Genomic DNA, 55,640 nt, shown 5'->3' on the forward strand with positions numbered 1-55,640 from the left:
CGCCGCGGTCTTCGTGCAGTTCGTCGACTCATGCCTGGCCGACCCCCAGGCGAAGCAGATGTGGAGGGATCTGATGACGGCGATCCAGTACTTCTGGCGACACCCCCTGGCCGAGCAAGTACGCGAGGAGGGACGGGAGCAAGGCCGGGAAGAGGGCCGGGCCGAGGCCAAGGCCAAGATGATCCTCCGCGTCCTGGAATGGCGTGACATCCCGGTGCCCAACGATGTCCGCGAGCGGGTGATGGCCTGTACCGACGTAGACCAACTCGAGGCCTGGGCCCAGCGAGCTGTGCACGCGACGGACGCGACGGACGCGGCTGAGTTGTTCGCCGACGGATGACAACCGGGTTTCTCAACGAGACAGTCGCTCACCGACCCGCGGACCAATTCGGAGGCCGGAGCCCCTCGCGCTCCTGAGGGGCTGGTCTGTTCTTCGTGAGTTGTGGCCCTCCAATGGGCCACTTCCGTTGGCAGGAAGCATGGCGAACTCTGGATGCCTCTAGCCGCACTCTGTAACCTTCGCTACGGAGCCGACTGCTAAAGGCATGTCTTTTGACTCTCGCAGCCCACTCCTACCCCCCGGCTGTGTCAGTCAGAGTGGCTTGTCGGTAGATGAACCCTCACGCCTTCATCTGAGAACTCGGCAAAGTCGGCGACTGTCAAGGTCAGTGCTTCGTGATGGACGTCGGCGCCACAGAAATATCGAGCACCAGGTGAACCTGAATACAGCAGATCGAGGTCGGCCAGCACTTCCTCTCTGCTGCCGACAAGTGCCTCTCGCTGCGGAGCGTATGCAACCATGATGAATTCATGACGCCCTAGCGGGGTGTCGGTGAATTGGGTGGTCCATTGCGGCTGTGGATCACCTTCTCCGAATGGAATTGCGACGTTAGGAATGTTCCTCCAGTTCAGGCCGCTGGTTCCCCAGGGGAGGTTGTTCAGGTAGTCGAAGAGCTCCTGTGTCTTGCTTGCATCTACTACTCTGCACTGGTGGGTGTTTCGCCATTCCTGTACGAATGCATGTTCGATGCCCATCTTTTCTCCTCTATGTGTGCGGCAAGTGTGCAAGTACCTCGTAATATGCGCGTTTAGCCGCTTCGTGGTCGCCGAACCTGATGATACTGGCCCCATACCTCCAGCCATCACTTCGCTTTGGTCCATTCCTTTCCCACCAGTTGACGTGAAATGCCTTTTCTTTATTTTCGACATCGAGGTCCACACGCCAGCCGCGCATACCGTCCGGGCTCTGCATGCCTGTTACTCGCCCCGCGTGTGGGCCAATCTCCTGAACGAATGGGATTGCGTCGTCCCCCAGTCCAGCCTGCGAGCGAGCATAGTCACGGGCCTCGTTGTAGGTGTCGTGATAAGAAAGCTCTTCCTTGCTCTTCCGTTCTTCCCCGTCTTTATCCTTGCATTTAGGGGCGAGGCCGAGCGCGTCCGTCCAGGCGAGGGGGTTGAACACATAGGTGGTCGGATTGGATGCGGGAGCGAGGCCAAGGGGATCAGGAGACAGGTATCTGGCCGTCTCGGGGTCGTAGTGACGGAAGTAGTTGTAATGGAGCCCGGTTTCCGGGTCGTAGTACTGGCCCGGGAAGCGCAGCGGTGTGTACGCCGTGCTGTCGGCCGCCCATGCTGTCGTACCCCACAGGGTGCTACGCGTGCGCCAAGCAATGTCGCCCTGCTCGTCGATGAGTTCTCTGGGAGTGCCGACCAGGTCTGTGACGATGGCGAAGAAGCGGGAGTCGATCTCGTCCTCAGGTGCATCGGCCGCTGTGATGCGCTCCGTTTGGGCCAGGGGACGTAGGCCCTGGTGGTCCCAAGTGAGGGTGACTGGGTTCGGAAGGTCGGGGGACGTGCTGGTCTGCTCACAGAGGGTCGTGCCGTCCCAGGTGAAGTCGACCCCCTCTACGACCGTCTCGCCGTCCGCTGACAGGCGAAGCTTCGCCGTGCGGCGGCCCAGTGGGTCGTAGGTATAGCACCAGCGCGTGCCGTCCGGTGTCACCACTGACGTCAGGCGGTCCTCGGCGTCCCACTCGTAGCGCCAGGTGTCCGGCTTGCGGGACAGGCGGGGCTTCTGGCGGAGAGTGATGCGGCCGAGGGCGTCGTGTTCGTAGCGGACGTTGCCCGCTCGGGTGATGCGCGTGCCGGTGTAGGTACGCGGACCGACTGCCTCCTGACCTGGGTGGTCCATCGGCCAGGCGGCCTGAGTCTGGTTGCCCGCCTCATCGTAGGCGTAGCTCTCCGTCCAGCCGGCCGCGTGGACCGCCGTCACCCGGCCCGTTGCGTCCAGGCCGAAGCGGCGGCTGCCTGCTAGCTGGTCGTCGACACCGATCAGGTTGCCGTCGGCGCGGTAGCTGTACACCCGGCGTTGCACAGTCCGGCCTGCGGTATCCGTTACCGACTGGAGTGTCAGACGGCCCAGGGGATCGAAGGTGTGCTCCAGCGCCATCGTTCCGCCGATGCGGCGGGACACTTCGCGGCCTGCCTCGTCATAGGTGAAGTCGATGGCGCGGCCCGACGTGACCATGCCGGTGCGGCGGCCCACAATGTCGTACGACCAGGTCGTCGTAGCACCGGTGGGGGTCGTGCGCCCTGTACGACGGCCCAGTGCGTCGTACCTGTAGCTCAGCGTGCGGCCGTTGACCGTTTCTGAGTGCAGGCGCCCGAAGCGATCGCGCAGAAGCGTGAGTGTCGTACCGTCCGGGCCGGTGGCCTGGGCGAGTTGGTCGGTGAGGTCGTAGGCGTACGTCGTGACCTGGCCGGCCGCGTTCTTACGGGTCACGTGGCCGAGTTCGTTGCGCTCGAAGGACAGGACCTCGCCAAGGACGTTTCTGCGTGAGGTGAGGCGGCCTGCCGCGTCATGCGTGTAGGTGAGGGTGCGGTCGTCGAAGTCGGCCTCCATGACCAAGCGGCCTGCCGCGTCGTACTCGTACGTCCACGTGAAGCCCTGCGGATTGGTGACTTTTGTCAGACGCAGTTCGCTGTCGTGGTCGAACTCGTAGCGCACGCCGTCCGGGCCAGTGCGGGCTGTCAGCAGGTCGAAGTGGGTGTACTCGAAGTGGGTGACGCCGCCGATGGGGTCGGTGTGGCTGGTGCAATTGCCCTCGCCGTCGTACGTCCAGGATTCGGTCGTGCCGTCGGGGGCGGCGTGGTGGGCCAGGTGACCCTCGACGGTCCATGACAGGTGGGTCGTGGCGCCGATGGGATCCGTGATCGCGGTCGGGCGGCCGAAGGCGTCCCGCTCGTAGCGGGTGGTCGCGCCAAGCGGGTTCGTCGCCCCCAGGGGGAGACCGGAGCGGTCGCAGGCCACGGTTGTTGTGTGGCCGAGCGGGGTGGTCACGGAAGACAGGTGGCCCGCCTCCGTGTAGGTGAAGCGGGTGGTCTGGCCCGCAAGGTTCGTCACCGAGGTGCGGTTACCTCGCTCGTCGTACGTCTGGCGTACGACCGTGCCGTCCGGATTCACCACCTTCACTGGCAGGCCGAGTTCGTTGTACTCCGCTCGCGCCTCGCGGCCGTCCGGTCGGACCACCCTAGTGGCGTTGCCCGCCTCGTCGTACTCAAATGTCGTCGTGTGGCCCAGCGGGTCCGTCTGGGACAGCAGGCGGTTGTAGCGGTCACGCCGGTATCTCGTTTCGGCGCCGAGCGCGTCGATAACGGCCACCACTTGCCAGGCGTCGTTGACCTGGTAGCGGCTGCTGTGGCCTTCGCCGTTGATCGCCGTGGTCACGCGCAGGCCCGTCTCCAGGTCCGGTTCCCCGTAGGAAAAGCGCGTTGCCATGTGGCCCGCGGAGCCTGTCTGGGCTATGCAGCGGTCCTGGTCGTCGTACTCGTACACATAGCTGCGGTCGTTCGTGTCCGTCCAGGACGTGACCCGGCCCGAGTCGTCGTAGGTGAAGTGGAGGGGCAGTCCCGAGGCGTTGATGACCTCTGTGAGGTTGCCCTCCGAATAGCCGAAGCGTTTCAGCTCCTGGCCGGTCGCCGTCAGGTGGTAGGCCGTTACGCGGCCCGAGTGCGTGCTGATACGGACGCCCTGGCCGGCGCTCGTCACTGCGGCCAGCGGGGTGCCGTCCTCGTCGTACTCGAACGTGGTCCAGTTGCCGTTGCGGTCGTCAATCTGTTCCAGAACGGCCAGGTTTTCGCCACGGTCGGCGAAGTGCCAGGTGCGGAGCGTGCCCGGGTCCGTGATCGTGTAGCCGTCGGCCACGCGGTCCAAGGGCCAGCGGGGGCCGTGGGACGGGAGAGTGGGCAGCCCGGGGGCCGGGTGAGGGTACGCCAGGAGCAGGCTGTCCTCCGTGACGAAGACGACCCCCTCGGCGTCGATCTCCAGACGCTGGTCCAACGTGGAGGACCAGGACGGGCCGAACCAGCGCCCCAGGCGGTAGCCGGACTCCGCGCGCCGCTTCAGGATCAGGGGAAGCACCCCCGGGAGGGTGACGTCGGTCTGCGGCAGGAACATCTTGCCGGAGGCCACGTCGACCGGGTCGCCGCACTCTTCTACGCAGTCTTCCTGGCGCGAGGGCTGCTCCGGGCCCTCGTTCACCTTTTCCCGAGCGGTGCCCTTGCCCGGGGTCTCGGCTTCCGCCTGTCCCTCGCGCTTCGCCGCCGCCCTTGCCGCGTCCCTCGCCGCCGTGCTCTCCGCGGACGCAGCCCGCACCCCGTTCGCCTCCATCCCCACTCCGCCGGTCAGAGCCTGGGGAGCAAGCTGTCCGAAGAACTCGGACGGGTCCTTGGCGAAGTCGGCCAGGTTCTGCTTCAGGGCCTGTTCCGGATGCGTGGCGCTGGAGACGAGGCCGTTCAGGATCATGGCCTGGCGTTTCAGGGCGTCGGCGGGGTGGGTGAGGTTGTACGGGTTCAGCGGGTTGGCGAGGAGAGCCGTGCTCACCATGCCCGTCGTGGCCTTGACGACGCCGCCGCCGAAGTGGAGCGCCTCGGTGTTGAAGGCGTCGAAGCCATCGGCCGCGTCCACCTTGAGCTGGGCCAGCGGGGGCGGCTCGACGGGGGCGTGGGCCAGGGCCGTTTCGACGGCCTTGGCGGCGGTGTCGGCAGCGGCGTTGCGCTGCTTGCGGGCCTCGTTCAGAACCTCGTCTGCCCGTTTGAGGGAGGCGTCACCGGGGTCGTCGAAATCGCCGGGGGCCGGACCGGGGTCCTTGTCGCCCGAAGCGACAGCGGACTTGTAGGCATCGGCACGCCTGTCGTAAGTGGCCTTCGCCTTCTCGGAGGCCGCCTTGCCCGCCTTGTACACGTCGATCGCGTCCTTGGCCTGCTTCTGCGCCCAGGTGACCGTCTCCGCGTACGTCTCGAGGGCGGCTGCGGCCTTGGAGCAGGCGTCCGCCGCGTGCAGCCACTTCACCGGATGCATCGCGAACTTCTTGCGGAACGCTTCCGCCGCCTCGCCCTGCCACTGCGAGGAGTCCAGCTTCCGCATGCCCTGGCCGACGTTGTCGAAGGCCGTGTGGAAGTCCGCCAGGTGCTTGGCGGTGGCCCGGATGTCCTTCGCGTTGCCGTGGATCAGGTCGGTCGGCTCGTCGCTCTCGCCCAGTTGCTTCTCGCCCGGGGTGGCACCCAAGGCCGAGGCAGCCCCATCGCCCCAGTTCTCGACCTTGGCCGCCCAGTCATGGGCACCAACGTTGTCCAAGCCGTCGCCGACGATGTCAGTGCCCTTGTCGATGCCCTCTCCGACGAACTTCTTGCCGGAGTCGATGATGTGCCCGGCACCACCGATGACGTCGTTGGTCAGGTCGCTGAGCCCCATCAGCCCGCACTCCCGTCCTGCTGCTTCTGTCGCTGCTCAGCGACCTTGGCGCGCTCCTCGGGGGACGGGCCCCACATGTCGTCCAGCATGCGGTTGTAGTCGTCGCTGTTCCCGGTCACCCGGTTGAGGTTGTCCACGGTCACGCCCGGCGGCAGTCCCAGCGATCCGGTCATGGCGTCGCGCCCGGCGTCCTTGAAGCCCTGCTTGCTTTCCTCCCACGCGTCCGAGAAGGACTTCCCGCTGTAGTCGGGATGGGCCAGGGCATCCGCGTTGGCCCGGTTCAGCTCGTCCCAGCTCTTCTTCGTGACGTCGTCCTCGGACGCGAACGGATTGCCCGCCACCGAGTTGTAGCCGACCTTCAGCGCACCCCCGACGTACTGGTCCGTCTCGTACAGCGTGCCCGCCGACAGACCCACGCCCTCCGCGAAGGTGTTGCCCTCCGCCACCAGGGCGCGCACACCCCACTCCCAGCGCTCGCAGAACGACTCGAACTTCGACGTCAGGGCCTCGTGGCCCAGCTGGAGTCCGGACAGTTCCAGGTTCGTGAAGCCCCGGCCCACCCCGGCCAGACTGTCGACACCCAGCTCCTTGAGTTCGGCGAGCGTCTGCGTGATGCCCTTCGCGATCTCGTCCAGTCCGGCAGCCCGGATGTCCTTGCCGTCCTCGCCTCCGCTCACCGCGGTGCCTCCCCGTTCCTCACGTCCACGGCTGCCGAGTCCGGCACGATCCCCGCCACCGGCGGGAACAGCGCCCCTTCGTCTCCGTCGGCCGCGTCCAGGGCCACCCCGCACGGCACCCCGACGGCCGGAACCGCAGCGTCCAGCAACCTGGCGCCCAGCACCCGCTGGTACGCCCACTCCCGCTCCTCTTCACCCCTCGCGATCGCGAACCGGGCCAGGGACGACTCGTTGGAGAAGGCCAGGATCCAGCGGATGCCGCCGTAGTCGGCCGTCAGCGGGACCTCGTCCGTGTCGAGGGGCAGCAGTACTGCCGTACGGCGGAACTCGCCCAGCAGCGCGGCGAACTCACGGCGCCTGCGCGCGACGTCCTCTGCCTGGGAAGGAGCAGGAATCTCGCCGGATGCGTCCGCCTCGGCCGTCTCCGCGTACTCGGAAAGCCGCGACCTGCGTATGTGCGCCGCCGAGTCGGCGCCACCCCCGAGTTCAGTCACGCCCGGGATCATCACATCGGCACATTGTCGGATGCAACGCGATACGTCGCACCGCGAGGCGGTCTGGCTGAATTCTCACCCCCGGTGCAACGCGCATACGGCAACGCCCGGGCCCACACGGACCCGGGCGTTCTCACACCGAGAAGTCAGGAAAGCTCAGGAAGCTCCTGCTACGGCATCGCGTGTACATGCGCTCCCACCGAGTTCGACCACGCGTTCCCGGCGGACGCGTCCCAGTTCGTCGACCAGGTCATCGCGCCCCGCAGGTCGGGGTAGGTCTTGGAGGGCTTGAAGGTGCCGCAGCCCGTGCCCTTCGCCAGGCAGTCCAGCGCGTTGTTCACCACCGTGGGGGACACGTACCCGCTGCCTGCCCCGCTGGGCGACGCCGGAAGGCCGAGGCCCACCTGGGACGGGGACAGGCCGCCCTCCAGTTGGATGCAGGCGAGGGCGGTCAGGAAGTCCACCGAGCCCTGGCTGTACACCTTGCCGTCGCAGCCCAGCATGGAACCGCTGTTGTAGTACTGCATGTTGACGACCGTGAGGATGTCCTTGATGTTCAGGGCCGTCTGGAAGTAGGAGTTCGACGTCGACTGCATGTCGATCGTCTGGGGAGCCATCGTGATGACGAGGGACGAGCCCGCCTTCGACGACAGGGAGCGCAGCGCCTGCGTCATGTACGTCGCGTTGAGGCCGTTCTCCAGGTCGATGTCGACGCCGTCGAAGCCGTACGTCTGCATCAGCGAGTAGACCGAGTTCGCGAAGTTCGTCGCCGATGCCGTGTCGTTGATCGACACCGTGCCGTTCTGGCCGCCGATCGAGATGATGACCTTCTTGCCGGCCGCCTGCTTGGCCTTGATGTCCGCCTTGAACTGGTCGACCGTGTAGCCGCCGAGGCCGGCCGAGTCCAGGTTGAACGACACCGCGCCCGGCGTCGAGGTCGCGTCCGCGAAGGCCACCGCGATGATGTCGTACGCGGACGGCACGTTCGAGATCTTCTGGACCGTCGCGCCGTTGTTGAAGTTCTGCCAGTAGCCCGTCACGGCGTGCTTGGGGAGTGCCCCGCCTCCGCCGCCACCCCCGGAGGCGGTCGTGGTGCCCGTCACCGCCGCCGACTTGGTCGACTCGCCAGCCGAGTTCGTGGCCGTGACCTGGAACGAGTACGACGTCGAGGCCGACAGGCCGGTCACCGTCGCCGACGTGCCCGTCACCGCCGTCACCTTCGTGCCGTCGCGGTAGACGTTGTAACCCGTCGCGCCCGACACCGCGGACCACGACAGCGACACCGAGGAGGAGGTCGTACCGGAGACGGAAAGACCGGAAGGAGCGGACGGAACGGTCGGCGCCGGGTCGCCGCCACCGCCCCCGTCGGGGCCGTACACCGAGACGTCGTCCGCGTAGTACGCGGCCTGGCCGTACCAGCCGTGCGTGTACACCGTGACGGATGTCGTCGACGAACCGGTCGTGAACGACGTCGACAGCTGCTTCCAGGACGAGGAGTCCGGCGTCCACGTGGACACGTCCGTGGTGCCCGTGCCCGTCACGCCCAGGTAGGAGTAGCCGCCCTGCACCCACGCGCTCAGCGTGTACGTGGAGTTGGGCTTGACCGCCACCGACTGGGTGCACTGGGCGTTGTCCTGGCCGGCCGGGGTGGCCTTCAGGGCCGAGGAGCCGCCGTGGACGGGGGAGGAGACCGCCGTGCCGCTGCCCGCCGTACAGGTCCAGTTGGCCAGGCCCGACTCGAAGCCGGCGTTCTTGACGTTGTTGACGTCCGCGGCGGACGCGGGAGCGGCGGCGAGGCCCGCCACCGAGAGGGCGAGGGCGGTGGCGGAGGACCACATCGCGATGCGTCCTCTGCGTCTGGGCATACCTGTCACGCGGTCCACTGGTGCCTCCGGTGGGGAGTCTGCGGGGAGAGAGGGGTGAGGGACGGTGGCCACCGCTGGCCTACAAGTTGGTCCAGACCAATTGGGCTGTCAAGAGGTCCAGACCAAATGCATCCTCAGCCCGATGCTCAACCTGTCCGGTTTTGGCGGGACTTGCGCCCAGAGAGTTCCACACGAGCTACACAAACGCTGTTCTCCGGTCATTGGGGCGTGGATACAGTGCTCACGTAGTCACGCAATGAAATCGGCCTGGCCCGTTGGAGTTACCCCGGTGGGCCGAAGGGTGTGAAGAGCGGGGAGCTGCGCGTGCCAACTGCCATTGCCGTGACCAGTGCCGACATGGCGCTGCCGGCGCAGGACGAACGGACCATGCCGGCCGTCGTACTGCGCGACCTCGACCAGCGCCCGCTGGAGCACACCCTCACCGAACTCAACACCCTGACCGAGCAGTACGGGTATGTGGTGGTGCTGTGCTCGCAGGCCACTCCGGAGCCCGTCGTGCGGCGGCTGTACACCCTGCGGTCCCTGCTGGAGAGCGACCGCATAGCCCTGTTCCGGCCCGAACTGCCCCCGCTCGGGATCGCCGTCCTCGCCCGGCAGCTGCGGCAGCTCGCCTCCTGCGACCTGAGCCCCGGCGTGCTCGCCTCCGCCGGGCGGCTGCTCACCCACTACATCCACGCCGGCGCCGTCCTCGGGTCGGTCGCGCGGCTCGACCGGGTGCCGGTCGGGCTCAAGGCCCACGCCAAGTCCTGGGTGCCGGGCAGCCAGTTCGCCGTCGTCGCCCATCCCGAGCCGCAACTCGTCAAGGTCACCCCCGGCGTCACGCTCAAGGGCCCCGAGTTCAGCACCTGGCTGCTCGTCGCCAAGGGGCAGTTGCAGACCGACTGGGTCGCCGGGCTCGCCGAGGCGTGGAGCGCGCACGGACTGCGCGAGTCCCCGCTGCCCGCCGAGTCCCCGCGGTGGTGGGGGACCGGGCGGATGGTCGAGTTCTGCAGCTATCTCGCGGATCTGTCGGTGCTGTACCAACTGGTGACCTCGGTACGGCAGTCCAGTTGCCACTGGTGCGGGATCGACGTCATCGGCGACCGGTGCGTCTTCTGCTCCGCCACCCCACCCGTGTACGAACCCTCGGCCCCACGCGCCCTGGAACAACGAACGCCCGCCTGACCTGCACAGACGCTACTCACATCCCGATCGACCGATTCCCCCAATGAGGTTGCACGGTTCATGAACTCCCGTCAGCGCCGCGGCGTGATAATCCTGATCCTGTCGGTCCTGTGCGCTCTCGGCGCGTTCGCCGGTGTGCTCTCCGTCGTCGACGACGTCCAGTCCAAGGTCGGGCCCGAGGTCAGTGCCTATCGGGTCAGGTACAACGTGAAGCCGTACACCGCGCTGAGCACGGGGCAGTTCGAGAAGATCAAGATGCCCGAGCGGTGGCTGTCCGGCAACGCCGTCACCGACCTCCGGCAGATCCAGGGCAAGATCGCCGTGACCACCCTGCGCGTCGGCTCCCTGCTCCAGACCGACATGATCGTCGACCAGCCCGCCCTGCAGCCCGGTCAGCAGGAGGTCGCCATCATGATCGACGCGGCGACCGGTGTCGCCGGCAAGATCACCCCGGGCTCGCGGGTCAACGTGTACGCCACCTTCGAGGGAAAGAAGGACGGCGACCCCGACCAGTCGAAGATCATCGTCACCAACGCCCGGGTCCTCGACGTCGGCCAGATCACCGCCCTCGACCCCGACCGCGACAAGAGCCAGCAGCCCACCGAGGCCGTCCCCATCACCTTCGCGCTGTCCACCCTCGACGCCCAGCGGATCACCTACGCCGAGTCCTTCGCCCAGCGGGTCCGGCTCGCGCTGGTGGCGCCCGGCAGCGAGACCAGCGTCCCGGACAAGGACCGCACCTACGAACTCGCGACGGACAAGTGAGAGGCGGCCCGCATGCCCACCAGGATCCTCCCGGCCGGCGCGGACCCGGACGCCGTCCGCTCCCTCGTCACGCTGCTCAGCCAGCTCCCCGACGCCGAACCGCAGCCGCCCGTCGGTGACTCCACCCAGCTGGTCGACACCCTCGCCCGCCTCGCCGCCGAGTCCGTGGACGAACTGCCCGAGGTGGTCGTCGTCCATGAGCGGATCGGCCCGGTTCCGGCCCTGGAACTGATCCGCGAGGTCGCCCTGCGCTTCCCGGCCGTCGGCGTCATCCTCGTCACCACCGACACGAGCCCCGGCCTGTTCGCCGCCGCCATGGACTCCGGCGCCCGCGGCCTGGTCGCGCTCCCGCTGTCGTACGAGGAACTCGCCGGCCGCGTCCAGGCCGTCGCCCAGTGGTCCACCGGCGTACGACGTCATCTCGGCCACGGCGGCTCCGATTTGCTCGGCGGCGTCGGCGGTACGGTCGTCACGGTCAGCGGCGCCAAGGGCGGTGTCGGCGCGACGCTCGCCGCGATCCAGCTGGCGCTCGCCGCCCAGGCCTCCGGCCGGCCCGCCGCCCTGGTCGACCTCGACCTCCAGACCGGCGACATCGCCTCCTACCTGGACGTCCAGTTCCGCCGCTCGGTCGTGGACCTCGCCGCCATCACCGACATCTCCCCGCGCGTCCTCGCCGACGCCGTCTTCCGCCACGACACCGGCCTCGCCCTGCTGCTCGCCCCCGGCGAGGGCGAACGCGGCGAGGAGGTCACCGACCGCGCCGCCCGTCAGATCATCAGCGCCCTGCGCTCCCGCTACGAGGTCGTCGTGGTGGACTGCGGGGCCCAGCTCGGCGGGGCCGGTGCCGCGGCCGTCGAAATGGCCGACACCGCCCTGCTGGTGACCACGCCCGACGTGGTCGCCGTACGCGCCGCCAAGCGGACCGTGCGCATGTGGGACCGGCTGCAGATCCGCAAGGCCGAGGAGACCACCGTCGTCGTCAACCGGCACACCCGCGGTACGGAGATCCAGCCCGCGCTCATCCAGCGCATCACCGGCACGGCGCTGGCGCGCACCGCCGTCCCCGCCAACTTCAAGGAGTTGCAGGGAGTCGTGGACGCCGGACGGCTGCACGAACTCGACAGCAGGAGCACGGTGAAGCAGGCCCTGTGGGCGCTCGCCGGGGAGCTGGGGCTGGCGAAGGCGACCGACGGGTCCCATCGCGGCGGCGGCCGGCTGCGCGGCGACCGCGCGCCGGTGAGCCTTCGGCGGCGAAAGGAGTGAGGGGGCGATGAGACGCCTGCGAGGGAACGACCGGGGGCAGGTCAGCATCGAGTTCCTCGGGATGACTCCGCTGATCATCCTGACTCTGGTGCTCATGTGGCAGTGCGTGCTCGTGGGGTACGCCTACACGCTCGCGGGGAATGCTGCCGACGAGGGCGTACGGGCGGGTACGGCGGCGCCTCGGGGGGAGCGGTTCGGCGCGTGCCGGCAGGCCGCTCTGCAACACCTGTCGGGGGCGTGGCGAGGGGGTGCCGAGGTGGACCAGTGCGGCGGGACCGGCTACGTGACCGCGGACGTGGCCCTGAAGGTCCCGGTCCTCTTTCCCGGCTCGATCGACTTCCCCGTCACGGTGCACGGACACGCCGGTGCCGTGGAGGAGGTGAAGCGCTGAGATGCCGTACCGCCGAAGCCGCGACGCGGGCCAGGTCGCCATCGAGTACCTCGGGTTCATACCCGTCCTGCTGATCGTCGGGCTGGCCGGCTTCCAGATCGGGGCGGTCGCCTACGCCGCCGAGCAGGCCGGTACGGCGGCTCGGGCGGGAGCGCGGGCCGCGTCGTTGCGGCAGGACGCGCAGCAGGCGTGTGCCGGCGCGGTCAGCGGCGGGCTCACGGTGCGGTGCGGCGAGACCGGGGGAGGGGACGACTCGGTCACCGTCACCGCCACCGTCTCCATCCCCTCGATCGTCCCGGGCTGGCACTTCGACCCCGCCGAGAAGTCCGCCACCATGCCCCTGGACCACTGACCGAGGAGAAGCGACCCCCATGAGCCTGCGGGCACGCATCAACACTCCGGAGGAGCACGGCAGCCGGGGCGAGGACGGGCATCTCGTCGCCTCCTACCGGGCCAAGCTGCTGGAGGAGATCGACCTCGCGGAGATGAGTTCGCTGGCCGCCGCCGAGCGCCGGGCGCGCCTCGAACGGGTCCTCGGGCACATCATCAGCCGCGAGGGCCCGGTGCTGTCGACGGCCGAACGCTCCCAGCTGATCCGCCGCGTGGTCGACGAGGCACTGGGCCTCGGCATCCTGGAACCGCTCCTCGAGGACGCGTCGATCACCGAGATCATGGTGAACGGCCCGGACGCGATCTTCGTGGAACGCGCCGGCCGGGTCGAGCAGCTGCCGCTCCGCTTCGTCTCGGCGGACCAGCTGATGCAGACCATCGAGCGGATCGTGTCCACGGTCAACCGCCGGGTGGACGAGTCGAACCCGATGGTGGACGCCCGTCTCCCCTCCGGCGAGCGCGTCAACGTCATCATCCCGCCGCTCTCGCTGACCGGCCCCACCCTCACCATCCGCCGCTTCCCGCGCTCCTTCACCCTCCGGGAGCTGACCGGCTTCGGCTCGCTCGACGAACACATGGTGTTCCTGCTGGCGGGACTGGTGCAGGCGAAGTTCAACATCATCGTCTCGGGGGCGACGGGCACGGGGAAGACCACCCTGCTGAACGCGCTCTCGGGCCTGATCCCGGCCCACGAACGCATCATCACCATCGAGGACTCGGCCGAACTCCAGCTCCAGCAGACCCACGTGGTCCGGCTGGAGTCGCGACCGCCGAACGTCGAGGGCAAGGGCCAGGTCACCATCCGCGACCTGGTCCGCAACTCGCTGCGTATGCGGCCCGACCGGATCGTGGTCGGAGAGGTCCGCGGCGGCGAGTCCCTCGACATGCTCCAGGCCATGTCCACGGGCCATGACGGCTCGCTCGCCACGGTCCACGCCAACAGCGCCGAGGACGCGCTCACCCGACTGCAGACCCTCGCCTCCATGTCCGACGTCGAGGTGCCCTTCGTGGCGCTGCACGATCAGATCAACAGCGCCGTCGACGTCCTCGTCCAGCTCACCCGGTTCGCCGACGGTGCCCGCCGCATCACCGAGATCGCACTGCTCGACAGCCACGGCGGCGAGCCGTACCGGCTGGCGACCGTGGCCCGCTTCGACGCCCGGCCCATGACCCCCGACGGCCGCGTGTACGGCGCGTTCCAGTACTTCCCGCTCCCGCGCCGTGCCGCCGACCGCCTCCACATGGCGGGCCAGCCCCTCCCGCAGGCCTTCGGTGTCGCCCACTCCGCGGACCAGCTAGCCACCCGAGAAGCCAGGTAGGACCATGGAACTCCACACCCTCGTCCAGCTCACCACCGGTGTCGCCCTGCTGACCTGCGTCCTGGCCGTCGTCGGAGTGCACACCTACGCCTCGGGCCGGGCCCAGCGCGCCGCCCTGATCGACCGCCTCTCCCACACGGGTCCCGTCGCGGCCTCCGGCCGCCGGCGCCGCTTCCGCAACCTGGACCGCCGACTGCGCCGTACGGCACTGGGCCGGAAGCTGGAGCTGAAACTGGCGGCCACCGGACTGGACGTCACCCCCGGTGAGTTCTTCGCCTACATGCTCGCCGCGGTCGCCGCGCTCTGGCTGATCGGCCAGGCCGCCCTGGCCCCCTTCTTCGGCCCCCTCGCCGGTCTGCTGGGCATCGGGGCAGCGGTGCAGTTCCTCAACTGGCAACGCCAGAAACGCATCGAGCGCTTCATCAACCAACTCCCCGAACTGGCCCGCATCCTGGCCAACGCCACCCAGGCCGGCCTCGCCCTGCGCACCGCGATCGGCATGGCCGCCGAGGAGCTGGAAGCCCCGGCCGGCGAGGAACTGTCCAAAGTGGCCGACCAGTTGGCCATCGGCCACTCGCTGGACGACGCGCTCGGCGAACTGGCCGACCGGCTCCCCTCCCGCGAACTGGTCGTCCTCGTCACGACCCTGATCCTCTCCAACCGCGCCGGCGGCCAGGTCGTCTCCGCCCTGCGCAACCTCACGGAGACCCTGGAGGAACGCAAGGAGACCCGGCGCGAGATCCGCACCCAGCTCTCCCAGGTGACCATGACCTCGTACGCCGTCCCCGTCCTCGGCATCGGCGCCCTGTTCCTGATGAACGGGGTCAAGGACGGCGCCCTGGAACGGATGACCGGCTCGGCGGTCGGCCAGGCCTGCGTGGTCATCGCGTTCGCCATGTACGCAGTCGGCTTCGTGCTCATCCGCCGGATGAGCCGGATCGACGTGTGAGGAGGCTGGCCTGATGGTGGGAATCCTGCTCGCACTGCTGATGGGCCTCGGTGTCTGGGGCGCCTTCGCCGGCATCCGGATGTACCGTGCGGACGCCAGACTCCCCGGTGACCTGGCCGTCGCCCTGGAGGTCGGCGCCACCCGCACCGGCGCCGTGGACTCGGTGATCGACCGCATGGGCATGCGCTACGCCCCCGCGGTGCTGCGCCTGATGGGCCCCCGCCTGGTCACCAGGTACCGCCGCCGGATCGACCTCGCGGGCAACCCCGGCGGCCTGACCATCGACCGCTACGCCGCCCGCCGTGCGGTCTACGGCGTCCTCGGCGGCGTGGGCTGCCTGGTGTTCCTGCTGCGGGGACAGTGGTTCGTAGCCCTCCTCCTGCTGCTCTTCGGCGCGTTCTGGACGGAGGTCGGCATCTGGTCGGCGATCCGTGTCCGCAAGGACGTGATCGAGCGGACGCTGCCGGACTTCCTGGACGTGCTGGCGGTGGTGGTGAGCGCCGGACTGGGCTTCCGCCAGGCCCTCGACCGGGTGGCGTCCCGGTACGAGGGCCCCTGGGCCGACGAACTCCGCATCACCCTGCGCCAGATGGACCTCGGCATGAGCCGCCGCCAGGCCTTCGCGGAACTGCGCCGCCGCAACGACTCCGAGCAGGTGGCCATGTTCGTGACAGCGCTGCAGCAGGGGGAGGAACTGGGCGCCCCGATCGTCGACACCCTCGTCTCCCTGGCCAAGGACATGCGCCGCACGGACGCCCAGAACGCCCGCCGCAAGGCCGCCCGAGCGGTCCCCAAGGCCACACTGATGATCACCACGTTCATGGTCCCAGCGACGATGCTCCTGCTGGGCGCGGGCCTGCTGCTGGGCTCCGGCGTGGACTTCGGCTCGCTCACGGGGGAGTGAGCGGCGGGTGACGGCGATGGGAACGACGCGGCCGGGCAGGCGCCCGGCCCTCCGGGGGACGGCGAGGGGTCTGCTCGGGCAGTGGCGTCGGAACCGGCCGGCGTCGATGTTCCGGACACGGCGGGGCGGCGACCGCACGACACCGGAGACGACCAAGGACGCCGCCCTCCTCCCCGAGCCCTCCGAGAAGATCCAGATACGGGCCCTGCAGGCGATGTGCCGGCAGGTCTTCGGCTTCCGGCTGGCGATGATCGTCCTGGCCGCCCCCGCGGCCCTGCTCAACGCCGCCCCCGGCCTGGGCGTCCGCCTGGTCGGCGCCGCGGTCGTCGTCACCTTCATGGTGTCCTACGTCCTCTTCCGCGACTGGGAACGCTTCGGCCCCCTCCTGCTGCGCCACCCCAGCCTCCTCGCCGCCGACACCCTCTTCGGCTCCCTCCTCCTCATCTCGGCGGGCCCGGACACCACCCTCGCCTACGTCAGCGTCTGCACCCCGCTGCTGGCGGGCCTGGTCTACAGCTGGCGGGGCGCGGCCTGCTTCGCCTCCCTGCAGTCCCTGATCCTGCTCCTCGTCCACGCCACGCTGAAGCCCGACGGTCAGGCGGGCGTGGCCGAGTCGCTCCTCCTGCCCGGCCTGTGCGTCATCTCCGGCGCGATGGGCTCGACCCTGCGCAACCTGATGCTCCGCTTCGGCGCGGCCACCCAGGCGCTGACGGCGGTGCAGGCCCGTCTGGCGGCGACGGAGGCGGTGCACGCGGAACGGGCACGTCTGGCCCGCGAGATGCACGACTCGGTGGCCAAGACCCTCTACGGCGTGGCCCTGGCGGCCGACGGCCTGGCGGCCACGGCGTCGGCCGACGCCCCCGACCCGGCCCGCATCCGGCAGCAGGCGGAACTGGTGTCCCGCTCGGCCCGCAGAGCGGCGGCGGAGTCCAGGGAACTGCTGACGGACCTGCGCCAGGAGGACGCCTCGGCCGCGCCGAGGGATCTCTGGACCGAACTGGACGCTCGCACAGCGGACTTCACCACCCGCACGGGCCTACGGGCGGTGTGCCGGCAGGTGGGTGGCGTCCCCCTCCCACCCATTCCCCCGCCCCTCGCCCGAGACCTCCTCGCCATCGCCACGGAGGCGCTGGAGAACGCCCATCGCCACGCGTCCGCGACCCGGGTGGAAGTGACCGCGGGGATCGACGGCGACCTGCTCCGCCTGACGATCCACGACGACGGCCGGGGCCTGCCTCCCGGCACCACCCTCGAACACCTCCGTCACTCCGGCCACTTCGGCCTGCTGGGCATGGTCGAACGAGCGGCCTCGACCGGGGCCCGCATCCGGATCGGACGGGGCGAGCACGAGCGGGGTACGGAGGTCCGGGTGGAGTTGCCGCTGCGGGCCTTGGCAAGCGACGTCACGTCCCAGGAAACCTGAGAGGAGGCACCCGATGATGCAGTACCGGAACCGCGGCCAGGACTTCCCGGCGCCCACGGCCACCGCGCCCCTGCGCCTCGTGGTGGCCGACGACAACCCCGTGATCCGCGCAGGCCTCACGGCCCTCCTCTGCGACCGTGCGGACACCACGGTGGTGGCGGAGGCGGCGGACGGCCGCGAGGCGTACGAGGCGGCACTGCTCCACCGGCCCGATGTCATCCTCCTCGACGTCCGCATGCCCGGAGTCGACGGAATCTCGGCGTTGCCCCACCTGGTCCCGCTGGCCCCCGTCATGATGCTCACCTACAGCCACGAGACCGAGACGGTCCAGGAGGCGCTGCGGCTGGGGGCGGGGGGCTATCTCGTGCACGGGGAGTTCACGACGGAGCAGCTGGTGAGGGCGGTACGGGATGTCCGGGAGGGCCGGCCGCATGTCACTCCCGGGGCGGCGCAGGCGTTGCTGACCCATCTCCATCCAAGTGCACCTGCACACACGGTTCCGGAACTCCCCGCTCCCTTAGGGAAAATTCCATCTCAAAACCTTTCGCGATTGCAATCTGATGTGGGACAGTCGTTCCGGTCGCGGTTCCAACTCAGCACCAGGGAGGCGGAGATCATGGACCTCATCGCATCCGGCATGACCAACCAGCAGATCGCCGCCACCTGCTTCATCAGCGAGAAGACGGTCAAGAACCACATCAACCGCATCTTCGCCAAGCTCCACAGCACGACCAGGTCGCAGGCGGCTGCGAAGTGGTTGGGGGTGGCGTGAGATGGATTGGGTCCGGGGTTGGGTCCTGGGGCCCTCTCGCGGGTGCTGTGCCCCGGCATACGTTTTCCGGATCGGAGGCGAACCCGGAGGGGACCACCATGAGCAACTGGTTCAACACCACCGTCGCGTATCTGCAGGCCCGTGTTGCTCGCAGCGACAAGGGGCAGACTGCGGTGGAGTACCTCGGCATCATCGCGGTGGTTGTGGCGATCGTGTTGGCGATCACGGGCACGAGCATCGGTCAGTCGATCTACGATGCGATCACGCAGAAGATCGCCGAAGTCACCGGCGGCTAGTCCGCCCCGATCGGTATCTCGACGCAGGGCAGGCCTTCCCCATCTACATCACGGTGGTGGCAGGTCTGCTCTTTCTTGCGTTGGCCTACCTCGCCGTGGGGCAAGCCGCAGTCAATCGGGGCGGTGCTCAGACGGCAGCTGATGCTGCGGCCCTCGCAGCGGCACAGAACAGGCGCGACCAACTCGCTGCGAAGTGGGTGAAGGACGTTCTGGACCCGACCAAGTGGCAGGACGATTTCGACGGCAAGGTGCCGTTCGGACCATCGTGCTGGCGCGCCGACCAACTCGCAGCCCAGAACAACGCCCGAGCGCAGTGCGACTCGCCGGAGCCACTCACGTTCACGGTCAAGGCCACGACCGACAAGTCCGTCGGTCACTCCGTCGTTCCTGGAACCGAGAACTACCACTCGACGGCGTCCGCCCGGGCTGTGATCGAGCCCCTGTGTACGTTCGAACTGCCTGGCGAGGATGCGGGGAACAACGCGCTGCCGCGGCTCACCTGCAAAGCCCGGGACTGGGATCTGAACCCGGACGACCTCACTGACCTCCCCGGGCCCGAGGATCTTTTCGACGTCCACCTGGCTGACCGACAAGCGTAAAGAAGGAAGCAGAACCATGAGCATTCGGTTCACTGGGAAGGCCACCAGGGGGATGGTCGCGTTGACTGCTGTGGCTGGTCTGGCTCTCGGCGTGGCCGGCTGTGGCGGTGGCGGTGGCGATGACGCCAAGAAACCGGACCGCACGGCATCCGCCTCCACCTCCGGTGGATCGAATCCGAGTACCCAAGAGGGGAAGTCGGACAATCCGTTGGCCGAATTGAAGGGCTCTGACGGCCTGCTTCTTCAGATCACCTCCGCTCAACGTGATGCCGGCGGATTCGTCACCGTGAACGGCAATCTGAAAAACGATGGCGCCAACAGCGTCGTCATCCCCTCTGCCCTCAGCGGTAACGAAACCGAGATCATCAGGAACGGCAGGTCCCTCGGAGGTGCCACGCTGGTCGATCCCCAGGGGAAGAAGCGGTACTACGTCCTGCGTGACACGGAGGGGCGCCCACTGACCACCACCGGCTTCTCGACGCTCAAGGCCGGAGAGAACCTGGCGGTCTTCATGCAGTTCCCGGCACCTCCGGTGAACATCTCCGAGGTGGAGTTCCAATTGCCGACGTTCTCGGCCGCCACCATCAAAATCTCAGGGTGAGGCCAAAGTGACCACCACACCCCGTCTCACCCTCACCCTCGCCCTCACCACCGCAGCCCTCCTCGCCGCCACCAACCTCACCCTCGCCCACGCCGACGACACGGACCCCAGCGAACCCCCGGGTACGGAACCCACGGCCACCGCCCCGGTGAAGCTCGACCCCACCGACCCGGACCTCAAGCTGCCCGAGGGCGCCACCCTCGCCCAGCCCAAGGTGCTGGACATCAAGTCGGTCGTGGAAGACCAGAGTGGGGACGAGCGCCGTGAGGACACCAACGCCGACGTCACCTTCGCCCTCCAGGCCGAAGTCCTCTTCAGCAAGGACAGCGCCAAGCTCGGCGAGGAGGCCAAGGCTCGCATCGCGACGATCGCGGACGAGATCAAGAAGCAGAACGGGACCCAGGTCCGCGTCTTCGGCTTCACGGACAACCTAGGGACCTCCGCGCACGGCGACGTCCTGTCCAAGCAGCGCGCCAACGCCGTACAGGCCGTCCTGGACCAGGACCTGAACGACCCGAACGTCACCTTCGACGTGCGCGGCTACGGCGAGCAGTACCCGATCGCCGACAACTCCACCGAGGCCGGCAGGAAGAAGAACCGACGGGTCGAGGTCTCCTTCCCACGCACCGGGCAGTGAAGTGGGGAGTAGGAAGTAAGGAGCAGGGAGCCGGCTACTCGTCCAGCTCGTAGTCGAACCAGATCCGATGGGTGCCGTCCGCGTCGACCCCCAGGCCGCCGGCCCCTCGGATCCCGGCCAGCGCCCCCGTCCCGCTCCCCGGCACGATGACGAAGAACTCGGACTCGCGGCCTTCCCCGAGGGTCGTGGCCGAGTGGGCGAAGTTGAAGGAACCCTGCACGCCGTGGAGGGCCCCCTCGAAGGACTCCATGGCGACATACGTACCCGTGCCACTGCCCTGGTCGTACGCCGCCGTGAACAGCGTCGCCGACACCCCGCCGACCTCCCCCTCGTACCGCTTCCGCATCGTGGCCACCCCGACGGGCACCGCCGTCTCGACCACCGGCCCCGAAACCTCCGCCGGGGTGAACTCCGCAACCGTGAACGTCCCAGATGCTCGCATGCCCGGATGCTATGCGGCCCCACTGACAACAGCCCCGAGCCGACGGCCCTCACTCCGTACCGGCGGTGTCCGGTTCGACACGGACGACCGACCCCACTGCCAGCCCCCACCCCGCCATCGCCCCGGCCTCCGCCTCCAGCACATGTCGCGCCCGCAGCCTCGGCCGCCCGAGCCGGCCCGGCCTCATGGTCCGTACGGCGACGACCCGTAGCCGACGGTCGAGATAGGCGACGTCGATCGGTATCCGCATGCGGAAGGTGTGCACCCCGCTCGCCGGCGACAACAGCATCAGCCCGTCGACCGAGTCACGCCCCAGCAGCCCTTCCGTCCGGGCGCGATACGAGGTCGCGATCTCCAGGGGCAGCGGGTCCGACGTCCCGTCCGCCCGCCGCACGACCAGCTTCCCCCGGCCGTCCCGCCACCGCCACCGCATGCCCGCCGCCACCTCCGCCCGCCACGTCGCGCGGCGCGCGGCACTCTGCCGCGCGCGTACGAGCCGACCGTACCCGCCACCGCCGCCACTGATCCGCCCCGCCGGTAATGGAGTTGTGGCCGTCCCGGTCGGTGGATAGGAAGGATTCATGACTGGACTAGGCATGGTGTTCCGACCCCAACTTCCTCCCGAGCGGCTTCGCGAGGTGGCCCGGATCGCGGATGACACAGGGCTCGAGGAACTCTGGCTGTGGGAGGACTGTTTCCTGGAGGGCGGGGTGTCCACGGCTGCCGCCGCACTTGCCTGGACCGAGCGGGTCCGGGTAGGCATCGGGCTGCTGCCCGTACCGCTGCGGAACGTGGCGGTCACCGCCATGGAGGCCGCCTCGCTGGAGCGCATGTTCCCGGGCCGGGCCATCCTGACCGTGGGGCACGGGGTGCAGGACTGGATGGGGCAGGTCGGCGCACGGGCCGCCTCGCCCCTCACCCTGCTGGGCGAGCACCTGGACGCCCTGCGCGCCCTGCTGCGCGGGGAGCGGGTCAGCGTGAGCGGGCGGTACGTGCGGCTGGACGACGTCGGCCTCGACTGGCCGCCGGTGCGACCGCTCGACGTGCTCGCCGGCGCGACCGGACCCCGAACGCTCAGCCTCTCCGGAGCCAAGGCGGACGGCACCCTGCTCACCGCCTCCACCTCGCCGGACGGGGTGCGGCAGGCCCGGCGGATCATCGACGAGGCGCGGCGGGAGGCGGGGCGCGGCGAACCGCACAGGATCGTCGTCTATCTTCTTGCCGCCACCGGGCCCGACGCCTCTGCACGGCTGCACACCGAACTCGTCGCCGAGGGGCTGGAGTCGGTCCCGGATCTCGGTGTCGCGGGGGACGCGGGCGCCGTGGCCAAGGCGGTGCAGCGGATGGCCGAGGCCGGCGCCGACACCGTCGTCCTGCAGCCGACGGCGGACGAACCCGACCCGGAGGGCTTCGTGCGCTTCGTGGCGGAGCAGGTCCGGCCCCTGGTGTCGTAGAGAGACCGGGAGGCGTTGTCAGTGGGGGCTGCCACACTGCGACGCATGACCGACGAACACAGCGATGTGCGTCTGAGGGACGTCACGGACGACGACCTCCTCCTCTTCCATGCGTACGAGCACGACCCGGAAGCCGTCCGGCGGTCGAGGTTCACCCCCCGGCCGAAGGACGCCTTCCTCAAGCACTGGCGAGAGCGCGTGCTCGGCGATCCGGACTGCCTCGTGCGCACGGTCACCGTCGACGGCGAGGCCGCCGGGAGCGTCGTCTCCTGGACGGAGGACGGACGGCGCTTCGTCGGCTACTGGCTCGGGCGGCCGTACTGGGCCCGCGGTGTCGGCACCCGGGCCCTCGGCCTCTTCCTGGAGCTGGAGCGGGTACGGCCCCTGTACGCGGACCCCTTCTCCGGCAACACCGCCTCCGTCCGCCTCCTGGAGAGACACGGCTTCGAACCCACCGGCAGGGTCCGGCACGGGGAGGACGAACACCTCATGCTCGTCCTCGGACAGCCCCCTGAGAATCGCCGGTGACGGCTACGGCAGCCGCCACCGGCGAGGGCACCTCCCACACCGCCGACCGGATCAGCCCTTCCCCGCCTCCACAACCGGGCGATAGTCCCCCGTAGTCCCGTCGATCAGCTCTCGCAGGATGTCCATGTGGCCGGCGTGGCGGGCCGTTTCCTCGATCATGTGGACGAGGGTCCAGCGCAGGGAGACGGTGTGGTCCCGCCAGGTGGGGCGGCCGGGTGCGTCCAGGGGCAGCTCGGTGATCGTGCGGTCGGCGGCGGCGCGGGCACGGCCGTAGAAGGCGATGATCTGCTCGGTCGTCTCGTCGGGGGACACGGTCATGTCCTCGCTCTCGTACGGGTCGAACCAGAAGGGTTCCGGCTCGCGTCCGAACGTCTCCACGAACCAGCCGTACTCGACCGAGGCCAGATGCTTGACCAGGCCGAGCAGGGTCGTCCCGGTCGGGGTCATCGGCCGACGCAGCTGCTCCTCGTCGAGTCCGTCCAGCTTCCAGAGCACGGCGTCCCGGTGCCGGTCCAGACTCGCGTGCAAGATGTCCTTCTCTCCGGCGGTGTAGCCGGCGGCAGAGGTAGTCATGGGCGCGGAAATTAGCAGGACCCGCCGACAACCCCCGGCGACCATGGCCTTCATGGCAGAGAACTCCTCTTCGGACCCCTCCTCGAAGAACCCCTCCTTCGAAGTGCTCGTCGCCGAGGGCGTCGCCGTGCCCACCGAGGGGTGGGACTTCTCCTGGTTCGAGGGGCGGGCCACCGAGGCGCGGCCCTCCTGGGGATACGCCCGGTCGGCGGGGGAGCGGCTGGCCCGGGCCGGGGCCGCGCTCGACATCCAGACCGGGGGCGGGGAGGTGCTCGACTTCGCCCTGGGCCGGGCCGAGCCGGACCGCCCGGTGCTGGTCGCGGCCACGGAGGGGTGGCCGCCGAACGTCGCCGGAGCGACCGCGCTGCTGCGGCCGCGCGGGGTCGTGGTCGTCGCCGCGCCGGACGACGCGCCGCTTCCGTTCGCCGACGAGGCCTTCGACCTGGTGCTCAGCCGGCACCCGGTGCGGCCGCACTGGGAGGAGATCGCGAGGGTGCTGCGGCCGGGCGGTACGTACTTCGCCCAGCATGTAGGGCCCGCCAGTGTGTTCGAGCTGGTCGAGTACTTCCTCGGACCCCAGCCGGACGCCGTGCGCAGCGGTCGTGACCCCGAGCGGGAGCGGAAGGATGCGGAGTCGGCGGGGCTGGAGGTCATGGACCTGCGGGCGGAGCGGCTGCGGATGGAGTTCCATGACATCGCGGCCGTCGTGCACTTCCTGCGCAAGGTGGTCTGGATGGTTCCCGGCTTCACGGCCGAGGCGTACGCACCCCGACTGCGCGCCCTGCACGAGCGGATCGAGAAGGAGGGGCCGTTCGTCGCGCACAGCGCCCGGCATCTCTTCGACGTCCGGAAGCCGACCCATTGACGAACCGGACAGAGGGCGCATTCCGTCGCTCGGTTCACCCAGCTTTTTCGCGGGGTTTCCGCATCGTTATCGACAGCGGTTCACATCCGCCCCAGCCGTCACGTAGGTTCAGACCAAGGTAATTCGCGTCGGCAAAGCTGCGCGGGCGGCACCGCGCAGTGGAGGGGGCTGCGCGGTGCTGCGAAACCCCGGGAATCTCGAAGCGGAATCGTCAAGTCATCGTTCGCCGGCCGAGTAGCCCGTCGGAGGGACCCCCGACAACTCGCCGACCGGTCACCAAGACGGCCCAAACCCTCTTGATCTCTCCGTATGGGGCCGGATTCCCTGGGAATCCGCTGTGAATCAGCCATGAGAGAGCCCTGAATCCATCATTCCGCGCACACCGGGGCGTTGCCGGGCGATTTCGGAGAGTAGTTGTACCGCGCCGATGCACGCACCATCCCTTACGAAGGGTTATGGTGGAAACCCCCCCTCGGGCCGGTCCGTCTCCCCCCCACGGACCGGCCCGTTTTTTCGTCCAGATCATCCGGGAACTCCACCACGCGAGCCCGAAAACCCCGAGCCCCGATCAACCCGGCCGCGGGGGTAGGCTCGGCCCCGCGGTGACCGTACCCGCGCTCAATCCCGGAGGGCTCTGTGAACCTGCGCGACACGCTGCGCAGCCTGCTCGTCAGGCTCTACGCACGCCGGGTGGAAGGCCACCTGGACCACGCTCAGGTGCCCAAGCACATCGGCGTCATCATGGACGGCAACCGCCGCTGGGCGAAGGCCGCCGGCTCCACCACGGTCCACGGCCACCGGGCCGGCGCCGAGAAGATCGAGGAGTTCCTCGGCTGGTGCACCGAGACCGACGTCGAGGTCGTCACCCTGTGGCTGCTGTCCACGGACAACTTCGACCGCCCGCAGGAGGAACTGGGTCCTCTGCTCGGCATCATCGAGGACGTCGTCCGCACCCTCGCCGCCGACGGCCGCTGGCGGGTGCACCATGTCGGCACCCCCGACCTGCTGCCGGCCGGGATGCAGCACACCCTCAAGGAGGCCGAGGAGACCACCGCCCACGTCGACGGCATAGTCGTCAACGTGGCCATCGGCTACGGCGGCCGCCAGGAGATCGCCGACGCCGTGCGCTCCATGCTCCTCGACGCCCAGGACCGGGGCGTGTCGTTGGAACAGCTCGCGGAGTCCGTCGACACCGACACGATCGGCCGTCACCTCTACACCGGTGACCAGCCCTACCCGGACCTGGTGATCCGCACCAGCGGCGAACAGCGGTTGTCCGGATTCATGCTGTGGCAGACGGCCCACTCCGAGTACTACTTCTGCGAGGTCTTCTGGCCGGCCTTCCGCAAGGTCGACTTCCTGCGTGCGCTGCGCGACTACGCCGCACGCCACCGCCGTTACGGCGGCTGAGCCCCCCCGGACGCCCCGTCGGCCACTCACGCGACGGGGCGTTCCGTATATCCCTGTTGGGGCGGAAGTAACAAGGAGTTCACCGGCGCGCTGTTGGCTGCTTCTGCATGGCGGCGCATGTTCGAGGGCATAAGCCAAACAGGTCGACGCCCGAACCCCGGGCGTCGTATCTCAGCGGGCGGCACGGGGCCGTCCGCCCGGGAGGCCCTTTGCACCAGTCCGACCGTGCGGTCACTGCACGGAAGCAGCCGCGGAGGTCCGGTGTCCGGCCCGCCCTGCGTGGGGGCCTGGGACCGGCCGCAATGCTCCCACCCTCCCGGCCCGGCTTCCACTTCGTCGCTCCCCGACCTCATCCGAGGGGGTACGTCCTTCCGTGGTGACCAGCACAAAGCGCCATAAGCCAGACCGGCGCACGTATGTTCTCGACACCAGCGTCCTGCTGGCCGACCCGAACGCCCTGACCCGCTTCGACGAGCACGAGGTCGTGCTCCCCATCGTCGTGGTCACGGAACTGGAGGCCAAACGGCACCATCCCGAACTCGGCTACTTCGCCCGCCAGGCCCTGCGCCTGCTGGACGACTACCGGGTGAAGCATGGTCGCCTCGACGCCCCCATCCCGATCGGGGAGCTGGGCGGGACCGTCCGCGTCGAGCTCAACCACTCGGACCCCAGCGTTCTGCCGACCGGCTACCGCCTGGGGGACAACGACTCCCGCATCCTCGCGGTGGCCCGCAATCTGCAGGCCGAGGGCTTCGACGTCACCGTCGTGTCGAAGGACCTGCCCCTGAGGATCAAGGCGTCCTCCGTCGGCCTGCTGGCCGAGGAGTACCGCGCCGAACTCGCCATCACGGGGAACTCCGGCTGGACCGGAATGTCCGAACTGACCCTCCCCGGCGAGCAGGTGGACATCCTCTTCGAGGAAGGTCATGTGTACGTCCCGGAGGCCACCGACCTCCCGGTGCACACGGGCCTGACCATCCAGTCCGAGCGCGGCAAGGCGCTCGGCCGCATCACCGCCGAGGGCAACGTCCGCCTGGTGCGCGGAGACCGGGAGGCGTTCGGTATCAAGGGCCGTAGCGCCGAGCAGCGCATCGCGCTCGACCTGCTGCTCGACCCGGACGTCGGGATCGTCTCGATGGGCGGCCGGGCCGGCACCGGAAAGTCCGCGCTCGCGCTGTGCGCGGGCCTGGAGGCGGTCCTGGAGCGCCGCCAGCACCAGAAGGTGATGGTCTTCCGGCCGCTGTACGCGGTCGGCGGGCAGGAGCTGGGCTATCTGCCGGGCAGCGAGTCCGAGAAGATGAGCCCCTGGGCGCAGGCCGTCTTCGACACGCTCTCCGCGGTCACCAGCCGCGACGTCATCGAGGAGGTCACCGCGCGCGGCATGCTGGAGGTCCTGCCCCTGACCCACATCCGGGGCCGCTCCCTGCACGACGCGTTCGTGATCGTCGACGAGGCGCAGTCGCTGGAACGGAACGTCCTGCTGACCGTTCTGTCCCGAATCGGTGCGAACTCCCGGGTCGTTCTGACTCATGACGTGGCACAGCGGGACAATCTGCGCGTGGGGCGCTACGACGGTGTGGTCGCCGTCGTGGAGAAGTTGAAGGGGCATCCGCTCTTCGCGCATGTCACGCTGACGCGTTCCGAGAGGTCCCAGATTGCAGCACTTGTGACCGAAATGCTGGAGGACGGCCACATCTGACGCACATCTGACGTGTGCCCGAAGTTCGTTGGCGCCGTCCGGCAAAGGCCAAGAGCCTAGCCGGGCGGCGCCTTCGCGTGTGGCGGTTTCCTGAAATCCCCAGGGGCAAACGAGATGTGAGCTTTCACACGCAACACAGAATTGCCACGCGCAGTCGGGTTACGGCAGAGTCTCACTCCTGTCAGGCCCCGCATACGACACACCTGTACCCCCAGCGGTACGGCACCACAGAAGCACCACCTTCAACTCCATAGACTCGTCGTATGTCGCCCGAGCACCACGCGGCGCTCCCCTCGCGGGAGTTGCCCACCGGGCCCGCGCCTCCCGTGACCCCGCAGTTGGGAGGCCAGTGCCAGGGGCACGATTGCGTCCGCCAGGGTCACCGAAGCGGGCGATGCTGGAAGGAAACCGTGTGAGCCGGATTTCGGTCCGGGGATTCGCAGTGGTCTCGGCCACCGCGGTCACCGCCGTCGGAAGCGTCGTCGGAGTTGCCTCGGGCAGCGTCGCGCAGAACAACAACGACGCTGAGGCGACGGCTGCCGACACCACGCTCCTCGCGGACATACCCGCGGGTCAGCAGGCCCAGGTGCAGACCGCGTCCCTGACGCAGCAGGCCGACGCACAGGCCATCGCGGCGGACGCGAGCGCCAAGAAGGACGCCGAAGCCGCCGCCCGTAAGGCCGCCGCCGAGACCGCGGTCGCCAAGAAGGACGCCGCGGAGAAGGCCGCCAAGGAAGCCAAGGAGCGCATCGAGGCGAAGGCCGCGGCCAGCCGCGACGCCGCCCGTGACTCCTCCAGCTTCCCCGTGCAGAGCAGCTACTCCGTCGCGCAGATCCAGGCGATGGCGCGCCAGATGGTGGCGAGTGGCCAGTTCCAGTGCTTCAGCAACATCGTGGACCACGAGTCCAGCTGGAACTACCATGCGACCAACGCTTCCTCCGGTGCCTACGGCCTCTTCCAGGCCCTGCCCGCCGGCAAGTACGCGTCCGCTGGCTCCGACTGGCAGACGAACCCGGCCACCCAGATCAAGTGGGGCCTCAACTACATGAACAGCCGCTACGGCAGCCCCTGTGAGGCCTGGTCGTTCTGGCAGGCCAACCACTGGTACTAGGCCGCCCCGGCGTTCCCGCTCAACCCGCGCAGCCCCTCCCCCGTCCTAGGGGGAGGGGCTGTCGCCCTGTACGGTCGTACGCGAACGACTCCAGGGGGGAGTGGTGGCGGACACCCGGGGACGCGGGGGAAGAGGACGGATCATGTCGCGAGTGCCAGGGTGGCTCGGCCGGGTCGGCGCCGGGCTGACCGAGATGAGCGAACGCCTGGACGAGCGCCGTGCGGAGGTGGAGAAGGAGACCGCACCCGAACCGGCCGTCCCCGCCCAGCCCGCCGCCCCGGTACCGCCGCCCGCCCCCCGGCCCCCCGTACCGGCCGGTCCCCGTCCCGACCCCGCCGAGGCCGTGCCCTGGGGTGTGCGCGTCGCGGCCGAGGCCGGCTGGCGCCTGCTGGTCCTCGCCGGCACCGTGTGGGTCCTCATGCGGGTCATCAGCGCCGTGCAGCTGGTGGTCTTCGCCTTCGTCATCGCGCTGCTGATCACCGCGCTGCTCCAGCCGACGGTCGCCCGGCTCAGGCGTCGTGGGGTGCCGCGCGGCCCGGCCACCGCGATGACCGCCATCCTCGGCTTCGTCGTCATGGGCCTGATGGGCTGGTTCGTGACCTGGCAGGTCATGGAGAACATCGACACGCTCTCCAACCAGATCCAGAGCGGCATCGACGACCTGCGCAACTGGCTGCTGAAGAGCCCCTTCCACGTCACCGACAAGCAGATCAACCAGATCGCCAAGAACCTCCGTGAGGCGATCGGCGCCAACGCCGACCAGATAACGTCGGCCGGCCTGGAGGGCGTCCAGGTCATCGTCGAGGCCCTGACCGGCATCCTGCTGGTGTTCTTCTCGACGCTGTTCCTGCTCTACGACGGTGAGCGCATCTGGCAGTGGTTCCTGAAGCTGGTGCCCGCCGCGGCCCGCCCCGGTGTGGCCGGTGCCGGCCCGCGCGCCTGGCGCACCCTGACGGCCTACGTCCGGGGCACGGTCCTGGTCGCCCTCATCGACGCCATCTTCATCGGCATGGGCATCTACTTCCTGGACGTGCCGATGGCCGTCCCGCTGGCCGTCTTCATCTTCCTGTTCTCCTTCATCCCCCTGGTCGGCGCGGTCGCCTCCGGCGCACTGGCGGTGATCGTGGCGCTGGTGACCCAGGGCGTCTTCACGGCCGTGATGACCCTGATCGTGGTCCTCGCCGTCCAGCAGATCGAGGGCCACGTCCTGCAGCCGTTCATCCTCGGCCGCGCGGTCCGCGTCCACCCGCTCGCCGTGGTCCTCACGGTGGCCGCCGGCGCCATGGTGGCGGGTATCGGCGGCGCGGTGGTGGCCGTACCGCTGGTGGCGGTGACGAACACGGTGGTCGGGTATCTGCGGCAGCACTCACTGGAAGTGCAGAGCCGGCAGGCCCCGCAGGGAGAGCCTGCGGCAGAGGCTGTCCTGGAGACAGCGGAAGACCCCGCCCACCAAGTGTGAGCGGGGTCCCGGGAAAGCGCGGCCGGACTACTCGGCGAGCACCGCTTCCGCTTCCAGCGTGACGCCGACCGCCTGCACCACAGAGGCGATCTTGAAGGCCTCCTGGACGACCTCACGGTCGACCCCGGCCTTGCGCAGCACCTGCTCGTGCGAGTCCAGGCACAGCCCGCAGCCGTTGATCGCGGAGACCGCGAACGACCACAGCTCGAAGTCGACCTTCTCGACACCGGGGTTGCCGATGACGTTCATCCGCAGGCCGGCGCGCAGGGTGCCGTACTCGTGGTCGGACAGCAGGTGCCGGGTGCGGTAGAAGACGTTGTTCATCGCCATGACGGCGGCCGCGGACTTCGCCGCGGTGTACGCCTCCGGCGACAGGTTCGCCTTGGCCTCCGGCTCCAGCTCGCGCAGCACGATCGGGGAACGGGAGGCGATGGCGGTCGCCAGCACCGTGCCCCACAGCTGCTGGGCCGGCAGGTCGGAGTTGCCGATGACCGAACCCAGGTTGAGCTTCAGGTCCTTGGCGTAGTCCGGGACGCGGGACTTCAGCGAGTCGAGCGACATGGGTCACTCACCGGCCAGCAGCGCGACCGGGTCGAGGGTCTCGTCGCCCTTGGACCAGTTGCAGGGGCACAGCTCGTCGGTCTGCAGGGCGTCCAGGACCCGCAGGACCTCCTTGGGGTTACGGCCGACGGAGCCGGCGGTCACCATGGAGAACTGGATCTCGTTGTTCTGGTCGACGATGAAGACGGCACGCTTGGCGAAGCCGTCCTCGCCCTCGATGCCCAGGTCGCGCATCAGCTCGTGCTTGGAGTCGGCCATCATCGGGAACGGCAGGTCGCGCAGGTCGTCGTGGTCCTTGCGCCATGCGTGGTGGACGAACTCGGAGTCGCCGGAGAAGCCGAGGACCTGCGCGTCACGGTCGGCGAACTCGTCGTTCAGCTTGCCGAACGCGGCGATCTCCGTCGGGCACACGAAGGTGAAGTCCTTCGGCCAGGCGAAGACGATCTTCCACTTGCCCTCGTAGGTCTTGTGGTTGATCGTCTCGAACTCCGCGCCCTTCTCCAGCGAGACGCAGGCGGCCAGTTCGAACTCGGGGAACTTGTCACCGACAGTGAGCACACGCTCTCCTTGCAGCGAAGAAACACCCCTTTTGAGGATGTTTCCCGTTTGGGTTGGTCGTTGTTGATCGTGGCACAGGGTGCATTGATTAGGGAAATAGCTACACTCGGTCGCGTTGATCGGAGGTGGCTATCAGTGACCATGAGTAACGGCAAGCGAAGGCAACCGAGCCTCGCCCAGCTGCGTGCCTTCGCCGCTGTCGCCGAGCATCTGCACTTCAGGGACGCGGCGGCCGCCATCGGGATGAGCCAGCCCGCCCTGTCGGGTGCGGTCTCGGCGCTGGAGGAGACCCTGGGTGTGACCCTTCTCGAGCGTACGACCCGCAAGGTGCTGCTCTCGCCCGCCGGCGAGCGTCTGGCCGTACGGGCGAAGGCGGTGCTCGCGGAGGTGGGAGCGCTGCTGGAGGAGGCCGAGGCGGTCCGGGCGCCGTTCACCGGCGCGCTGCGGCTCGGGGTCATCCCGACCGTCGCGCCGTACCTGCTGCCCACCGTGCTGCGACTCGTCCACGACCGCTACCCGCTCCTCGACCTCCAGGTGCACGAGGAGCAGACCGCGAGCCTCATCGACGGCCTGAACTCCGGCCGGCTGGACCTGCTGTTGCTGGCCGTCCCGCTCGGTGTTCCCGGAGTCGTGGAACTCCCGCTCTTCGACGAGGACTTCGTGCTCGTCACCCCCCTGGACCACCGGCTCGGCGGCCGCGAGGGCATTGCGCGCGAGGACCTGAAGGAGCTGAACCTGCTGCTCCTGGACGAGGGGCACTGCCTGCGCGACCAGGCGCTGGACATCTGCCGGGAGGCCGGGCGGGAATTCAGGGGGGCGGGGCGAAGTCCCTCGGTCGAGGGTGGCGGTGGGCGACGGGAGGGCGCGCCGGTCACCACCACGGCCGCCGGGCTCTCCACCCTGGTCCAGCTCGTCGCGGGCGGCCTCGGCTGCACCCTGCTCCCGCGCACCGCCCTGAAGCTGGAGACGACCCGCAGCAGCCAGCTCCTCACGGGCTCCTTCGCCGATCCCGCCCCGAGCCGCCGTGTCGCGCTCGCCATGCGGGCCGGAGCCGCCCGCGGCGGGGAGTACGAGGAGCTGGCGTCCGCTCTGCGCGAGGCCCTGGGGCTGCTGCCCGTGCGGGTGTGGGCAGGCGACGCCTGACAGCTGGGCTGCCCCAGCGCCGGAAACGTTCAAATCAGCTTTCGGCAAAGCGAGTTGGACGGCATCGACCGCCAACTTCCGCCAGCTGGGGACAGGTCGGAAAGGCCTGGCCGAAATATGCCTACGAACTGATACACATACCCCCTCAGTGCGACGCGTCACGCGTCTGTGCGAAGAGTCAAGGGGAGTGATGTCGGACGTTCGGGACGCCCTGGGCCGTGTCGGCTACGACCGGCTGGCGCACGCCCTCACGGCTTGCGGGCACGCGGAGTTCACCGGGGAGCTGCGGGTGTCCGGCCGGCCCGGCGGCACCTTTCACCTGAAGGACGGACTCGTGGTGGCGGCCGAGAGCCCCGGTGCCCCGGGTCCGGAGGTGCTGATGTTGCGCACCGACCGCATCGACGCCGAGCGGTGGGCCGAGCTGGTAAGCGAGTCCGGCGGGGCGCGCTGGCCGGCCGCGATGCTGGTCGCCCGCGGCTACGCCGGGGCCGCTCAGCTCAGAGTGGTGTGCGTGATGGCGCTCCAGGACGCCGCCTTCGCCATCACCGCGGGCCGGGTGGACGGCTGCGAACGCATCGTCGGTACCGAGCCGCACGCTCCGGTCGCCGTCGGCGAGACCCCGGCCCGGCTGGTGCAGGACGCGGCCCGCAAGCTCGCCGCCCTCGCCACGCTGCCGTACCCGGTGAGCCCCGACCGGGAACGCCCGCTGCCCGCCACCCCGACGGGCCGCCCGCTCACCGCGCTGCAACAGGAGTTGCTCACCCACGCCGACGGCCGCCGCACAGCGCGTGACCTGGCTTTCTGCGTCGGCCGGGGCGTCTACACCGTCACCGTGGAGGTCGCGCGGATGCTCGCCGAGGGGTTCCTGGAGTGCGCCCGAACGCCCGCAGAGATCCCGGTCCGGCTGCCACCGGAGGTACGGGCCGTACGGCACCGCGAACCGCCGCCCGAGCCGCCCCGCGCGCTCACCGTCCTGCCGCGTCGCGAGCCCGGCGCCAGCGGCATCACCGACGTCCTCGCCCCACTCAGGCACGGGACGAGCTGGAAGGGGTTCTTCCGGTTGCGGCACGGAACCGCCGAGTGAGAGGGACGGACGGCCCGCCGCAACGGCTGAATCAGAACAGAGAAAGAGGGAGTTCCATCAGATGAATCGCGAAGCGCTGGCGCTGGAGATGCGGGGGCTGCGGGAACAGGTGACCGGCATTACCGACACCGCCGTCGCGGCCGCCGACGGACTGCTCATCGCGGCCGACACCGCCGAGTCGATAGACCCGGAGGGGCTCGCCGCCCTCGCCGCGGCCGGCCTCGGCCTCGCCCGCCGCACCACCCAGGCCACCGCCCGCGGAGCGCTGCGGCAGACGGTGGCCTACGGCAGCCACGGCTGTGCCGCGTTCTACGCCGTCGGCGACACGGCGTTGATGGTCGTGCTCGGCGACGAGGGACTCGACCTGGAGAGCCTGCACCGGGCGACCCGGCCGGCCCTCGACCGCATCGGCTCGATCCTCACCGAGAAGACCACTGAAGGAGTGTGAAGGGATGGCGACGAAGCGTATGACCCCCGGTTTCTCCGACCAGGTGATGAGCCTGGTCAAGTCACTGCGTTCGAATGCACCCGACTGCGTCGCGACCGGCGTGGTCGACATGTCCACCGGCATGCTGCTGTCGTACGAGACCGTGGACAATCACCCGCCCGAGGTCCTGGACCTGCTGGCCGGGGCCACCCTCGACCTGTTCCAGGGACGTACGGTCGTGATGATCGAGGACATCTTCAAGGAGCGCCGCGGGGTCACCGACGACACCCACTTCTTCCAGGAGATCCTCGTCAACAGCGAGAACCTCACCCACCTGTTCGTGCGGATGAACGAGCAGCAGGACGTCGTCGCGGTCGTCGTCTGCCGTAAGTCGGTGAACGTCGGCATGCTGTTCGCCCAGGCGCGCAGGGTGGTGCGCGAGCACAGCCTGTGAAGAACCGGACATGGGCCCCTCCTGACGGAAGGGCCCATGCACCGGGTTCGCTGTTCGGTGCGCCGTGGGCTACCTGGAGGGCTCGTCGGTGACGTCGATGTCCCCTCCTCCTCGTCGTCCTCGTAAGCCCCCGCTACTCCGTCCGCAGGCCCTCCGGGCGCATCAGCCGGAGCAGCGGGGGCAGGCTGAGGAGGGTGACCGTGAGAACGACCCCCGCGCCGATACCGGTCATCGTCAGCACGCTCGGCCAGTCGATGCCCATCGTCGCGCCCACCATCTTCAGCAGCACCGCGCCCAGCGTCAGCCCCACGACCGAGGCCAGCAGCAGGCCGAGCGCGATCGGGATCGCCGTCTGCCACAGCACCGACAGGCTCAGGGTGCGGCGCCGGGTGCCGAAGGCGACCAGCGACGACAGCAGTTTCCTGCGCTCGCGCAGCTGCTCCAGCTGGGAGACCAGCAGGCTCGCGCCGATGAGCGCCAGTACACAGGTGGCACCGACGAGCAGGCCGGTCCGGATGGAGGTGAACTTGTTCGACTCCTCGGTGGACGCCCACACGATCGTGTCCGCCAGCGGGTCGACCTGGGCCGCCGTGTTGCGGACGTACTCGTGGACGTCCGGCACCGACTCGTCGAGCGACAGGTACACCTGACCGCTGACGACCGGGGCCACCCGGTCGGGCACGGCGGCGGGTGTCAGCAGCAGACCGCTGTTCGCGTTCTGGTTCGGGCCGTCGATCGCACGGGCCTGCTTCAGGCCGCTCGGCACGGGCCAGACGAAGTCCCGGCCCCGGTAGAAGCCGTTGCCCGTGTCGAAGTGGAGCTTGCGGCCCGGCTTGGCGAGCTTCGCCGTGTCGGCGTCCATGTCCTTGTCCCCGCCCCTTGCCACGAAGACGTCCCCGTCGTGGCAGGACGGCAGCTGCGCCACCTCGCGCAACGCGGCGCAGTCGCCGATGGTCACGCTCGTCGAGGTGGTGGGCCCTTCCTCGGTGTTCCAGCTCCGGTCGCCCACGTCGAGGCCGCCCAGCGCGGTGGCCTTCCGTACGCCCTTGGTGGCGGAGAACTTCTCGGCGGCCGAGGTGAGGTGGTCGCCCCGTGGCAGCTGGACCTGCATCTGGGTCCGGTCGGCGTCCCTGCCGGTGGCCTTGGTGTAGTCGCCCTGGACGCCCGCGAACAGCATCTGCAGGGCGATGGCCCCGGCCACCGCGACCGCGATGCCGTTCACCATGCGGGCTGCCGAACCGCTGCTCAATTGCAGCCGTCGTACCGCCAGTTGCCAGGCCACACCGCCCGATCCGAGCCGGGCGACCACGGCCTCGACGACCCACGGCAGCAGCGCGGTCACACCGACGAGCAGCAGCATGACGCCGCCGATCACCAGGTACTGGTTGAATTCCCCGCCGCTGCGGCCCTGGCCGATCATCGGGGCGAGCATCGCCAGTCCGCCCAGCGGCATCAGCAGCCGCCACCACAGCCGGCGCCGCGGGGGCCTGGCCGTGCGGACCACGCCCAGCGGTTCGATGACCACGCCGCGCAGTGCGAACAGGGTGACCAGCACCGCTGCCGCCGGGACGGTGACGGCGACCAGTACGGCCAGCGCGGGCGTGGGGTTGAGATAGCTGGGGAACACGCTGATGCCAAGGATCTCGACCGAGCCCGCGAGCTCACGGCCGAGGAGAAAGAAGACCGTGCCGAAGACCAGCCCGACCACGGACCCCGCGAGCGCCTCGCCCGCCGCGATCCGCCGGGTCATCCGGCTGTCGGAGCCGACCAGCCGCAGTGCGGCCAGCCTGCGGTCGCGCCGCTCGCCGCCGAACCGTACGGCCGCGGCGATGAACACGGCGACCGGCATCAGCAGCACCACGAACACGACCATGACCAGCAGGATCAGTACGGGGTCCGTCCTGTCCTCCGAGGCCGGGCCCGGTCTGCCGAACTCGGTGATCCGGGCGGTCTGCCAGCCGTTGATACGCGGCGCCAGGTTCTTCACGCCGGCGTAGTAGGCGAGTTCGTGCGAGCCGATGAGCCCGCTCTCGCCGATGGTCCCGACCACGCGGTACGGCAACCGCTCGCGCAGCAGCTTCCCGTCCTGGGAGTCGAGCAGATGCTTCAGCGCCGGGGAGACCACCATGTCGCCCGCCGCCGGATACGCGGACAGGCCCGGCGCGAGCGGCGCACGCGGCCCCTCGGGCTCCACCAGGCGGCCACGGACGTCGGAGCCGTGGTACGACGAGTTGGCGTCCGAGATCACCAGGGTGTCGGCGGCCTTCGGCCGGTGCTTCTGGTCGTAGGTGTAGTCCAGGCGGGCCTCGTCGCGCTGGTGCCGTACCGCCAGAGCGCTCGGCAGGGCGGTCGTCAGCAGCAGCAGCGCGACCCCGAGTCCGACACCGACCGCCGTCAGCAGCACCCGGACCCAGCCCTCGCGCCCGCCGGTGAAGGCGAACCGGGCCCCCATGGCCAGATCCCTCGAATACTGCCGAAGGCTCATATGACGCGCTCCATGTCCCGGGACTTGCCGTCGCGTACGACGATCTCGCGATCGGAGTAGGCGGCCACCCGGGCCTCGTGCGTGACGAGGACGACGGCCGCGTTGGTCGAACGGGCCGCGTCGGTCAGCAGCTCCATCACGCGCTCGCCGTTGAGGGAGTCCAGCGCCCCGGTCGGCTCGTCGGCGAACAGCACCCGGGGCCCGGTCACCAGGGCCCGCGCCACCGCGACCCGCTGCCCCTGGCCGCCGGAGACCTCGCCGGGCCGCTTGCCCTTGAGGTCGTCGACCTCCAGGCGCTCCATCCAGCCCAGCGCCGCCCGCTCGGCCTCCTTGCGGGAGGTGCCGTTCAGCCTGAGCGGCAGCGCCACGTTCTCCACACAGGTCAGCTCGGGGACGAGCTGACCGAACTGGAAGACGAACCCGAACTCGCTGCGCCGGAGCGCACTGCGCTGGGCGTCGCTCATGGTGGCCAGCTCGCGCCCGGCGTAGGTGATCGAGCCCGAGTCGGGCGGCACGATCCCGGCCAGGCAGTGCAGCAGCGTCGACTTGCCGGACCCGGAGGGGCCCATGACGGCGACGACCTCGCCGGGGTGGATGGAGAACTCGGCGCCGTCGAGCGCGAGCGTCGGGCCGTAGGCCTTGCGCAGGTTCTCGGCGGCGAGCAGGGTGCCCGGGGGAGGGGGAGCGCTGGTCATGCGGCCACCTCCGCACGGAGCTTGTCGAGCCGCGCGGCGGTCAGTTCCAGCCAGCGCAGGTCGGCCTCCAGGTGGAACAGGGCGTGGTCGCAGATCAGCTGGTCCGCGAGGTCGCCGCGGCGCTTGCGGTCGGTCAGGATCCGCATGCTGCGCAGGTGCTCGGAGCGCTGGGTGTCGAGGATGTCGGCAGCGTTCCGGTGGGTCAGCAGCGCCAGCACGACCTTGGTGTAGAGGGTCGACTGGAGGTACTCCTCCGGCTTCTCCGGGGTCGCGAGCCACCGCTCGACGTCGGTGATGCCGGCGCCCGTGATGGCGTACCGCTTGCGCTCGGGTCCGCCGCCCGCCTCGATCCCGTCGACTTCCACGAGCCCGTTCTTCAGCAGCCGGGACATCGTCGAGTAGACCTGGCCGTAGTGCAGCGGCCGGTCGTGACCGAACTTCTCGTCAAAGGCCCGCTTCAGGTCGTAGCCGTGGCGGGGGCCGGACTCCAGGAGTCCTAGGAGGGTGTGACCGATGGACATGCGAGCACTCTACACACGGTGTATACGCGGCATGTATACGCGGCGTGTGTAGATCATGGCGGGGGGTACGGAGGTGCAGGTGGGGGGCGATTGTCACGGTTCCGATACAGGGGGCCTGCCCCTGCGCGGCAGCGGTCCCGTGTCCTTCGGGAGCCGCCCGGCATCGGCCAGTGCCTTCCGCAGAAGGAACTCGATCTGCGCGTTGGCCGACCGCAGATCCTCCCCGGCCCACCGGGCCAGCGCCTCGTACACCGACGGGTCCAGCCTCAGCAGCACCTGCTTGCGCTGCCGAGGCCGACGCTGAGGGGCTGAATCCCCCGGGGGAGCCGTCACTGGTAGAGGGTCCCGGTGTTGAGGGCGGGCTGCGGGGCACGGTCCCCGCACAGCATCACCATCAGGTTGGGCACCATCGCCGCCATCCGCTCATCGTCCAGTTCCACGATGTCCCTCCCTCACTGCCTGAAGGGCGTGGGAGGTGCCCCCATCGTGATCCGGGCGAGCGCCGCCTCCACCATGCCGACCGCGCCGTCCACGATCTGCCGCCGGGCCGCCACGACCGCGCCCGCCTGCTGGCGCTGGAGCATCGCCGAGGCGATCTCGGGAGAGTACGCGAGATGCGTGAAGCGCGACTCGATGATCCGCACTCCGGCCGACTCCGCGCGGGCCTGCAGCTCGACGGCCAGCCGTTCGGTGATCTCCTCGGCGTTGCCGCGCAGCGAGAGGCCGTCCTCCTCGTGGGCGTCGTACGGGTACTCGATGGCGATGTGCCGGACGGCCGTCTCGGTCTGCGTGGCGACGAACTCGGCGTAGTCGTCCACCTCGAACACCGCCTGGGCGGTGTCCTGGACCTTCCAGACCACGACCGAGGCCAGTTCGATCGGGTTGCCGTAGGCGTCGTTGACCTTGAGGACGGCGGTCTCGTGGTTGCGCACCCGGGTGGAGATCCGGGTCCGCGAGGTGAAGGGGTTCACCCAGCGCAGGCCGTCCTGCCGGATCGTGCCCCGGTACCGGCCGAAGAGCTGCACGACCCGGGCCTCGCCGGGGGCGACCGTGTTCAGGCCGCGCATCGCGATGATCGCGGCGAGGAAGACGAGGACGCCGCCGGCGATGAGCCCGCCCTTGGCGCCCGCGGCGGAGACCGCCGAGGCGGCGGCGAGCAGGGCGACGGCGGCGGCGAGCCCGAGCAGGCCGAGGAGCAGGGCGAGCCCGCCGCCGATGCTGGGTGCCTGGAACTCCCGCACGCGTGGTGCGGGCATCTCGGGTACGTCGGCGGTCGCGGACACGTCGTGTGCGGACACGGAGGGGTCCCCCGTTCCGATGATGCCTAGCTTCGTAATAGCTAAGTGATAACACATTTAGCCGAGAGGCAACCCTGTGCCGGTGATATCCGTCGGTTCCCTTGGGGCGGGTGCTGATTGTCACGTCCGTAAAAGAGCGGATCGGACGCCCTTTGTCATATAGACGGGTGTTAGCTTTCGGAGCTGACCCCAAGAGGAAGCGGAGCGTAGCGAGCCATGGGACGAGCGGAAGAGAGACGAGCGCGACAGCGCGGTGGCCGCCGCGCGGCGCCCAAGCGCCACCGCTCGCAGCCCGCGACCGGCACCACGCCGACGGGCCCCACGACCGGCACCACGCCGACGGGCCCCGCGACGGCGCCCGGCGGCAGGGCCTCCAGGTCCGCCAAGCCGGCCAAGCCCCCCAAGGGCCGAATACGCCGCCTCTTCACCTGGAAGAAGATGCTCGGCACGTTCCTCGGCGTGTGCCTGCTGGGTATCGGCGGCTTCATCGCGCTGTACATGTACGTCGACGTCCCGGAGGGCAACCCCCTCGCCTCGAAGCAGAGCAACGTCTACAAGTACAGCGACGGCACGGTCCTCGCCCGCGTCGGTAGGGTCAACCGCGAGATGGTGGACTTGAGCAAGGTGCCCAAGGGCGTCCAGCACACGTTCGTCGCGGCGGAGAACAAGAGCTTCTACCACGACTCCGGAATCGACGTGAAGGGCCTGACCCGAGGCCTGTTCAACACGGTGACCGGCCGGGGCACCCAGGGCGGCTCGACGATCACCCAGCAGTACGTCAAGAACTACTACCTCAACCAGGACCAGACCGTCACCCGCAAGCTCAAGGAGATGGTCATCTCCCTGAAGGTGGACCGCCGGCTGTCCAAGGACGACATCCTCGCGGGCTACATCAACACCAGCTACTACGGCCGCAACGCCTACGGCATCCAGGCCGCGGCCCAGGCCTACTACGGCACCGACGCGAGCAAACTCGACGTCGAGCAGGGTGCCTACCTCGCCTCGCTGCTCCAGGCACCCAGCCAGTACGACTGGGCGGTCGCGGGCCCCGTGGGCAAGAAGCTGGTCCAGCAACGCTGGAACTACGTCCTGGACAACATGGTCAAGCAGAAGTGGCTCGACCCCGCCAAGCGGCAGACGATGAAGTTCACGGACATCATCCCCGAGGACCCCAAGGGAATGCCCGGCGAAGAGGGGCAGAAGGGCTACCTGGTCCAGCTCGCCAACCAGCAGTTGGTGGAGCGCCTGATGGCGACGGAGGGCATCAAGCGCTCCGACGCGGAGGCCCAGGTGGTGGACCGCGGCTGGACCATCACCCTGAACATCGACAAGAAGAAGCAGGCCGCGCTGGAGAAGGCGGTCAAGACGCAGCTGACCAGCAAGCTGAACCCGAAGAAGCGCAAGGTCGACGACCACATCCAGGCCGGCGCCGTGTCCGTGGACCCCAATACGGGCAAGATCGTCGCCATGTACGGCGGTCAGGATTACTTCAAGCACTACTACAACAACGCCACGCGCCGCGACTACCAGCCCGCCTCGACGTTCAAGCCGGTCATCCTCGCCGCCGCGCTGGAGCACGACGCCACGACGCAGGACGGCAAGCCGATCAACGCCAACACGGTCTACGACGGCACCAGCGGCCGCCAGGCCGTCGACCAGGGCAGCAAGGTCGGCTTCGGCCCGCCGAACGAGGACCACGTCAACTACGGACCCATCACCGTCCAGAAGGCGATGAACCAGTCCGTCAACTCGGTCTTCGCCCAGATGGGCATCGACGTCGGCATGTCCAAGGTCATGGACACGGCCAAGGAACTCGGCATGGACACCGAGGGCATGCAGGCGGTGCCCGCCCAGACGCTCGGCTCGATGGGGGCCAGCCCGCTGGAGATGGCCGGGATCTACGCCACCCTCGACAACCACGGCTACAAGGTCACACCGTCCATCGTGAAGACGGCCGAACAGAAGGACCACCAGGTCAAGATGTCGAACCCGATCGGCAGCCAGGTGATCAGCCGCACGGCCGCGGACACGGTGACCTCCGTGCTGACCGGCGTGGTCGACGACGGTACGGCCAGGAAGAACGTGGCGAACAACCCGCTGCGCAGCGGCCAGCAGGTGGCCGGAAAGACCGGTACGTCGGACGAGAACAAGTCCGCCTGGTTCACCGGCTACACACCCGACCTGGTCACTTCCGTCGGCCTGTTCGGCGAGGACATGAAGAAGAAGGCCCATGTGTCGATGGTGGGCGCCACCGGTCTGCTCCCGCCCCCCGGCCGCGTCAACGGCGGCACCTACCCGGCGGAGATCTGGGCCGCGTACACCTTCGGCGTCACGGACAGGGCCAAGTTCGACCTGAACACCACCCAGGGCGCCGCCGTCGCACCGACGGACACCCCGTCGTGGACCCAGACCCCGTCCCGGACGCCGTCGAACACGCCGAGCAGCGAGCCGCCGACGTCCTCGACCCCGTCCAGGACGCCGTCGCAGACGCCGAGCCAGACGCCGTCGCAAACACCCAGCCAGACCCCGACCACCGGCACCCCGACCACCGGGCAACCGACGGGCGGTCCCTCGGACGATCCGCTCAATCCGGACGGCAGCCTGGGCTTCGGCCAGTAGGCGGCACACACGACAAGGGCGCCCGGGGATCTCCTCCCCGGGCGCCCTTCGCCGTGCTCAGGCCCGGTGCAGCTCGAACCAGACCACCTTGCCGGTGCTCAGCCGGGTCGCGCCCCACCGCCGGGCCAGCCGGTTGACCAGGTACAGCCCGCGGCCGCCCTCGTCCGTGGCCCGGGCCTGTCTGAGGCGCGGCAGCTGGGGCACGTCGTCGCCGACCTCGCAGCGCAGCACGTCCGTGCGCAGCAGCCGGAGCGTGACGGGCCGGGAGGCGTACCGCACGGCGTTCGTGACCACCTCGCTGACCAGCAGCTCCACCGAATCCGTCAGCTCCTCCAGGTCCCAGCGGGCCAGCGCGCGCCGGGCCAGCCGGCGGGCCTGGCCGGGGGCCGTCTCCTCCGGCTCCAGGGTCCAGTACGCCACATCGCTCGGGGCGATCCCGTCGAAGCGGGCCGCGAGCAGCGCGATGTCGTCGTCCCGGTCGCCCGGCCCGAGCATGTCCAGGACCTCGTCACACAACGCCTCCAGCGGCGGCGGATGGTCCGGTCCTGTCAACTGGGCGGTCGCGGCGAGCCGTTCACGCAGTTGCTCTATGCCGGTCCACACGTCCCGCAGCCGGGACTCCACCAGGCCGTCGGTGTACAGCAGCAGCGTGGCCCCGGCCGGCGCGTCCAGCTCGACCGCCTCGAAGTCCACCCCGCCGACGCCGATCGGCGCGCCCGGCGGCACCCGCAGCACCTCCGCGTGACCGCCCAGGTGCAGCAGAACGGGCGGCGGATGGCCGGCGTTGGCGATGGTGATGCGGTGCGTGACCGGGTCGTAGACGGCGTACAGACAGGTCGCCATGCGGTCAGTGCCCAGGCGCTGCGCCTGCTCGTCCAGGTGGTGCAGCACCTCCTGCGGGGGCAGGTCGAGCCCGGCCAGCGTCTGCGCCGTCGTGCGCAGCTGGCCCATGATCGCGGCCGAGGTCATGGAGTGCCCCATGACGTCACCGACCACCAGCGCCACCCGGCTGCCGGGCAGTGGGATCGCGTCGTACCAGTCGCCGCCCACCCGCGCGGTCTCCGCCGCAGGCAGATAGCGCGAGGCCAGCCGCACGCCGGTCGGGCGGGGCAGGGTCTCGGGCAGCATGGTGCGCTGCAGTTCGTCGGCGATGTAGGCCTCCCGGCCGTACAGCACCGCCTTGTCGATGCCGAGCGCGCTGTGCGTGGCGAGCTGGGCGGCCACCAGCAGGTCGTCCGCCTCGAACGCGAGGCGCTCCGGGCGGCGCAGGAACAGGGCCGCGCCGATCACCCGGCGGCGTCCGCGCAGCGGCGCGAGGATCGCGTGCTGCCCGCCCGGTACGACCGCCTCGCCGCCCTCGCCGAGCAGCTCGGGCAGGGCGGCCCGGGCCGCGGGTGCGTCGGCGAACACCGGCCGCACGCCACGCAGCACCTCGTTTAGGGCGCCGCCGGGGCGTACCTCGCACAGCTCGGTCGTCAGCGACGACAGCTCCGCGAGCGCCGACGGCTCCGGCTCGGGCTCCGGGAACGGCGGGAGCAGCAGGCCCTCGGTGTCCCGCTCGTCCGGTATGCGGTCGGTCCGGCGCAGCCGCAGCACCACCGGGCCGGTGGGCCGCTCGTCGCCGACCGGCAGCGGATCACGCAGATAGACCAGGATCGCGTCCGAGAACGTCGGCACGGTGGCCCGGCACAGCCCCATCACGATCTCGTCCAGATCGATGCCGCGGGCGATCCGCCGGGTCGCCGCGCCCACGAACCTGAGCCGGTCGCCGTCGCGCCGCATCGGCATCGGCCGCCCCGGCGGCAGTCCCCGCCCGGTACGGCGCTCCGGGCCGCCCGGCACCCGCTCCTGCTCGGTGCCCGGCTGCGGCGGAATGGCCTCAGGCGCGGGACGCGGCCGGTGCGTGTCCTGATCGGCGGTGGCAGGCTGGGAGTGCTCCGGGCCGTTGACTGGGGGCTCCTTCCCCTTGTTCCCCTTGCCGCAGGGCGTGCTCGTCCCCGGGCCGGAGGGCGGTCCGTCCGCCCGGGCCTGTGCCGGTAAGGCCGAACTGCCCAGCGGCTTCGGGGCACGCAGGAGCCCCCCGCGGCCCTCCGCGGGGTCGGCGCCCGGCTGGGGGCGCTCGTAGGAGGAGGTGGGCTGCTCCGTCACGCGTGTCGAATCCATCCGTCCGGGGCTGCGCGCCGGGCGCGCAGATGGTCCCGCCGAAATCCCGATACCCGGATTACGTGCCCCAGGAACGGAATTCCCGCGTGGTCAGAGGTTGTTCCTGTGCCGGCCGCGAATCCTGCCCGGCCAGCGGTGGTGTTGCCCTCGTACCCCTCGCTCACGTCCAGCCGCCCCTCGGTGACGTTCGGTCAAGCCCGGCGCATGTTCCGGTAGTTGCTGTAGCGCCCCCTTGCGGAGGACGATCCTACGGTTGTGGACCGGGGGCGCATCAAGGGTCTCATGAGGACACGTGCGCGGGCGTACGGTCCCAGTCCTCGGGGAGTGACGGTACCGCCCAGGACGGGTCCGGGCGCCAGTGCTGCCAGCCGTCCGAGAACGGCGGGCCCCAGGCGCCGATCGCCGCCACCGCGGCCCGCCCGGCCGCCCGCACCCGCTCGGCGGTCGCCGCGTCCATCAGGCCGTCCCGAAGAGCCTGCGCGAACTCGTCCTCGTCCCGCCAGTGCCACCTGCGGTCGGGGTGCACCGAGATGTCCAGGAAGTAGTCCTCGGAGTCCACACCGCCCTCCCAACGGGCCAGCGGCTGCTCAAGATTGACGTACCAGTTCTTGAACCGCCAGCCCGGCTCCCAGAACAGCCACACCGACCAGGGCTCGCCGGGCCGGGCCAGCTTCAGCACGCCCGTGCCGAACCACCGGTCCCGCTGCACCGTGCGCGGCTTGGTGTAGCGGGTCTCCAGCGGCTCCTCGTGCACGGGAGTGCCGTCGGCCAGCACCGGCTTCACGCACTCGGTGCCCGGCGCCAGCCACACCGCGAGCAGTTCCGCGTCGTCCCGGGCGACGGTGACGGGCCGCGCGATGTGGAAGTGCCGGCCGGCGTTCTCCCGGTACCGCCACAGGACCTGGGTCCCGGGGGTCCAGTGGGTCGCAGGTCCGGCTGCCACTCGTCTCACCGCTCCGTCGTCCGTCATGCGCAGATATTAGGTGCCGCATGCATACGACGCTGCGGCGGACGTCACGGTTCAACGCGGCGGCGCCTCTTGTTACGGGTGCGTCATCCGCAGGACATCCAGCGCCTCGTCCAGCTGGTCCAGGGTGAGCAGACCGCGCTCCACGTACCCGCCCTCCAGGACGACCTCCCGGATCGTCTTCCGCTCGGCCAGGGACCTCTTGGCGACCTTCGCGGCCTCCTCGTACCCGATGTACTTGTTCAGCGGTGTCACCACGGAGGGCGACGACTCGGCGTACTCGCGGGCCCGGTCCCGGTCGGCTTCGATGCCGTCGACCGTGCGGTCGGCCAGCAGCCGCGAGACGTTCGCGAGCAGCCGGATCGACTCCAGCACGTTCTTGGCGATGACCGGGAGCATCACGTTCAGCTCGAAGTTCCCGGAGGCGCCGGCGGTGGCGATGGTCGCGTCGTTGCCGATCACCTGGGCCGCCACCATCAGCACGGCCTCGGGGATCACCGGGTTGACCTTGCCCGGCATGATCGAGGAGCCCGGCTGGAGGTCGGGCAGCCGGATCTCGGCGAGGCCGGTGCGCGGTCCGGAGGCCATCCAGCGCAGGTCGTTGGCGATCTTCGTCAGCCCGACCGCGATCGTCCGCAGCTGCCCGCTGGTCTCCACGATCCCGTCCCGGGCGCCCTGCGCCTCGAAGTGGTCCCGGGCCTCGGTGAGCGGCAGCCCGGTGGCCCGCGCGACCTCCCTGATCACCGCGGCGGAGAACCCGGGCGGCGTGTTGATCCCGGTGCCCACGGCCGTCCCGCCCAGCGGCAGCTCGGCCAGCCGGGGCAGCGAGGCGCGCAGCCGCTCGACGCCGTACCGCACCTGGGCCGCGTACCCGCCGAACTCCTGCCCCAGTGTCACCGGCGTCGCGTCCATCAGGTGCGTCCGCCCGGACTTCACGACGTCCGCGAACTCCTCGGACTTGCGGGTGAGGGAGTCGGCGAGATGCTCCAGGGCCGGGATCAGGTCGTGGGTGACGGCGCCGGTGGCGGCGATGTGGATGGAGGACGGGAACACGTCGTTGGACGACTGCGAGGCGTTGACGTGGTCGTTCGGATGCACATCCCGGCCGAGCCGCTCGCTCGCCAGGGTCGCGACGACCTCGTTGGTGTTCATGTTGGACGAGGTCCCGGACCCGGTCTGGAACACGTCGACGGGAAAGTGCTCGTCCCACTTCCCGTCGGCGACCTCCGCTGCCGCCTCCTGGATCGCCTCCGCGACCTCCTTGTCCAGCACTCCCAGCTCGGCGTTCACCTTCGCCGCGGCCGCCTTGATCCGGGCCAGCGCCTCGATGTGCGCCCGCTCGATCCGCTGCCCGGACACGGGGAAGTTCTCGACGGCACGCTGGGTCTGCGCCCGCCACTTGGCGTGGACGGGGACGCGGACCTCGCCCATGGAGTCGTGCTCGATGCGGTATTCGCTCATGCCCGGTATAGCGGCCCGCGCGGTGATGTTGTTCCGCCGCTTGGGCCGCCCGGGCGCCAAGGGGCCGAGCCCCCTGGCGCGCAACGCACTACACCAGGCCGGGACCCCGGACCGGAATGCTCGTGAACGTCGGCTGCGGGGCCGGGTCCTGGAAGAAGTCGTTCGACTTGTTCGTCCGACGGCACCCTTCAGCCCGTCCGGCGTTTGAGGACGAGGCCGTTCAGGCCGAACGGGGTCTGGGGCGGAGCCCCTGGGATGGGATGGGTAGGGGGCGGCGGGGGCGAGATCCGTCCCCGCCGCACCGATGGCACTACGCCAGGCCAGGGCCCCGCACCGGAATCGACGTGAACGTGGGCGCGGGCGCCGGCTCGGTGAAGAAGTCGTTGCCCTTGTCGTCCACGACGATGAACGCCGGGAAGTCCTCGACCTCGATCTTCCAGACGGCCTCCATGCCCAGCTCCTCGTACTCGAGGACCTCGACCTTCTTGATGCAGTCCTGGGCGAGGCGGGCGGCGGGGCCGCCGATGGAGCCGAGGTAGAAGCCGCCGTGGGCGTCGCACGCGTCGGTGACCTGCTTGCTGCGGTTGCCCTTGGCGAGCATGACCTTGGAGCCGCCGGCCGCCTGGAACTGCTCCACGTAGGAGTCCATACGGCCGGCCGTCGTCGGGCCGAAGGAACCGGAGGCGTACCCCTCGGGGGTCTTCGCCGGGCCCGCGTAGTACACCGGGTGGTCCTTCAGGTACTGCGGCATCTCCTCGCCCGCGTCCAGGCGCTCCTTGATCTTGGCGTGGGCGATGTCGCGGGCCACGACCAGCGGGCCGGTCAGCGACAGACGGGTCTTGACCGGGTACTTCGTCAGCTCGGCGAGGATCGTCTCCATCGGCTGGTTGAGGTCGATCGTGACGACGTCGGACGACTCGTCGAGATGCTCGTCGGTCGTCTCCGGCAGGAAGCGCGCCGGGTCCTTCTCCAGCTGCTCCAGGAAGACGCCCTCCGCCGTGATCTTCGCGACGGCCTGGCGGTCGGCGGAGCAGGAGACCGCGATGGCCACCGGGCAGGAGGCACCGTGCCGCGGCAGCCGGACCACGCGCACGTCGTGGCAGAAGTACTTGCCGCCGAACTGCGCGCCGATGCCGATCTTCTGCGTCAGCTCGAAGACCTTCTGCTCGAGGTCCTTGTCACGGAAGCCGTGGCCCAGCTCCGAGCCCTCCGCCGGGATCTCGTCCAGGTAGTGGGCGGAGGCGTACTTCGCGGTCTTCAGCGCGTACTCGGCGGACGTACCGCCGACCACGATCGCCAGGTGGTACGGCGGGCAGGCGGCCGTGCCGAGCGAACGGATCTTCTCCTCCAGGAACTTCATCATGGAGGCCTCGTTCAGAACGGCCTTCGTCTCCTGGTACAGGAAGGACTTGTTGGCCGAGCCGCCGCCCTTCGCCATGAAGAGGAACTTGTAGGCGCCGCCGTCGGTCGCGTACAGCTCCACCTGGGCCGGCAGGTTGGAGCCGGTGTTCTTCTCCTCCCACATGGTGAGCGGAGCCATCTGCGAGTAGCGCAGGTTCAGCTTGGTGTAGGCGTCGTAGATGCCGTGCGACAGGTGCTTGTCGTCCTCACCTTCGGTGAGGACGTTCTGGCCGCGCTTGCCCATGACGATCGCCGTGCCGGTGTCCTGGCACATGGGCAGCACACCGGCCGCCGCGATGTTGGCGTTCTTCAGCAGGTCGAGGGCGACGAACTTGTCGTTGCCCGACGCCTCCGGGTCGTCGATGATGCGGCGCAGCTGGGCGAGGTGGGCCGGGCGCAGATAATGCTGGATGTCGTGGATGGCCTCCTCGGCCAGCTTGCGCAGCGCCTCCGGCTCCACCTTGAGGAAGGTCCGCCCGTCCGGCCCCTCGACGGTGGACACGCCCTCCGAGGTCACCAGCCGGTACGGGGTGGTGTCCTCGCCCTGGGGGAGCAGATCGGTGTACGCGAACTCAGGCATCTCAGCCCATTCCTCACTCTGACGGACGGCCGCCCGCCGACGCTGGCGGGCCTCACCAGCGTAGAACCTGCCGCCGACACGGAACCTGTGAGGTAAGGCTCAGTTCGACACGCCCGGGGTTCTCCCCACCCCTAGTCGCGATCTATCGCGTTTCGGTACGCTGCTGTCGTGGACCTTCAGAAGCACGCCCAGCCCCAGGACAGCGCGCCGCACGTGTCCGAACTGCGCGCCTCGGACGCCGACCGTGACCGCGTCGCCGACATCCTCCGCGAGGCCCTGGCCGAGGGCCGGCTGACCGCCGACGAGCACGCCGAGCGCGTGGAGGGGGTGTTGCACGCCAAGACGGTCGGCGAGCTGGAGGTCTTCATCCGCGACCTCCCGGCCGCCCACCAGCGGCCCGCGGCCCCCACCTACACGCCGGTACCGCCCCGTCCCACCCCCGGTGCCGTCCCGGCCGAGGCCGACGCCAACGTGGTGGCCGTCTTCAGTGCCGCCATGCGCCGGGGCCGCTGGCGCCCCGGACGCCGGCTGCACGCGTACGCGGTCTTCGGCTCGGTGGAGATCGACCTGAGCGAGGCGATCTTCGAGTACCAGCAGGTCGTGATCAAGGCCGTCTCGGTCTTCGGCGACGTCCAGATCCGCGTCCCGGAGAACATCTCGCTGCGCGGCACGGGCGGCGGCGTGCTGGGCAACTTCGAGGTGGACACGCTCGATTCGGTCGAGTCCGACGCGCCCGTGGTCTACGTCGACGGGTGGGCCGTACTCGGCAACGTCGAGGCGCGCCCCAGGCGCGGCAAGCGCGTGGCGGACATCCTCGACCGCGTTCAGGACAAGGTCGACAGGAAGCTGCGCAAACACCTGGACCGTTGACGCTCGCGAATCCGCCGCCGGCCCGAAGGTCGCGGCCGGGCCGCGGCAGGCGCCTGGGGGCGTGAACAAGCCGCCGCGCGCCTGCCGTTGGAAACGCAGTGCATAGGCGCGCGCACAGCGGGTAGGCCTTGCTGCATCGTCGCTCACTCGCGAAGCCGTCGTCAGGAGTAGACCGTGCTGCAACCGCCGCATTCGTCCCTGCAGGTAGCTGCCGTTCCGGCCCAGCGGGTGCCAGCGCGCGACAGGGACCAAGACGCGCCCTGGCACACCGAGGCGGTGTGCCGGCGCGACGAGGCCGGCCTGTTCTTCGCCCCCTCCAAGGAGCCGACGGCCGCCCGCCTGTCCCGCGAGGAGGCGGCCAAGCGGGTCTGCGCCCGCTGTCCCGTCATGGTCGAGTGCCGCGAGCACGCCCTCCTCCAGCCCGAACCGTACGGCGTCTGGGGCGGCCTGACGGCAGCGGAACGCCGCGTGGTCCTGGCGAGGCGCCGCAGGCGCGAGGTGGAACTGAAGAAGGCGGCCCGAGCGACGACGAACCGCATAGCGGGCTAGGGCGGGACGACGAACCGCATAGCGGGCTAGGGCGGGCTAGGGCCTGTCCGGCGGATCAGGCCGGCTTCGGGCAACGGCGCCTCGTCAGCGGGGGCGAGCGGGGTCTGGTGCATGCGTCTGCAAGGCGGAGGAGGGCGTCGACGCGGAGCGTCGGCAACCGACGACAACGCCGCAGAAGTGCGTGCCAGACCCCGCGATTCCGGCATGATCCGCCGGACAGGCCCTAGGAACGAGAACGGGCGCCCTCTCCGCACAGAGGGCGCCCGTCGTCGTTCAGGGGTGCGCAGGCGCTACTTGGCCCGGTCGAAGTCGATCGCGCTGTAGGCCCGCAGCTTGCTCAGCCGGTGCTCGGAGTCGATCCGCCGGACCGTCCCCGACTTCGAGCGCATCACGATCGAGTCGGTGGTCGCGGTCTCCGACCGGTACCGCACTCCGCGCAGCAGCTCACCGTCGGTGATGCCGGTGGCGACGAAGAACACGTTCTCCCCGGTGACCAGGTCCTCGGTCGTGAGCACCCGGTCCAGGTCGTGCCCGGCGTCGATGGCCCGCGCACGCTCCTCCGCGTCCTTCGGCCACAGCTTGCCCTGGATCGTGCCGCCCAGGCACTTCACGGCGCAGGCCGAGATGATGCCCTCCGGCGTGCCGCCGATGCCGAGCAGCAGGTCGATGCCCGTGCCCTCGCGCAGCGCAAGGATCGAGCCGGCCACGTCGCCGTCGGAGATCAGCTTGATGCGCGCGCCGGCCTCCCGGACCTCCTTGATGATGCCCTCGTGCCGCGGCCGGTCGAGGATGACGACGGTGACGTCCTCCGGCGAGGAACGCTTCGCCTTGGCGATCCGCCGGATGTTCACGGCCACGGGCGCGTCGATGTCGACGAAGTCCGCCGCCTCGGGGCCGGTGACCAGCTTGTCCATGTAGAACACGGCGGACGGGTCGAACATGGCGCCGCGCTCGGTGGCGGCGAGGACGGCGATCGCGTTGGGCATGCCCTTGGCGGTCAGGGTGGTGCCGTCGATCGGGTCGACGGCGATGTCGACCTCGGGCCCGGTGCCGTCGCCCACCTGCTCTCCGTTGAAGAGCATCGGGGCCTCGTCCTTCTCGCCCTCGCCGATGACGACGACACCGTTCATCGACACGGTGGAGACGAGGGTGCGCATGGCGCGGACCGCGGCACCGTCGGCGCCGTTCTTGTCGCCTCGCCCGACCCAGCGGCCCGCGGCCATCGCCGCGGCTTCGGTCACCCGGACGAGTTCCAGGGCGAGGTTGCGGTCGGGGGCCTCGGAGGGGACGTCCAGTTCGGACGGCAAAGAGTGATGCTCGGTCATCGGAGCGCACCTTTCTGATACGACGACGGCCGGATGAGGGTGTACCTCCGACTCTATCGTTAGGCAGACAAAATGAGCAGGGGACCCCACGGATGAGCGCTGGGGGCACCTGCGACGATAGGGGGCGTGGCAGGTTCGAACGGTAAGCAGAAGACGGTCCGGGACATGATCCTCTCCCTGGCCCTCATCGGGGTCGCGGCGGCGGTCATCTATCTCTTCGTCCCGCACAATGATCACGCTCCCGACCTCAAACGAGTCGACTACTCGGTCGAGCTGCTCACGGCGCGCCGCGCGGCGAGCTACCCGGTGGCCGCTCCGGACGGTCTGCCCAAGGCGTGGAAGGCGACCTCGGTGCGCTTCCAGGGCGAGGAGTCCGACCGCTGGCACCTCGGCTTCCAGGACCCCGACGGTCAGTACGTGCAGGTCGAGCAGTCCACTCAGAAGCGCTCCGACTTCATCGACCAGGCCAGCCAGGGTGCCTCGGCGACGCAGCGGACCGAGCGGATCGGCGACCGCACCTGGACCCGCTACACCGGCGGCCGGTACGACGCCCTGGTCCTGGAGGACACCCCCGGTTCCACGACGGTGGTGGCAGGTACGGCCTCCTTCGACCAGCTGACGAAGATGGCGGCGGCGCTGAAGATGCAGTGACCGCCCACGGGCACACGCAGGAGGCCCCCAGCGACGCTGCTGGGGGCCTCCTGCCGTACTCGGGGCGGCTCAGACGGTCGTGACGACGTCCTCGTACGCCAGGCGCGGCGAGCGCGGGAACCAGGCGTCGGCGCCCGGCCTGCCGATGTTGACGACCATCAGCGGGGTGTGGTCGTCGTCCAGGAACTCCTTGCGGACGCCCTCGAAGTCGAGGCCGGTCATCGGGCCGGCGGCGAGACCGGCGGCGCGGACGCCGATGATGAAGTACGCGGCCTGCAGGGCGGCGTTCAGCGCGGCGGCGCCCTCACGGGCCGGACGCTCGCTGAAGAACATGTCCTTGGCCTGCGGGAAGTGCGGGAACAGGGTGGGCAGCTCCTCGTGGAACTCGTTGTCCGCGGAGAGGATCGCGACCAGCGGGGCGGTGGTGGTCTTCGGCTGGTTGCCCTCGGCCATGTGCTGCACCAGGCGCTCGCGGGCCTCGGTCGAGCGGACCAGGGTGATGCGCAGCGGGCTCTGGTTGAAGGCGGTGGGGCCGTACTTGACCAGGTCGTAGATCGCCTGCACCTGCTCCTCGGTCACCGGCTCGTCGGTGAAGGTGTTCGCGGTGCGGGCCTCGCGGAACAGCAGGTCCTGGGCAGCGGGGTCAAGAACGAGAGACATGCGTGACTTCCTCGGGTACGCGTCCGGTCCGAGGTGCCGGACCGGCTTATGGCGACGACCCTACGCCCGGGAAGTTCAACCTTCAACAAAAACCGGCGTGTGGTGATCCGCTTCACAACACCCGGCTCTTGCCTACTCGGTGTCTTCCTGGACCTCTTCCTCGGCCAGCGCCGCGTCCAGCCGGGCCCGGGCGCCCTCCAGCCAACGCCGGCACACCTTCGCCAGCTCCTCGCCGCGCTCCCACAGCGCCAGGGACTCCTCCAGCGTCGTACCGCCCGCCTCCAGCCGTCGTACGACCTCGATCAACTCGTCCCGCGCCTGCTCGTACGAGAGCGCCTCATCCACCTTGCTGGTCATCCACCCACCCTAGACATCGACACGTACCGTGAACTCGCCCCCGGCGACCCGCGCCCGCAGCGCCTCGCCCTGCGCCACTTCCTCCGGGTCGCGCACCACGTGGCCGTCGGCCCTCTGCAGGACCGCGTAGCCGCGCCTGAGCGTGGCGGCGGGGGAGAGGGCCACCACGCGCGCGTGCGTGTGCGTCAGCTCCGAGTCGGCGCGGTCCAGGAGGTGACCGAGGGTGCGCCGGCCGCGGTCCAGCAGAGCGGCCACGTGGTCGGCGCGCTCGTCGATCATCCGGTGCGGATCCTCTATCGAGGGCCGCGCCAGCGCATGCGCGAGACCCCGCTCCTCACGCTCCACGAAGACCTCCGCACACCGCCGGGCCCGGTCCCGCAGCATCCGCACCCGCTCCATCTCCTCGCCCACGTCCGGCACGACCTTCTTGGCCGCGTCGGTCGGCGTGGACGCGCGCAGGTCGGCGACGTGGTCGAGAAGCGGGTTGTCCGGCTCGTGCCCGATGGCGGAGACGACGGGTGTACGGCACCCGGCCACCGCCCGTACGAGCTGCTCGTCGGAGAACGGCAGCAGATCCTCCACGCTGCCGCCGCCCCGGGCGACGATGATCACGTCCACGTCCTCCATCCCGTCCAGCTCCTTGACGGCCTGGACGACCTGCGGGACGGCGTGGACGCCCTGCACGGCGACGTTGCGCACCTCGAAGCGGACGGCGGGCCAGCGGTGCCGGGCGTTCTCCAGCACGTCCCGCTCCGCGGCCGAGGCGCGGCCGCAGACCAGTCCGATCAGCTGCGGCAGAAAGGGCAGCGGCTTCTTCCGCTCCGGCGCGAACAGGCCCTCGGCGGTGAGCGTCTTCTTCAGCTGCTCCAGCCGGGCCAGCAGCTCCCCGACGCCGACGGGTCTGATCTCGGCGGCCCGCAGCGACAGCTGCCCGCGCGGGGCGTACCACTCCGGTTTCGCCAGGACGACGACGCGGGCGCCCTCGCCGACGACATCGGCCACGGCGTCGAACACCTGCCGGTAACAGGTCACGCTGACGGAGATGTCGTACGAGGGATCCCGCAGGGTCAGGAACACGACCCCGGCCCCGGGTCGCCGCGACAACTGCGTGATCTGCCCCTCGACCCACACCGCACCGAGCCGGTCGATCCAGCTCCCGATCAGCCGGGAGATCTCACCGACGGGAAGCGGCGCCTCGGGCGACGTGTTCACAGCCATGCGGCGAGCGTAATGGCCGCCACCGACAATCCGGCACCGCCGACCGCGCCCTCGCAGCACGGCTCGGCGCTACTCAGGAGCCTCGGCCCGGCCTCGCTGAGCCACCAGCACCCCCAAGCCCGCCACCAGCCACGCCGCCCTCACCACGCGCGCCATCCCTGCCGCCTCCACGATCACCGCCACCGTGATCCCCGCTCCCGCCACCGGCACCAGCACATGCCGCCACCAGCTCACCGGCCCCCCGCCCCGGCCGGCGCCATGGGCGCGATGAACAGCAGCCCGTAGACCACGAGGTCCCGGAGACCGAGACTGCGGCGCAGCCGGTGGCGGGCGCCGGTCGCGGCCGCCGTCGTGCCGGTGCCGGAGCCGGTGTCTGAGCCCGTGCCGGAGCCCGTGTCGGACATGGGGACCAGTTTTCCCCGGAACGGGAAGGGAACGCGATCTCTGGCCCGCCGAACGCACCCTTACGATGGGTGCCATGACTGCTTCGCCTGGCCGCCGTGTCCTGCTCGCCGCCCCCCGGGGCTACTGCGCGGGTGTGGACCGCGCCGTGATCGCCGTCGAGAAGGCCCTGGAACAGTACGGGGCTCCGATCTACGTCCGGCACGAGATCGTCCACAACAAGTACGTCGTACAGACCCTGGAGAAGAAGGGTGCCGTCTTCGTCGAACGGACGGAGGAGGTCCCGCCCGGCAACATCGTGATGTTCTCGGCGCACGGCGTCGCCCCGGTGGTGCACCAGGAGGCCGAGCGCGGCCGTCTCGCCACCATCGACGCGACCTGCCCGCTGGTCACCAAGGTCCACAAGGAAGCCGTCCGGTACGCCGACGAGGACTACGACATCCTCCTGATCGGCCACGAGGGCCACGAGGAGGTCATCGGTACCTCCGGCGAGGCCCCGGACCACATCCAGCTGGTCGACGGCCCCGCGGACGTCGCCAAGGTCGAGGTCCGCGACGAGTCGAAGGTCGTCTGGCTGTCCCAGACCACCCTCTCCGTGGACGAGACCATGGAGACCGTCGACGCCCTGAAGTCGAAGTTCCCGCAGCTGCTCTCCCCGCCCAGCGACGACATCTGCTACGCCACCCAGAACCGGCAGCTCGCCGTGAAGCAGATGGGCGCCGAGGCCGAACTGGTCATCGTGGTCGGCTCGCGCAACTCCTCCAACTCCAAGCGGCTCGTCGAGGTCGCCAAGCTGGCCGGCTCCCGCGAGGCCTACCTGGTGGACTTCGCCAGCGAGATCGACGCGGCCTGGCTGGAGGGCGTCACCACGGTCGGCGTCACCTCCGGCGCCTCCGTCCCGGAGGTCCTGGTCGAGGAGGTCCTGGAGTGGCTGGCCGAGCGCGGCTACGGCGACGTCGAACTCGTCAAGGCGGCCGAGGAGTCCATCACCTTCTCGCTGCCCAAGGAACTCCGCCGTGACCTGCGCGAAGAGGCCGCGTCCCTGGTCGCCGAGCGTGGCGGATCGGGCGCAGCGGACACTGCTGCCGGGTGATGCACGGTCCCACGCGGGGCCGTACTCCGTAGTGACTGTCAGTCGTCCGTCGTAACGTGGGGCCATGCAGATCTTCGGTGTGGACATCGGCGGTTCCGGGATCAAGGGCGCCCCTGTGGACCTGGACAAGGGCGACCTGGCCCAGGAGCGGTGCAAGGTGCTCACCCCGCACCCGGCGACGCCCGACGGCGTGGCCGACGGGGTCAAGCAGGTCATCGACCACTTCGGCTGGACGGGCCCGGTGGGCCTGACCTTCCCCGGAGTGGTCACCGGCG

Annotated in this window: 54 protein-coding genes and 3 pseudogenes (1 of these 57 running past the window's edge); 32 read left to right on the forward strand and 25 right to left on the reverse strand. The window is 69.7% G+C overall.

Annotation, left to right across the window (positions count from 1 at the left end; all coding sequences use genetic code 11):
* Positions 1–340 (forward strand): annotated as a pseudogene (locus ABZ471_RS22140) (hypothetical protein); the annotation flags it as partial.
* Between the two features lie 248 nt (positions 341–588).
* Here the strand turns inward: ABZ471_RS22140 and ABZ471_RS22145 are convergent.
* The 5 genes from ABZ471_RS22145 to ABZ471_RS22165 all read right to left on the reverse strand — a co-directional run bounded on the left by ABZ471_RS22145 (position 589) and on the right by ABZ471_RS22165 (position 8,788).
* Positions 589–1,035 (reverse strand): hypothetical protein, encoded by a 447-nt coding sequence (locus ABZ471_RS22145; protein ID WP_359068497.1) that lies wholly within the window; start codon positions 1,033–1,035, stop codon positions 589–591.
* Positions 1,036–1,045: 10 nt separating this feature from the next.
* A complete protein-coding gene (locus ABZ471_RS22150; RefSeq protein ID WP_359068498.1) occupies positions 1,046–5,752 on the reverse strand; it encodes a putative T7SS-secreted protein in 4,707 nt (1,568 codons plus the stop codon).
* The gene (locus ABZ471_RS22155) at positions 5,752–6,429 is read right to left on the reverse strand and encodes a hypothetical protein (protein ID WP_359068499.1); all 678 of its coding nucleotides are present in this window, start codon (positions 6,427–6,429) and stop codon (positions 5,752–5,754) included. The genes ABZ471_RS22150 and ABZ471_RS22155 overlap by 1 nt, the downstream gene beginning before the upstream one ends.
* Positions 6,426–6,923, reverse strand: coding sequence for a hypothetical protein (locus ABZ471_RS22160; RefSeq protein WP_359068500.1), 498 nt, complete (start codon positions 6,921–6,923; stop codon positions 6,426–6,428). The genes ABZ471_RS22155 and ABZ471_RS22160 overlap by 4 nt, the downstream gene beginning before the upstream one ends.
* A gap of 170 nt (positions 6,924–7,093) precedes the next feature.
* On the reverse strand, positions 7,094–8,788 hold the full coding sequence (locus tag ABZ471_RS22165) for a glycoside hydrolase family 18 protein (RefSeq protein WP_359068501.1): 1,695 nt from the start codon (positions 8,786–8,788) through the stop codon (positions 7,094–7,096).
* Between the two features lie 357 nt (positions 8,789–9,145).
* Here ABZ471_RS22165 and ABZ471_RS22170 point away from each other — a divergent pair, with 357 nt between their 5' ends.
* The 14 genes from ABZ471_RS22170 (at position 9,146) to ABZ471_RS22235 (ending at position 20,282) form a co-directional block, all read left to right on the forward strand.
* On the forward strand, positions 9,146–9,973 hold the full coding sequence (locus ABZ471_RS22170; RefSeq protein ID WP_359068580.1) for a hypothetical protein: 828 nt from the start codon (positions 9,146–9,148) through the stop codon (positions 9,971–9,973).
* 60 nt (positions 9,974–10,033) lie between these two features.
* The gene (cpaB, locus tag ABZ471_RS22175) at positions 10,034–10,738 is read left to right on the forward strand and encodes a Flp pilus assembly protein CpaB (RefSeq protein WP_359068502.1); all 705 of its coding nucleotides are present in this window, start codon (positions 10,034–10,036) and stop codon (positions 10,736–10,738) included.
* Positions 10,739–10,750: 12 nt separating this feature from the next.
* Positions 10,751–12,001, forward strand: a complete 1,251-nt coding sequence (locus tag ABZ471_RS22180) for an AAA family ATPase (RefSeq protein ID WP_359068503.1) — start codon at positions 10,751–10,753, stop codon at positions 11,999–12,001.
* Positions 12,002–12,008: 7 nt separating this feature from the next.
* Entirely contained in the window at positions 12,009–12,392 is a 384-nt protein-coding gene (locus ABZ471_RS22185) for a TadE family protein (RefSeq protein WP_359068504.1), read from the forward strand.
* Position 12,393: 1 nt separating this feature from the next.
* Positions 12,394–12,744, forward strand: coding sequence for a TadE/TadG family type IV pilus assembly protein (locus ABZ471_RS22190; RefSeq protein ID WP_359068505.1), 351 nt, complete (start codon positions 12,394–12,396; stop codon positions 12,742–12,744).
* Positions 12,745–12,763: 19 nt separating this feature from the next.
* Positions 12,764–14,101: a CpaF family protein gene (locus ABZ471_RS22195; protein ID WP_359068506.1), complete on the forward strand. Its 1,338-nt coding sequence runs from the start codon at positions 12,764–12,766 to the stop codon at positions 14,099–14,101.
* A 4-nt stretch (positions 14,102–14,105) separates the two neighbouring features.
* Positions 14,106–15,050 (forward strand): type II secretion system F family protein, encoded by a 945-nt coding sequence (locus ABZ471_RS22200; protein ID WP_359068507.1) that lies wholly within the window; start codon positions 14,106–14,108, stop codon positions 15,048–15,050.
* 16 nt (positions 15,051–15,066) lie between these two features.
* Positions 15,067–15,954, forward strand: coding sequence for a DUF5936 domain-containing protein (locus ABZ471_RS22205; protein WP_359068581.1), 888 nt, complete (start codon positions 15,067–15,069; stop codon positions 15,952–15,954).
* A 214-nt stretch (positions 15,955–16,168) separates the two neighbouring features.
* Positions 16,169–17,377, forward strand: a complete 1,209-nt coding sequence (locus ABZ471_RS22210; protein WP_359068582.1) for a histidine kinase — start codon at positions 16,169–16,171, stop codon at positions 17,375–17,377.
* A 13-nt stretch (positions 17,378–17,390) separates the two neighbouring features.
* The gene (locus tag ABZ471_RS22215) at positions 17,391–18,149 is read left to right on the forward strand and encodes a response regulator transcription factor (protein WP_359068508.1); all 759 of its coding nucleotides are present in this window, start codon (positions 17,391–17,393) and stop codon (positions 18,147–18,149) included.
* A gap of 98 nt (positions 18,150–18,247) precedes the next feature.
* The gene (locus ABZ471_RS22220; protein ID WP_359068509.1) at positions 18,248–18,445 is read left to right on the forward strand and encodes a hypothetical protein; all 198 of its coding nucleotides are present in this window, start codon (positions 18,248–18,250) and stop codon (positions 18,443–18,445) included.
* Positions 18,446–18,501: 56 nt separating this feature from the next.
* Positions 18,502–19,044, forward strand: a complete 543-nt coding sequence (locus ABZ471_RS22225; RefSeq protein ID WP_359068510.1) for a pilus assembly protein TadG-related protein — start codon at positions 18,502–18,504, stop codon at positions 19,042–19,044.
* Positions 19,045–19,060: 16 nt separating this feature from the next.
* Positions 19,061–19,645 carry a hypothetical protein gene (locus ABZ471_RS22230; RefSeq protein WP_359068511.1) on the forward strand — a complete coding sequence of 195 codons (585 nt, stop codon included), beginning with the start codon at positions 19,061–19,063 and terminating at the stop codon, positions 19,643–19,645.
* Between the two features lie 7 nt (positions 19,646–19,652).
* Positions 19,653–20,282 (forward strand): OmpA family protein, encoded by a 630-nt coding sequence (locus tag ABZ471_RS22235; protein WP_359068512.1) that lies wholly within the window; start codon positions 19,653–19,655, stop codon positions 20,280–20,282.
* 34 nt (positions 20,283–20,316) lie between these two features.
* Here the strand turns inward: ABZ471_RS22235 and ABZ471_RS22240 are convergent, their stop codons facing one another.
* Both ABZ471_RS22240 and ABZ471_RS22245 read right to left on the reverse strand, forming a co-directional pair.
* On the reverse strand, positions 20,317–20,724 hold the full coding sequence (locus ABZ471_RS22240; protein WP_359068513.1) for a DUF3224 domain-containing protein: 408 nt from the start codon (positions 20,722–20,724) through the stop codon (positions 20,317–20,319).
* Positions 20,725–20,773: 49 nt separating this feature from the next.
* The gene (locus ABZ471_RS22245; protein ID WP_359068514.1) at positions 20,774–21,157 is read right to left on the reverse strand and encodes a DUF192 domain-containing protein; all 384 of its coding nucleotides are present in this window, start codon (positions 21,155–21,157) and stop codon (positions 20,774–20,776) included.
* A gap of 148 nt (positions 21,158–21,305) precedes the next feature.
* Here ABZ471_RS22245 and ABZ471_RS22250 point away from each other — a divergent pair, with 148 nt between their 5' ends.
* The gene (locus tag ABZ471_RS22250; protein WP_359068515.1) at positions 21,306–22,178 is read left to right on the forward strand and encodes an LLM class flavin-dependent oxidoreductase; all 873 of its coding nucleotides are present in this window, start codon (positions 21,306–21,308) and stop codon (positions 22,176–22,178) included.
* 45 nt (positions 22,179–22,223) lie between these two features.
* Positions 22,224–22,706, forward strand: a complete 483-nt coding sequence (locus tag ABZ471_RS22255) for a GNAT family protein (protein WP_359068516.1) — start codon at positions 22,224–22,226, stop codon at positions 22,704–22,706.
* A gap of 51 nt (positions 22,707–22,757) precedes the next feature.
* Here the strand turns inward: ABZ471_RS22255 and ABZ471_RS22260 are convergent, their stop codons facing one another.
* Positions 22,758–23,279, reverse strand: a complete 522-nt coding sequence (locus tag ABZ471_RS22260) for a DinB family protein (protein WP_359068517.1) — start codon at positions 23,277–23,279, stop codon at positions 22,758–22,760.
* Between the two features lie 52 nt (positions 23,280–23,331).
* Here ABZ471_RS22260 and ABZ471_RS22265 point away from each other — a divergent pair, with 52 nt between their 5' ends.
* The 5 genes from ABZ471_RS22265 (at position 23,332) to ABZ471_RS22285 (ending at position 29,823) form a co-directional block, all read left to right on the forward strand.
* Complete coding sequence (locus ABZ471_RS22265; RefSeq protein ID WP_359068518.1) at positions 23,332–24,144, forward strand: class I SAM-dependent methyltransferase; 813 nt, start codon at positions 23,332–23,334, stop codon at positions 24,142–24,144.
* Between the two features lie 636 nt (positions 24,145–24,780).
* Positions 24,781–25,554, forward strand: a complete 774-nt coding sequence (locus ABZ471_RS22270; RefSeq protein WP_359068519.1) for an isoprenyl transferase — start codon at positions 24,781–24,783, stop codon at positions 25,552–25,554.
* A 373-nt stretch (positions 25,555–25,927) separates the two neighbouring features.
* Positions 25,928–27,253: a PhoH family protein gene (locus ABZ471_RS22275; RefSeq protein ID WP_359068520.1), complete on the forward strand. Its 1,326-nt coding sequence runs from the start codon at positions 25,928–25,930 to the stop codon at positions 27,251–27,253.
* A gap of 412 nt (positions 27,254–27,665) precedes the next feature.
* Positions 27,666–28,364 carry a transglycosylase SLT domain-containing protein gene (locus tag ABZ471_RS22280; RefSeq protein ID WP_359068521.1) on the forward strand — a complete coding sequence of 233 codons (699 nt, stop codon included), beginning with the start codon at positions 27,666–27,668 and terminating at the stop codon, positions 28,362–28,364.
* 142 nt (positions 28,365–28,506) lie between these two features.
* Positions 28,507–29,823 carry an AI-2E family transporter gene (locus ABZ471_RS22285; RefSeq protein WP_359068522.1) on the forward strand — a complete coding sequence of 439 codons (1,317 nt, stop codon included), beginning with the start codon at positions 28,507–28,509 and terminating at the stop codon, positions 29,821–29,823.
* Positions 29,824–29,850: 27 nt separating this feature from the next.
* Here ABZ471_RS22285 and ABZ471_RS22290 read toward each other — a convergent pair whose 3' ends face one another.
* Positions 29,851–30,384 carry an alkyl hydroperoxide reductase gene (locus ABZ471_RS22290; protein WP_359068523.1) on the reverse strand — a complete coding sequence of 178 codons (534 nt, stop codon included), beginning with the start codon at positions 30,382–30,384 and terminating at the stop codon, positions 29,851–29,853.
* Between the two features lie 3 nt (positions 30,385–30,387).
* Positions 30,388–30,942 (reverse strand): peroxiredoxin, encoded by a 555-nt coding sequence (locus ABZ471_RS22295; RefSeq protein WP_359068524.1) that lies wholly within the window; start codon positions 30,940–30,942, stop codon positions 30,388–30,390.
* Positions 30,943–31,083: 141 nt separating this feature from the next.
* Between ABZ471_RS22295 and ABZ471_RS22300 the strand changes: the two genes are divergently transcribed.
* The 4 genes from ABZ471_RS22300 to ABZ471_RS22315 all read left to right on the forward strand — a co-directional run bounded on the left by ABZ471_RS22300 (position 31,084) and on the right by ABZ471_RS22315 (position 34,050).
* A complete protein-coding gene (locus ABZ471_RS22300; protein ID WP_359068583.1) occupies positions 31,084–32,085 on the forward strand; it encodes a LysR substrate-binding domain-containing protein in 1,002 nt (333 codons plus the stop codon).
* Positions 32,086–32,275: 190 nt separating this feature from the next.
* On the forward strand, positions 32,276–33,169 hold the full coding sequence (locus ABZ471_RS22305; RefSeq protein WP_359068525.1) for a MarR family transcriptional regulator: 894 nt from the start codon (positions 32,276–32,278) through the stop codon (positions 33,167–33,169).
* A gap of 61 nt (positions 33,170–33,230) precedes the next feature.
* Entirely contained in the window at positions 33,231–33,617 is a 387-nt protein-coding gene (locus tag ABZ471_RS22310; protein WP_359068526.1) for a roadblock/LC7 domain-containing protein, read from the forward strand.
* A gap of 4 nt (positions 33,618–33,621) precedes the next feature.
* Positions 33,622–34,050: a hypothetical protein gene (locus tag ABZ471_RS22315; RefSeq protein WP_359068527.1), complete on the forward strand. Its 429-nt coding sequence runs from the start codon at positions 33,622–33,624 to the stop codon at positions 34,048–34,050.
* Positions 34,051–34,183: 133 nt separating this feature from the next.
* On the opposite strand, the gene ABZ471_RS22320 is transcribed toward ABZ471_RS22315, so the two are convergent.
* The 5 genes and pseudogenes from ABZ471_RS22320 to ABZ471_RS22340 form a co-directional block, all read right to left on the reverse strand.
* Positions 34,184–36,535 carry an FtsX-like permease family protein gene (locus ABZ471_RS22320; RefSeq protein WP_359068528.1) on the reverse strand — a complete coding sequence of 784 codons (2,352 nt, stop codon included), beginning with the start codon at positions 36,533–36,535 and terminating at the stop codon, positions 34,184–34,186.
* Entirely contained in the window at positions 36,532–37,230 is a 699-nt protein-coding gene (locus tag ABZ471_RS22325; RefSeq protein WP_359068529.1) for an ABC transporter ATP-binding protein, read from the reverse strand. Before ABZ471_RS22325 ends, ABZ471_RS22320 begins: the two co-directional genes overlap by 4 nt.
* Positions 37,227–37,751, reverse strand: a complete 525-nt coding sequence (locus ABZ471_RS22330) for a PadR family transcriptional regulator (RefSeq protein ID WP_359068530.1) — start codon at positions 37,749–37,751, stop codon at positions 37,227–37,229. Before ABZ471_RS22330 ends, ABZ471_RS22325 begins: the two co-directional genes overlap by 4 nt.
* Positions 37,752–37,844: 93 nt before the next feature.
* A complete protein-coding gene (locus ABZ471_RS22335) occupies positions 37,845–38,084 on the reverse strand; it encodes a hypothetical protein (protein ID WP_359068531.1) in 240 nt (79 codons plus the stop codon).
* A pseudogene (locus ABZ471_RS22340) lies at positions 38,081–39,049 on the reverse strand (SPFH domain-containing protein). Before ABZ471_RS22340 ends, ABZ471_RS22335 begins: the two are co-directional and overlap by 4 nt.
* Positions 39,050–39,265: 216 nt before the next feature.
* On the opposite strand from ABZ471_RS22340, the gene ABZ471_RS22345 reads away from it, so the two are divergent.
* Entirely contained in the window at positions 39,266–41,668 is a 2,403-nt protein-coding gene (locus ABZ471_RS22345) for a transglycosylase domain-containing protein (RefSeq protein WP_359068532.1), read from the forward strand.
* A gap of 57 nt (positions 41,669–41,725) precedes the next feature.
* Here ABZ471_RS22345 and ABZ471_RS22350 read toward each other — a convergent pair whose 3' ends face one another.
* The 4 genes from ABZ471_RS22350 to ABZ471_RS22365 form a co-directional block, all read right to left on the reverse strand.
* Positions 41,726–43,831 (reverse strand): SpoIIE family protein phosphatase, encoded by a 2,106-nt coding sequence (locus ABZ471_RS22350; RefSeq protein ID WP_359068533.1) that lies wholly within the window; start codon positions 43,829–43,831, stop codon positions 41,726–41,728.
* Positions 43,832–44,111: 280 nt separating this feature from the next.
* On the reverse strand, positions 44,112–44,801 hold the full coding sequence (locus ABZ471_RS22355; protein ID WP_359068534.1) for a DUF402 domain-containing protein: 690 nt from the start codon (positions 44,799–44,801) through the stop codon (positions 44,112–44,114).
* 72 nt (positions 44,802–44,873) lie between these two features.
* A complete protein-coding gene (locus tag ABZ471_RS22360; RefSeq protein ID WP_359068535.1) occupies positions 44,874–46,259 on the reverse strand; it encodes a class II fumarate hydratase in 1,386 nt (461 codons plus the stop codon).
* 310 nt (positions 46,260–46,569) lie between these two features.
* Entirely contained in the window at positions 46,570–48,240 is a 1,671-nt protein-coding gene (locus tag ABZ471_RS22365; RefSeq protein WP_359068536.1) for a fumarate hydratase, read from the reverse strand.
* Positions 48,241–48,408: 168 nt separating this feature from the next.
* On the opposite strand from ABZ471_RS22365, the gene ABZ471_RS22370 reads away from it, so the two are divergent.
* Together ABZ471_RS22370 and ABZ471_RS22375 are read left to right on the forward strand one after the other, a co-directional pair.
* The gene (locus ABZ471_RS22370; RefSeq protein WP_359068537.1) at positions 48,409–49,110 is read left to right on the forward strand and encodes a DUF1707 domain-containing protein; all 702 of its coding nucleotides are present in this window, start codon (positions 48,409–48,411) and stop codon (positions 49,108–49,110) included.
* A 174-nt stretch (positions 49,111–49,284) separates the two neighbouring features.
* Entirely contained in the window at positions 49,285–49,659 is a 375-nt protein-coding gene (locus tag ABZ471_RS22375; RefSeq protein ID WP_094215194.1) for a WhiB family transcriptional regulator, read from the forward strand.
* 290 nt (positions 49,660–49,949) lie between these two features.
* On the opposite strand, the gene glpX is transcribed toward ABZ471_RS22375, so the two are convergent.
* Positions 49,950–50,984 (reverse strand): class II fructose-bisphosphatase, encoded by a 1,035-nt coding sequence (gene glpX, locus ABZ471_RS22380; RefSeq protein ID WP_359068538.1) that lies wholly within the window; start codon positions 50,982–50,984, stop codon positions 49,950–49,952.
* Between the two features lie 126 nt (positions 50,985–51,110).
* Between glpX and ABZ471_RS22385 the strand changes: the two genes are divergently transcribed.
* Positions 51,111–51,635: a DUF4245 domain-containing protein gene (locus tag ABZ471_RS22385; protein WP_359068539.1), complete on the forward strand. Its 525-nt coding sequence runs from the start codon at positions 51,111–51,113 to the stop codon at positions 51,633–51,635.
* 69 nt (positions 51,636–51,704) lie between these two features.
* Here ABZ471_RS22385 and ABZ471_RS22390 read toward each other — a convergent pair whose 3' ends face one another.
* The 5 genes and pseudogenes from ABZ471_RS22390 to ABZ471_RS22410 form a co-directional block, all read right to left on the reverse strand.
* Entirely contained in the window at positions 51,705–52,295 is a 591-nt protein-coding gene (locus ABZ471_RS22390; protein WP_359068540.1) for a malonic semialdehyde reductase, read from the reverse strand.
* A gap of 132 nt (positions 52,296–52,427) precedes the next feature.
* Positions 52,428–52,652: an exodeoxyribonuclease VII small subunit gene (locus ABZ471_RS22395; protein WP_359068541.1), complete on the reverse strand. Its 225-nt coding sequence runs from the start codon at positions 52,650–52,652 to the stop codon at positions 52,428–52,430.
* Positions 52,653–52,661: 9 nt separating this feature from the next.
* Positions 52,662–53,870 carry an exodeoxyribonuclease VII large subunit gene (gene xseA / locus ABZ471_RS22400; protein ID WP_359068542.1) on the reverse strand — a complete coding sequence of 403 codons (1,209 nt, stop codon included), beginning with the start codon at positions 53,868–53,870 and terminating at the stop codon, positions 52,662–52,664.
* A gap of 69 nt (positions 53,871–53,939) precedes the next feature.
* Positions 53,940–54,119: pseudogene (locus tag ABZ471_RS22405) on the reverse strand (amino acid permease); the annotation flags it as partial.
* Complete coding sequence (locus ABZ471_RS22410) at positions 54,101–54,274, reverse strand: hypothetical protein (protein ID WP_359068584.1); 174 nt, start codon at positions 54,272–54,274, stop codon at positions 54,101–54,103. The gene ABZ471_RS22410 and the pseudogene ABZ471_RS22405, both read right to left, overlap by 19 nt.
* 65 nt (positions 54,275–54,339) lie before the next feature.
* Here ABZ471_RS22410 and ABZ471_RS22415 point away from each other — a divergent pair, with 65 nt between their 5' ends.
* Together ABZ471_RS22415 and ppgK are read left to right on the forward strand one after the other, a co-directional pair.
* Entirely contained in the window at positions 54,340–55,365 is a 1,026-nt protein-coding gene (locus ABZ471_RS22415) for a 4-hydroxy-3-methylbut-2-enyl diphosphate reductase (protein ID WP_359068543.1), read from the forward strand.
* A 64-nt stretch (positions 55,366–55,429) separates the two neighbouring features.
* A protein-coding gene (ppgK, locus tag ABZ471_RS22420) for a polyphosphate--glucose phosphotransferase (RefSeq protein WP_359068544.1) crosses the window boundary here: on the forward strand, positions 55,430–55,640 show its 5' end (the start). The gene runs 542 nt beyond the window's last position; the window shows 211 of its 753 coding nt (coding positions 1–211); the start codon lies at positions 55,430–55,432; its stop codon lies beyond the right edge, outside the window.

Source organism: Streptomyces sp. NPDC005728, assembly GCF_040630895.1.
Lineage (GTDB): Bacteria > Actinomycetota > Actinomycetes > Streptomycetales > Streptomycetaceae > Streptomyces.

What these genes read in the sequence shown, in the direction of transcription:
- ABZ471_RS22330 (WP_359068530.1), bottom strand. Translation starts at nt 37,751, where the DNA reads ATGTCCATCGGTCACACCCTCCTAGGACTCCTGGAGTCCGGCCCCCGC.
- ABZ471_RS22250 (WP_359068515.1), top strand. Translation starts at nt 21,306, where the DNA reads ATGACTGGACTAGGCATGGTGTTCCGACCCCAACTTCCTCCCGAGCGG.
- ABZ471_RS22265 (WP_359068518.1), top strand. Translation starts at nt 23,332, where the DNA reads ATGGCAGAGAACTCCTCTTCGGACCCCTCCTCGAAGAACCCCTCCTTC.
- ABZ471_RS22310 (WP_359068526.1), top strand. Translation starts at nt 33,231, where the DNA reads ATGAATCGCGAAGCGCTGGCGCTGGAGATGCGGGGGCTGCGGGAACAG.
- ABZ471_RS22415 (WP_359068543.1), top strand. Translation starts at nt 54,340, where the DNA reads ATGGGTGCCATGACTGCTTCGCCTGGCCGCCGTGTCCTGCTCGCCGCC.
- ABZ471_RS22365 (WP_359068536.1), bottom strand. Translation starts at nt 48,240, where the DNA reads ATGCCTGAGTTCGCGTACACCGATCTGCTCCCCCAGGGCGAGGACACC.
- ABZ471_RS22315 (WP_359068527.1), top strand. Translation starts at nt 33,622, where the DNA reads ATGGCGACGAAGCGTATGACCCCCGGTTTCTCCGACCAGGTGATGAGC.
- ABZ471_RS22190 (WP_359068505.1), top strand. Translation starts at nt 12,394, where the DNA reads ATGCCGTACCGCCGAAGCCGCGACGCGGGCCAGGTCGCCATCGAGTAC.
- ABZ471_RS22320 (WP_359068528.1), bottom strand. Translation starts at nt 36,535, where the DNA reads ATGAGCCTTCGGCAGTATTCGAGGGATCTGGCCATGGGGGCCCGGTTC.
- xseA (WP_359068542.1), bottom strand. Translation starts at nt 53,870, where the DNA reads ATGGCTGTGAACACGTCGCCCGAGGCGCCGCTTCCCGTCGGTGAGATC.
- ABZ471_RS22355 (WP_359068534.1), bottom strand. Translation starts at nt 44,801, where the DNA reads ATGACGGACGACGGAGCGGTGAGACGAGTGGCAGCCGGACCTGCGACC.
- ABZ471_RS22395 (WP_359068541.1), bottom strand. Translation starts at nt 52,652, where the DNA reads ATGACCAGCAAGGTGGATGAGGCGCTCTCGTACGAGCAGGCGCGGGAC.
- ABZ471_RS22220 (WP_359068509.1), top strand. Translation starts at nt 18,248, where the DNA reads ATGAGCAACTGGTTCAACACCACCGTCGCGTATCTGCAGGCCCGTGTT.
- ABZ471_RS22360 (WP_359068535.1), bottom strand. Translation starts at nt 46,259, where the DNA reads ATGAGCGAATACCGCATCGAGCACGACTCCATGGGCGAGGTCCGCGTC.
- ABZ471_RS22150 (WP_359068498.1), bottom strand. Translation starts at nt 5,752, where the DNA reads ATGGGGCTCAGCGACCTGACCAACGACGTCATCGGTGGTGCCGGGCAC.
- ABZ471_RS22345 (WP_359068532.1), top strand. Translation starts at nt 39,266, where the DNA reads ATGGGACGAGCGGAAGAGAGACGAGCGCGACAGCGCGGTGGCCGCCGC.
- ABZ471_RS22240 (WP_359068513.1), bottom strand. Translation starts at nt 20,724, where the DNA reads ATGCGAGCATCTGGGACGTTCACGGTTGCGGAGTTCACCCCGGCGGAG.
- ABZ471_RS22170 (WP_359068580.1), top strand. Translation starts at nt 9,146, where the DNA reads ATGGCGCTGCCGGCGCAGGACGAACGGACCATGCCGGCCGTCGTACTG.
- ABZ471_RS22210 (WP_359068582.1), top strand. Translation starts at nt 16,169, where the DNA reads ATGTGCCGGCAGGTCTTCGGCTTCCGGCTGGCGATGATCGTCCTGGCC.
- ABZ471_RS22255 (WP_359068516.1), top strand. Translation starts at nt 22,224, where the DNA reads ATGACCGACGAACACAGCGATGTGCGTCTGAGGGACGTCACGGACGAC.
- ABZ471_RS22230 (WP_359068511.1), top strand. Translation starts at nt 19,061, where the DNA reads ATGAGCATTCGGTTCACTGGGAAGGCCACCAGGGGGATGGTCGCGTTG.
- ABZ471_RS22180 (WP_359068503.1), top strand. Translation starts at nt 10,751, where the DNA reads ATGCCCACCAGGATCCTCCCGGCCGGCGCGGACCCGGACGCCGTCCGC.
- ABZ471_RS22305 (WP_359068525.1), top strand. Translation starts at nt 32,276, where the DNA reads ATGTCGGACGTTCGGGACGCCCTGGGCCGTGTCGGCTACGACCGGCTG.
- ABZ471_RS22145 (WP_359068497.1), bottom strand. Translation starts at nt 1,035, where the DNA reads ATGGGCATCGAACATGCATTCGTACAGGAATGGCGAAACACCCACCAG.
- glpX (WP_359068538.1), bottom strand. Translation starts at nt 50,984, where the DNA reads ATGACCGAGCATCACTCTTTGCCGTCCGAACTGGACGTCCCCTCCGAG.
- ABZ471_RS22285 (WP_359068522.1), top strand. Translation starts at nt 28,507, where the DNA reads ATGTCGCGAGTGCCAGGGTGGCTCGGCCGGGTCGGCGCCGGGCTGACC.
- ABZ471_RS22350 (WP_359068533.1), bottom strand. Translation starts at nt 43,831, where the DNA reads ATGGATTCGACACGCGTGACGGAGCAGCCCACCTCCTCCTACGAGCGC.
- ABZ471_RS22245 (WP_359068514.1), bottom strand. Translation starts at nt 21,157, where the DNA reads ATGCGGTGGCGGTGGCGGGACGGCCGGGGGAAGCTGGTCGTGCGGCGG.
- cpaB (WP_359068502.1), top strand. Translation starts at nt 10,034, where the DNA reads ATGAACTCCCGTCAGCGCCGCGGCGTGATAATCCTGATCCTGTCGGTC.
- ABZ471_RS22165 (WP_359068501.1), bottom strand. Translation starts at nt 8,788, where the DNA reads ATGCCCAGACGCAGAGGACGCATCGCGATGTGGTCCTCCGCCACCGCC.
- ABZ471_RS22260 (WP_359068517.1), bottom strand. Translation starts at nt 23,279, where the DNA reads ATGACTACCTCTGCCGCCGGCTACACCGCCGGAGAGAAGGACATCTTG.
- ABZ471_RS22195 (WP_359068506.1), top strand. Translation starts at nt 12,764, where the DNA reads ATGAGCCTGCGGGCACGCATCAACACTCCGGAGGAGCACGGCAGCCGG.
- ABZ471_RS22300 (WP_359068583.1), top strand. Translation starts at nt 31,084, where the DNA reads ATGAGTAACGGCAAGCGAAGGCAACCGAGCCTCGCCCAGCTGCGTGCC.
- ABZ471_RS22215 (WP_359068508.1), top strand. Translation starts at nt 17,391, where the DNA reads ATGATGCAGTACCGGAACCGCGGCCAGGACTTCCCGGCGCCCACGGCC.
- ABZ471_RS22390 (WP_359068540.1), bottom strand. Translation starts at nt 52,295, where the DNA reads ATGTCTCTCGTTCTTGACCCCGCTGCCCAGGACCTGCTGTTCCGCGAG.
- ABZ471_RS22325 (WP_359068529.1), bottom strand. Translation starts at nt 37,230, where the DNA reads ATGACCAGCGCTCCCCCTCCCCCGGGCACCCTGCTCGCCGCCGAGAAC.
- ABZ471_RS22290 (WP_359068523.1), bottom strand. Translation starts at nt 30,384, where the DNA reads ATGTCGCTCGACTCGCTGAAGTCCCGCGTCCCGGACTACGCCAAGGAC.
- ABZ471_RS22410 (WP_359068584.1), bottom strand. Translation starts at nt 54,274, where the DNA reads ATGTCCGACACGGGCTCCGGCACGGGCTCAGACACCGGCTCCGGCACC.
- ABZ471_RS22200 (WP_359068507.1), top strand. Translation starts at nt 14,106, where the DNA reads ATGGAACTCCACACCCTCGTCCAGCTCACCACCGGTGTCGCCCTGCTG.
- ABZ471_RS22185 (WP_359068504.1), top strand. Translation starts at nt 12,009, where the DNA reads ATGAGACGCCTGCGAGGGAACGACCGGGGGCAGGTCAGCATCGAGTTC.